The sequence below is a fragment of the Rhizobium sp. BK049 genome (assembly GCF_014193135.1).
Lineage (GTDB): Bacteria > Pseudomonadota > Alphaproteobacteria > Rhizobiales > Rhizobiaceae > Rhizobium.
This window is the reverse complement of the sequence record NZ_JACHYV010000028.1, coordinates 1-56,885: the sequence shown is the minus strand read 5'-3', so window position 1 is coordinate 56,885 and position 56,885 is coordinate 1. Positions and strand designations below refer to the sequence as shown.

Below are 56,885 nucleotides of genomic sequence, written 5' to 3'. Positions count from 1 at the left end.
CAGGCCTGTCATGACGGCACCAAAGGCGGACCGAACAAGGTCGGTCCGAACCTCTTCGGTGTCGTAGATCGCCCGATCGCCTCGCATGAGGGCTTTGCCTATTCCGCTGCGATGAAGGATTTCTCCAAGGGCGGCAGCGAGAAGTGGACTTTCGAGAACCTCAACAAGTTCCTGCTGGCGCCGAAGAAGGACGTTCCAGGCACCGCGATGGGCTTCGCCGGTCTGGCGAAGGATCAGGATCGCGCCAACGTCATCCTCTACCTGCACACGCTCGCTGATTCGCCGGTGCCGCTTCCGGATCCGAAAACGGCCACGCAGTGAACGGCACGATGATCGCATTCATGGAAAAGCCCGGCTCGCAAGCCGGGCTTTTCTTATTATGCCGAGACCCGCTCAGGCGCCCAGGAAATAAGCCCAGAGCGAGACCGTGATGGCGCCGAGCGCCGTTGTCACCGTGATCGTCGAGGCGGCGAGGCTGTGACCGACGCCGAACCGGTTGGCGATCAGCCAGGCGTTGACGCCTGTCGGCACCGACGAGGTCAGCACGATTGCTGCCGTCCATTCAGGGCTGAGGCCGAGGAGATGGCTCGCCGCCCAGACGCAACCGGGCAGCAGCAGCAGCTTTAAGCTCGAGGTGACGCTGGCAATGCCGAAATTGCCGGAGACGCCGTATCTCTCCAGCGCCATGCCGAGCGAGATCAGCGCCGCCGGACCGGCAATGCCGGCGATCTGATTGACGACCGTCGCCAGCGTCGCTGTCATGGTAAGGCCGGAAAGGTGCATGGCCATGCCGGCCGCAAGCCCGATCACCAACGGATTGCGTATGAGATTGATGGCGATCTGGCGAAGCACGAACACCATGCTGCGGTCGCTTTTGCCGGCGATCTTGCGCTCCGCGTGCTCCATCAGCACTGTGCCGGCGACCATCATGACAGGCAGATGCACGGCAAGCAGGATCGACAACGCCACGAGCCCTTCGTCGCCGATGGTCCGCTGAACGAGCGGCAGCCCGATGAAGACGTTGTTGGCGAAGGCTGAGGACACCCCGGCAAGTACGCCGATCCGTTCGTCGCGGCCGAAAAGCCGTGTGGCGGCGATATGCCCGGCCGTCCAGGTGATGGCGACGCCGGAGAAATAGACGATCCAGAGCCGGAAAGGGGAGGCGCCGTGGAAATCCGCTTCGGCGATGGTGCGGAAGAGCAGAAGCGGCACGGCGATCTTGAAGACGAATTCGCTGAGCGCGTCGCCGACATTCGATGCCATCAGACCGCTGCGAACGATCACCCAGCCGATGAGGATCAGGATGAAGATAGGAAGGACGTCGAGAATGATGGCTGACATGAGGCGGGATGCTCTGCGGGGAGGGGAGTATCCGACCTCTACAGCATCGGCGCGAAAATCGGAATCGATTTTCGGTAAGCCCGATGCGCAGATTTAAAGAGTGAGAGCCTCCTTTGTGCGCCCGAACGGACGCACGGCGCTCGATCAGCAAAAGGCAAGCGCCGCCCGATCCGGCCGCGGAGCTCTCCGCAAAGCAAAAAAAAGCGGGCAAAGCCCGCTTTTCCGCTCCGGCCTTGCCGGAGGGATCACGAAGCTGCCAGTTCATCCGTGGTCAGCATCGCGCCGGTAAGATCGAAGGGATCATCCCTCGGGCGCCCGGCTGCAACTGAAAGCTGCTCATGCCGGTCTTCCTGCGAATATTTGTAGATTTCGAAGATGACAGGGGCATGACGAACAAGCGGCACTTTTGCTAAGAAATAGATGCGCCATCCGCCATTTGTCCTTCCAAACCCCAGAAATTTCGCTAAGACCAAACCCCGGCTATCACAAATCCGGGACCTCCCATTTCATGACAAGATTCGATGTTCTGACGGTCGGCAACGCAATCGTGGATATCATCGCCCGCTGCAACGACCAGTTCCTCATTGACAACCAGATCACCAAGGCGGCGATGAACCTCATCGACGCCGAACGCGCCGAACTCTTGTATTCGCGCATGGGACCGGCTCTCGAAGCCTCCGGCGGCAGCGCCGGCAACACGGCGGCGGGCGTTGCCAACCTCGGCGGCAGGGCGGCCTATTTCGGCAATGTCGCTGCAGATCAGCTCGGGGACATCTTCACCCACGACATCCGCGCCCAGGGCGTTCACTACCAGACGAAGCCGAAGGGCACCTTCCCGCCGACCGCGCGTTCGATGATCTTCGTCACCGAGGATGGCGAGCGTTCGATGAATACCTATCTCGGCGCCTGCGTCGAACTCGGTCCTGAGGATGTCGAGGCCGATGTCGTTGCCGATGCCAAGGTCACCTATTTCGAAGGTTATCTGTGGGATCCGCCGCGCGCCAAGGAGGCGATTCTCGACTGCGCCCGCATCGCCCATGAAAACGGCCGGGAAATGTCGATGACGCTATCCGACAGTTTCTGCGTCGATCGGTACCGCGGCGAGTTCCTCGATCTGATGCGCTCCGGCAAGGTCGATATCGTCTTTGCCAATCGCCAGGAGGCGCTGTCGCTTTACGAGACCGACGATTTCGAAGAGGCGCTGAACAGGATCGCCGCGGACTGCAAGATCGCCGCCGTGACGATGAGCGAGAACGGCGCCGTCATCCTGAAGGGCCGGGAGCGTTATTACGTCGATGCGATCAGGATCCGGGAGGTTGTGGATACGACGGGTGCCGGCGACCTGTTTGCCTCCGGCTTCCTCTATGGCTACACGCAGGGACGGTCCCTCGAGGATTGCGGCAAGCTCGGCTGCCTGGCTGCCGGCATTGTCATCCAGCAGATCGGCCCGCGCCCGATGACCTCCCTTTCCGAGGCCGCCAAACAGGCGGGGCTTATTTGAAGGCTTCGCCGGGATAGGCGCCCCAGATTTCCGACTGCGCCACCCAGCCCGCGGCGCCGTCGGTTTCTGCGTGGCACCAATCGCCGTTGCATTCGCCGATCGTCAGCATCACGCCGGGTTCCAGCTTGGCGACGATCGAGGCGGAGGGCTGCGCCTCACGGCGCAGATTGACATAGACGCCCTTGCCCTTCGTCTTCATCCAGGGCGCGGCGATCGCTGCGCGCTGGCCCGATAGCAGCGACTGGTTGACCCAGCCTTCAGTACCATCGGCATCGCGGATGCGGCGCCAATTGTCGTATTCCTGGATGATCTCCACCGGAAGGCCGGATTTCAGATACATCCACGATACGGCGAAGTCCGTTCCCGGGCCGATGCGCAGGTTGACGCGCTTCGATTTCAATGTGACGAAGCGCGGCAATGGCAGGCCGCTCGGCCCCTTGGCCGCCTGCGCATGAGCAAATTCTAAGGTTCCCATGGATGCGGCCAGAGCGATCGCAAGGGCGAGGCAGGACTTCAGGACTTTGCTGCGCATGGAGGCTTCCGTTTGCTCGAATTCGCGCCAGGCACGGCCTGCGCGCGGTCCGGGCTTTTACATTCCACGGCTGCACCACGAGTTTTGTTTGTCTTCGCGTGCGGGTCTGGTAGAAATTGCCCGGAACGGGAAAATTATCACCCCTCTTGGTTAAAGACCTCTGAACAAGGCACCGCAGGCAGCCATGACAGCGAAGAAAAAACCGAAGGTCTACATCACCCGCAAGCTGCCGGATGCCGTCGAAACCCGAATGCGGGAGCTCTTCGATGCCGAGCTGAACATCGATGACACGCCGCGCTCCATTCCCGAACTTGTCGCCGCTGTCCGGACCGCCGACGTGCTGGTGCCGACCGTCACCGATCGCATCGATGCGGCGCTGATCGATGAGGCGGGACCGCAGATGAAGCTGATTGCCAGCTTCTCCAACGGCACCGACCACATCGACGTCGAGGCGGCGGCGCGCAAGGGCATCACCGTCACCAACACGCCGAACGTCCTGACCGAGGACACTGCCGATATGACGATGGCACTGATTCTCGCGGTTCCGAGGCGGCTCGGCGAAGGGGCGCGGGTCCTGACCGACAAGCCGGGCGAGTGGGCCGGCTGGTCTCCCACCTGGATGCTCGGCCGGCGCATTCACGGCAAGCGGATCGGCATCGTCGGCATGGGGCGAATAGGCACGGCGGTGGCCCGCCGCGCCAAGTCTTTTGGTCTTTCGATTCACTACCACAACCGCAAGCGCGTCAATCCGGCCGTCGAGGACGAGTTGGAGGCAACCTATTGGGAAAGTCTTGACCAGATGCTGGCCCGCGTCGACATCGTCTCGATCAACTGCCCCTCGACACCGGCGACCTTTCACCTGATTTCGGCGCGCCGCCTGGCGCTGCTGCAGCCGACTGCCTATCTCGTCAATACGGCGCGCGGCGACGTCGTCGATGAAACCCAGCTGATCAAATGCCTGAGGGAGGGCAAGATCGCCGGCGCCGGCCTCGACGTCTTCGAGAACGAGCCTGCCGTCAATCCGAAGCTCGTCAAGCTCGCCAATGAGGGCAAGGTCGTGCTGCTGCCGCATATGAGCTCGGCGACGATCGAAGGCCGGATCGACATGGGCGACAAGGTCATCATCAATATTCGCACCTTCATCGACGGCCACAGACCGCCGAATCGGGTGCTGCCTGGCCGCTGATGCGCGTCAGCGTATAAGGCTCTTCCGCATCTCGACGAAGGTCGTCCTGGTGAAACCGGGATGCGCCTTCTCGGCAGTTCTGGAAAATCCCCATGCGGCAAAGACGGCGTGATTGTCGGTAAGCTCGATGCGTGTCTCCAGCCGCAGGGCGGCAAGGCCGAATTCTGCAGCCGTCTCCTCGGCAACTGCCAGCAAACGCCTGCCGAGGCCCTTGCCCTGCACTGCCGGCAAAACGGCGAGCTTGCCGACATAGAGACAATCGGCCTCCGGCCGCAGAAACAGGCAGCCGGTCAGTTTGCCATCGTCGATGACGACATGGCCGATCTCGGCCTCAGCCTTTGCTGCCAGCGTTTCCGCCGTGAGACCGAGCGCCGAGGATGGCGGATCGATCCTGCCATTCATCGAAGCGAAGGCCGTGAGGATGAGGGCGAGCAGTTCGTCCCAGCGCGTGAAGTTCTGGTCGAGGCGGATAATCCTCATCCGGCCTGCCTGGCGCGGCGGCGCTTATAGCGTACGGTTTCGAACCGGGCCGAGAGTGCGTCGTAAAGCAGCAGCCGCCCGATCAGCGGTTCGCCGGCGCCGGTGATGAGCTTGATCGCCTCCATCGCCATCATCGTGCCGATGACGCCGGTGAGCGCGCCGATAATGCCGGCTTCAGCGCAGCTGGGAATCAGCCCCGCCGGAGGCGCCTCGGGAAACAGGTCGCGATAGGCTGGGTTGGGCGCTCCGTCCTCGGCCGTCTCATAAGGTTTTAGCACGGTCAGTGAACCGTCGAAACGACCGACGGCGCCGGTGACGAGCGGGATACGTGCTTCCTCCGCCGCATCGGCCGCGGCATAACGCGTATCGAAATTGTCGGAGCCGTCGATCAGGAAATCGAAGCCGGGTAATTGACGCCGGGCAGTCTCGCGAGAAAAGCGTTCCTCGAAGAGGACGAGCCGGACATGCAGGTTGAGCCTGGCAATTGCCAAGGCGGCGCTTTCGGTTTTCAGCTCGCCGATCGTGCCGGAATCATGGATCACTTGGCGCTGCAGATTGGACAGCGACACCCGGTCGTCGTCGACGATGCCGAGCGTGCCGATACCGGCGGCGGCGAGATATTGCAGGATCGGCGCACCGAGCCCCCCGGCGCCGATCACCAGCACACGGGCGGCTTTGAGTTTCTGCTGGCCTGCGCCGCCGATTTCGGGGAGCAGGATATGGCGTTGATACCGGGCGATTTCATCGGGGCTGAGAGGTTCCATGGCGGCGATCGTAGCATGGCCGCCGACATCGGCAAAAGCGACATCGGGAAAAGCTGTCTCACTCATCCGAACACCCTTCCGTCCGCAACCGTAAAGAACTGCGCCCTGTCGCCGAGGGCCGAGAACATTCCCCGATCCGTTCCGGTCATGAAGGCCTGACCTCCCAGTCCGTCGATAAGGTCGAACAGCGCGGCGCGCCTGTTCTCGTCGAGATGCGCAGCGATCTCGTCGAGCAGCAGGATCGGCGCATGACCGGTGAGATTGCCGACGAGTCGCGCATGGGCAAGCACCAAGCCGACAAGCAGTGCTTTCTGCTCGCCGGTGGAACACCGCTCCGCCTCCATCGCCTTTTCGCGGTGGTGTACGATGAGGTCGGTCCGGTGCGGCCCCTCCAGCGTGCGCCCTGCGCCGGCATCGCGGTAACGGCTCTCGGCGAGCATCGCCGCGTAGTCGTCCTCGAGGTCGACCGATGGCCGCGAGAACTGGCCGTCCATGAAGCCTGAGAGCTGCAGCGAGGCTGACGGGAAAGGCGAACTCTCCAGTGTTTCCTCGGTCAGCCGGGTCAAGAGGCCGAGCATCTCCTGGCGGGCGAGCGCCATGGCGATGCCCAGGCTAGCCATCTGTTCTTCGATACCGGCAAGCCAGGAACGGTCGAAGCGACCTTCGTCCAGCAGCTTGTTGCGGCTGCGCATGGCGTGCTCGAAATCGCTCGCGCGGCGGCCGTGGGCGGGATCGAGCGACAGCACCAGGCGGTCGAGAAAGCGTCGGCGGTCGGCGGAGGCGCCGGTGAAGAGCCCGTCCATCGCCGGTGTCAGCCAGAGAAGACGCAGATGATCGGTCAGCTCGTCGGCGGTTTTAGCCGGGGTGCCGTTGATCCGAAGCCGGCGGGCTGTGGTGTCCTCGCCCGTTTCTATGCCGGTTCCGATCTCGACTTCGCCCTCCATGCCGTCAAGCGCCGCGAAGATCGAAAAGCCGCCGGCCGCGCCGACGCGGGTAATGTCGCGATAGGCGGCTCGGCGCAGACCGCGGCCGGGCGAAAGCAGCGAGACCGCCTCCATGAGATTGGTCTTGCCGGCGCCATTGTCTCCGGTCAACACGGCATGCCGACCATCGAGACTAAGGCTCGCGGCGGCATAATTGCGGAAGTCTGTCAGCTTCAGACGGGAAAGAGAAACCTTATGCGGCATTGCGTATCCGGGTTCGTGAAGCGTGACAGCTAAGCCGAAGCGGCGCGGTTGGCAAGCGCGCCGCTTCGCGCCGCGGATCGCGCGCACTTTACCAGAAGCATCGCAAACACGATCGATTCTGGAACTTTTCGGTACCGTTTTCCTAAATTCTGGAAAAATACAACCGCATCAGAGGCCTCCGACATTGGGAGTCCTCACCGACGACGGTCACCGTCGGGGTTCTCGGATAGCCTGTATAGCAGGGCTTCTGCGACTTTCCTCGATGGCTGCTGACGTAACGTAATGCCCAGAAAAAGTCGGTTGAATTTTGCAACTGCCGGGTTGCGTTATCCCGGGAAAACGATATGGTGAACAAAAGGTTCATGTATAAGAGAGTGGTGAAGTGCCAGATCCGGTCGATATCATTGTTGGTCGCAACATCAGACAGCTTCGCGCCATTCGTCGTGTTTCCCAGCTCGAGCTTGGTGAAGCACTCGGACTGACTTTTCAGCAGATCCAGAAATATGAAAAGGGGACGAACCGCGTTTCAGCCAGCAAGCTGCATCAGATCGCGGTTTTTCTCGGCGTCGAGATCTCCGCCCTCTTCGAGGGGACGGATATATCGGAATTCGGCGGCCGTATCGAACTCAGCCCTGATGCCTATGCCCTTGCGCTGAGCTACGACAAGCTGAACTCGGCTGCGGGCAAGGAAGCGGTCAAGACCATCCTTACACTCATGAGCGGCGACGTGGTCGAGAGCGCCGCCTGACTCAGCCGAAGCGGTCAGCTGATCTCGGAAAAGCAACACTTCTTCAGACAGGGACGATCACCGAATTAGGTCGGGCTTGTCCGTAGCAGTAGACGCATTTCGCGACGCGCTGGTGAATCAGTGAATCTCGCACCCATGCAACGCCGTCAGCAGGTCGTCCTGCGTCTGGTGGCCGGCGTGGTAGAGGTCGATCGCGATACTGGCGATGGAAAGGCCCTGCTGGCTGCGAAGCTTGATATTGCGCTCGGCACACCATGTGTAGATTGCGCCGGCGAGAACGTCGACATCTTCGGACTGAGAGGAAAAGGCTGGCGCCATGATGGATACTCTTGCTTCGTGGTCCCCGTTAGAGCGTCTGCATCCAAATGGGACGCGCCGGAAACGCTCTGTCGCTCTGAAACTGCGCATCACCCTCCTGACATCGATGCCGAGATCCTGGGTCATGCGCTGACGGCAGAGATTGGAGTCATTTTAAAAACTTGCAAGCGGCATCATCTGGCTGCGTTAACGCAAGTTCCTGTTCCGATCCGGCGCCGTGTCGATCTGGAACAGATCGCCCGGCAGATCTGGAACAGATCGCCCGGCATGAACTCCCATGTCTCAAATCAGGATTTGCGCGAGCAAAAAAAGCCGGAGACGTTTCCATCCCCGGCTCTCGCGATTGCGTATCGATCGACCGCTCAGCCTTCGAAGAATTCCTTCATCCGAGCAAAGAAGCCGGTCGACTCGGGATTGTTCTCCTTGGAGGAAATCTGCTCGAATTCCTGCAGCAGTTCGCGCTGACGCTTGGTGAGCTTTTGTGGTGTCTCGATCTGGATCTGGATATAAAGGTCGCCTGTCTGCGCCGAACGCAGCACCGGCATACCCTTGCCCTTGAGACGGAACTGTTTGCCGGCCTGCGTGCCCTCAGGCACGCTCACCCGCGATTTGGTGCCGTCGAGCGTCGCGACGTCGAAGGTTCCGCCAAGAGCAGCCGTCGTCATCGAGATCGGCACGGCGCAATAGAGGTCCGCTCCGTCGCGCTGGTAGAATTCATGCGGCTTCACCGACAGGAAGATATAAAGATCCCCGGCCGGTCCGCCGCGAGCCCCGGCTTCGCCCTCGCCCTGCAGGCGGATGCGCGTGCCGTCCTCGATGCCGGCGGGAATATTGACCGAGAGCGACCGTTCTTCCGTCACCCGGCCCTGGCCGTGGCACTTCGGGCACGGATCGGGAATGATCTGGCCGCGGCCGTGGCAGGTCGGGCAGGTTCGCTCGATCGAGAAGAAGCCTTGGGCCGCGCGCACGCGGCCCGAGCCCTGGCAGGTGCCACAGTTCTTCGGCTGGGTGCCTGGCTTGGCGCCCGAACCCGAACAGACGTCGCAGGTGATGGAAGTGGGAACGCGGATCTGCGCGGTCTTGCCCGAGAAAGCCTCTTCCAGCGTTATTTCCATATTGTAGCGAAGATCGGCGCCGCGCTCGCGGCCCCCGGCAGAGCGCTGACGCGCCCGGCCGCCGCCCATCATCTCGCCGAAAATATCCTCGAAGATGTCGGAGAAGCCGCCACCGGCAAAGCCACCGCCACCGCCGCCCATGCCGCCATGTTCGAAGGCCGCATGGCCATAACGATCATAGGCTGCCCGCTTTTGCGGGTCCTTGAGCATCTCGTAGGCTTCGTTGATTTCCTTGAACTTCCGTTCGGCTTCCTTGTCATCCGGGTTCTTGTCCGGATGATATTTCATTGCCAGCTTTCGGAAGGCGCTCTTCAGCTCTTTCTCGTCCGCCGATTTGGCTACACCCAGAGTTTCGTAAAAGTCCGCTTTTGCCATTAAGGATTAAACCCCGGAAATGGATTTCCGGCTGCCATGGTGAGCAGCCGGATCAGGTGTTGAAGCACTATCACGCCGCCGCGGATTACGCGGACTTCTTGCGGTCGTCGTCCTTGATTTCCTCATAGTCGGCGTCGACGACATTGTCGCCGCCTTCCGCGGAGGTATCGGCAGCAGCGCCGCCTTCGGCCTGCTGTGCTTCATAGATCGCCTGGCCGAGCTTCATGGATACTTCCATGAGCGTCTGGGTCTTGGCCTTGATGTCTTCGGCGTCGGCTTCGGTCGCCTCGGTCGAGGACTTCAGCGCGGCGATCGCATCCGAGATCGCGGTGCGGTCGGCTTCGGAGACCTTGTCGCCGTAATCCTTCAGCGACTTTTCCGTAGAGTGGATCAGGCTTTCGGCCTGGTTCTTGGCTTCGACGGTCTCGCGACGCTTCTTATCTTCGGCAGCATGCGACTCGGCGTCCTTGACCATCTTTTCGATGTCGGCGTCGGAGAGGCCGCCGGAAGCCTGGATGCGGATCTGCTGTTCCTTGCCGGTGCCCTTGTCCTTGGCCGAAACCTGCACAATGCCGTTGGCGTCGATGTCGAAGGTGACTTCGATCTGCGGCACGCCGCGCGGCGACGGCGGCAGGCCGACGAGGTCGAACTGGCCGAGCAGCTTGTTGTCGGCAGCCATTTCGCGCTCGCCCTGCGAAACGCGGATGGTGACGGCCTGCTGATTGTCTTCGGCGGTCGAGAAGGTCTGGCTCTTCTTGGTCGGGATCGTCGTGTTGCGTTCGATCAGACGGGTGAAGACGCCGCCGAGCGTTTCGATGCCGAGCGACAACGGGGTGACGTCGAGCAGCAGAACGTCCTTGACGTCGCCCTGCAGAACGCCGGCCTGGATGGCGGCGCCGAGCGCAACCACTTCATCCGGGTTGACGCCCTTGTGCGGCTCCTTGCCGAACAGCTGCTTGACGACTTCCTGCACCTTCGGCATGCGGCTCATGCCGCCGACGAGAACCACTTCGTCGATTTCGGCAGCGGTGACACCGGCGTCCTTGAGGGCTGCCTTGCAGGGCGCGATCGTACGCTGGACCAGATCGTCGACCAGGCTCTCGAGCTTGGCGCGGGTCAGCTTCAGCGTCAGGTGCTTCGGGCCGGAGGCGTCAGCCGTGATGAACGGCAGGTTGATTTCGGTCTGCTGCGACGCCGACAGTTCGATCTTGGCCTTTTCCGCGGCTTCCTTGAGGCGCTGCAGGGCAAGCTTGTCGTTCTTCAGATCGATGCCGTTGTCCTTCTTGAATTCGGCAACGAGATATTCGACGAGGCGCATGTCGAAGTCTTCACCGCCGAGGAAGGTGTCGCCGTTGGTGGACTTCACCTCGAAGACGCCGTCACCGATCTCGAGGATCGAAATATCGAAGGTGCCGCCGCCAAGGTCGTAGACGGCGATCGTCTTGCCGTCCTTCTTGTCGAGACCGTAGGCGAGAGCGGCAGCGGTCGGCTCGTTGATGATGCGCAGGACTTCAAGACCGGCGATCTTGCCGGCATCCTTGGTTGCCTGGCGCTGCGCGTCGTTGAAGTACGCCGGAACGGTAATGACGGCTTTCTCGACCTTTTCGCCGAGATAGGATTCGGCGGTTTCCTTCATCTTCTGAAGGATCATCGCGGAAATCTGTGCGGGCGAGTAGCCCTTGCCATTGGCTTCGACCCAGGCGTCGCCATTGTCGCCCTTGACGATGCTGAAGGGAACGAGATGCTTGTCCTTCTCGACGGTCGGGTCTTCGTAGCGGCGGCCGATCAGACGCTTCACCGCAAAAAGCGTGTTCGTCGGGTTGGTGACCGCCTGGCGCTTGGCCGGCTGGCCGACGAGGCGCTCGCCATCATCGGAAAAGGCCACCATGGAAGGGGTCGTGCGCGCACCTTCCGCGTTCTCGATGACCTTTGCGTCCTTGCCGTCCATGACTGCGACGCAGGAATTCGTCGTTCCAAGGTCGATACCAATTACTTTTGCCATGTCATTCTCTCCTTGAAGCAAGCTGTCGGAACCCCCAGAAGGCATTTCCCTGACAGCCCCTTACGGGATGGGTCTACTTGCGATTACGCAATCGTGATTGCGGTGATGCGGCGTATATAAGGAGCGGTTTTCTCGACTGCAAGGCGGGAAATGGCCCCGAATCCGGCAAAACGAATGTGTTGCCTTCAATTTTCGCAGCAGCCGGGAAAGAGGCCGCCCGATCCGCGGAAAGCGTACGATTTCTAGGATAGATGGCTTGCGCCGGGCATGCCGCACGGAATCTCATTGACCCATGATCAGGTCGAGCAGGGTCGTGCGCCGAGGCTGCACCGAAGAGGTCGTCTGCGACCCACCGACATCGCCGGGCGGCACGATGCCGTCGTAGCCTGAACTGCCGCCGTCGGCTACGTCTGCAGGAGGAACAGGGCCGTTGCCGGGGCTTGCCCGCTGTTGCCGGACAGGCGCCTGTGGATACCGTTCTGCATTCTCGCCGCCGCCGAAGACGCCGGAAATGATGCCGCCGATCGTCGTCTGTGGCGGCACTTCGGCCGTGACCGGCTGCCCGCCGTCGGGCGCTGCCTGCGCCATCGGCTGGCCGCTGTTCGGATCGTCGATGAGCTGGCCGTTGCCGAAGAGCGGCGCCGGCGAAAGACCCTTGTGGGCGGCGACCATGAATTCCTTCCAGGCTTTGGCTGGAAGACCGCCGCCGGTCACCTTCTTCATCGGCTTGCCGTCGTCATTGCCGAACCAGACGCCTGTCGTGAGGTTGCTGGTAAAGCCGACGAACAGCGCGTCGCGCGAATTCTGCGTCGTGCCGGTCTTGCCCGCCGCCTGCCAGCCGGGAATCTTGGCACTCTTGCCGGTGCCGTTTTCGATGACGCCCATCATCATCGCATCCATCTGCGCGGCGATCTGCTCGGAAAGCACGCGCGGCGGACTGTCATAGGTATTTTCGTAGAGAACCTTGCCCTCGGCGGTCGTCACTCGGCGGATGACGTGCGGCGTCGCCTTGTAGCCGCCGTTCATGAAGGCTGCATAGGAGGCGGTCAGTTCCATCAGCGACACTTCGGACGTCCCGAGTGCAATCGAGGCGTTCGGCTGCAACTCGCTTTCGATCCCGAGCCGGTGGGCGAGCTTGATCACCTGATCCGGCCCGTCATACATGACCAGCTGCGCGGCCACCGTGTTCAGCGACTTGGCGAGCGCGGTCGCCAGCGTCACTTCGCCATTGTATTTCTTCTCGTAATTCTCCGGAGTCCAGTCGCCGATGCGAATCGGCGCGTCGTTAAACACCGAAAATGGCGTCAGCCCTTTTTCCAGCGCTGCCGTATAGACGAAGGGCTTGAACGAAGATCCCGGCTGGCGCTTGGCCTTGACGGCGCGGTTGAACTGGCTCGTCGCATAGTCTCTGCCGCCGACGAGCGCCCGGATCGCCCCGGTGCCGTCGATCGAGACCAGGGCCGCCTGCGAGGCATCGAGTTTGCCGCCCTCCTTCTCCAGCACGTCGACCAGCGACTGCTCAGCCTTCTTCTCCAGCGATTTGTCGATCGTCGTATCGACGATGATGTCTTCCTTGACGTCGCCGATCAGTCCCGGCAATTCGTCCATGACCATATCGGCGACATAATGCCCGGCGCCCGACCAGTAGCTCTTGGCCGAAGCCGGGGTCTGCGACATCGCTGTCTTGACCTCGGAATCGGTGATGAACCCCTGCTCGCGCATCGCCGCCAGCACGAGCTGGGCGCGTGCATTCGCCGCTTCCGCGTCGCGGGCCGGCGAAAGCCGCGACGGCGCCTTGAGCAGGCCCGCCAGCACCGCTGCCTCGCCGAGGTTCACATCCCGCGCCGATTTGTTGAAGTAGCGGCGAGAGGCCGCCTCGACGCCATAGGCGTTCGATCCGAAGAACACCCGGTTGAGATACATCGCAAGAATCTGGTCCTTGGTGTATTTCTGCTCCAGCCAGAGCGCGAGCAGCACCTCCTGCACCTTGCGTTCCAGCGTTCTCTCGGGAGAGAGGAAGAGATTCTTGGCAAGCTGTTGCGTCAGGGTCGAACCGCCCTGCACCATGTGGCCGGCCGTGAAATTGGTGACGATCGCCCGCCCAAGGCCGAGCGGATCGACGCCGAAATGCGAATAAAAACGCCGATCTTCGATGGCGATGACGGCTTCGGGAATATAGGGCGACATGTTTTCGAGCGACAGCGCCTCGCCGCCGGTGGCGCCGCGATTGGCAATGACGCTGCCGTCGACGGCGGTGATCTTGACGTTCGGCGGACGCTCGGGGATCGCCCATGTGCTGGCGCTCGGCATGCGCGAGCCGTAATAGAGAACGAGCCCGGCAACACCGATGCCGGCCCAGATGAAAAGCACGACGCACCAGTAGACCACGCCGCGCAGGAAACCGAAAAGGCCGCCGCCTTCACGCTCCCGCGGCTCGCGCCGCCGCTGGCGGGCGGCACGCTGCGGCAGGGGCTTGGAGCCGCCGCGACGCGCGGATCTGCTTCCGATGACGCGGTCATCGGCGTCGAGCGAAAATTCATCATCTTCGCGGGCCGGGCGGCCGCTGAAGGACGGTTCGATTCTGTCGCCTGATTTGCCTCTGCCTGCCATCGCGGACCGGTCGCATCCCCTGTTCGATCGCGAAGCCCACTTCGCAAAACGGCGCCCTGTTACAGCGCCGGGCGTCTCTCTAGACGCGAGAAGGACGCTGTAGCACTTTGAAGTGCTGCATAATTTTGTCCTTAAACTGATTTCGATTTAAGGAACCATACAGCGGGCGACGCGATCATCCGAGTGAACTGTAATTGCGGCGATTTAACGGGGTGTTAAAGGACAACGAGCGAGTGGTCGCGCTGTCGCGGCGCGCGGGTCATGACCACAGACCCGGGAGGCGGTGTAACAATAAAATGGAATTGCTGATTTAAGAATTATGCACCGACTGGAACCAATAGGCTCGACGGCTGTTTATGGAGAAGCGGGACAGCCCCTCACGTCCCGCGAATGATCGGCCGTCTCCCCTCAACGCGCGCCGATCGACATCAGGCCCGGTGCATCCCCCCAAGGAGCGCCGGGCTTTTTCTCGGCTCCGTTCACGATGAGTGCTGTTGAGAAAAGGGCGGCATCGCTGCCGCCCTGCTCTTTCAGTCGCACTTGGGATCGCCCGGACGGCAGACGAAGGGCGAGGCCCTGGGGTCCGGATGATTGTAGGTGTCGGCTTTGCCGCCTCTGAACTGCGGCAGGTCACGGAAATCCGAGCTCCTGGTATCCCTGTCCCGACGCTCCCGCCTGCGAGCTTCATCTCTGCGGTCGTCCCGTCGATCCTCGTCGCGCCAGTCCCGGTCCCGGTCGCGATCCCGACGATACTCGCGGACCCGGTAGTCCCGATCCAGGTAATCCCGATTGCGATAGTCGCGGTTGCGGTAATAGTAGTCCGGGCCGCGGCTCCAGCGGTCACGCTCGCGATAAAAATCGCGATGGCGGTAGTAACGGTCCCAATAATTGCCGACGCTGAAGGTGACCAGCGGAATGCCCAGCGGACGGTAATATTCCGGGCCAACATAGACGCGGCGTTGCTCGTAGACTGCCTGCACGTACTGGCCCGAAACCCAGCCGCGGCCGCCGTAGAATTCGACGTCACACCAGTTGACGTTGGAAAGGCATCCACGGATTTCGACGGACGAACCGGCGGGTATGACGGCGACTGCGGGATACCGGGTGCTTGGCCCTGCGCGCATGTTGACGTTTGCCGTCGAGTAACCCTCGGCGGCCTGCGCTATTGCCGGAGCCAGCACAAGCAGTGTGGCCGCGGCTATTTTGACGATGAGTTTTTTCACGCTTCTCACTCCTCGTTGGCGTGTTTTCTGGCAGCGCTCGACTGCCTTTCCTTGGCATATGCCATTTGGAACGAAAGATAGAGCGATCGCCGGCATTTGTTATGGCGTCACCAGTCGCTTTGTCTTTCAATACTTTATAGGCCGAGCGCGATGAACGTAGCTTGAACGGGGGGAGATTTGTGCTCTCATGCGCTGCTACAGGGCACATGAACCGACAGGAGCGCGGAGCGTCTCCGGCACGTCAGGCTGTTCGGCAATTGAGGTCTGGTCCCGACCGAAAGGTTAACCTTTTGTTAACCTTTCGGCGGCAGTCTGACATCAATACCCGCTTGCTCCTTGACCACGGATGAACTGGCACCGAGCCGAGCGGATGACGAAAGGCCGGGCGACCGGCCTTTTTGTATTTTTGATTTTAGCGCGCCGACACTGCGCGCAATTGCCCTTCAGCCGGCGAGCGCCTGAAGGATCCGCACCCAGGAGCGGATGCCCTTGTGGTAGGAGACAAGCTCGTATTTCTCGTTCGGCGAATGGATACGGTCATCGGCGAGGCCGAAGCCGACGAGCAGCGATTCCATGCCGAGCATCTTCTGGAAATCTCCGACGATCGGGATCGAGCCGCCCATGCCGATGACGATGGCAGGTTTCGGCCACTCGTCGGAAAGCGCCGTCTTCGCCTTGGTCAGAACAGGCGAATCATAGGAGAGATGAATCGCCGGCGAGCCGCCATGCGGATGGAATTCGACCGAGCAGTCGGCCGGAATTTTCGACCTGACGTAGCTGCGGAAAGCCTCGCGGATTGCAGCCGGATCCTGCGTGCCGACGAGCCGAAACGAAACCTTGGCCGAGGCCTTGGCGGCGATGACCGTCTTGAAGCCTTCGCCGGTATATCCGCCCCAGATGCCGTTGATTTCGGCCGTCGGCCGGGCCCAGGTGAGTTCCAGCACCGACCGGCCCTTTTCGCCGGAGGGAATGGAAAGGCCGACTTCACCGAGAAAGCTCTCGGCCGTCTTGCCGAGCGTCTCCCATGACGCCTTGATGTTGTCGGGCGTTTCCTCGACGCCGTCGTAAAAGCCATCAAGCGCGATGCGGCCGGTCTCGTCATGCAGGCCGGCAAGCGCCTCGACGAGAATATGGATCGGATTGGCCGCAGCGCCGCCGAAGAGGCCGGAATGCAGGTCGCGGTCGGCGGCCGTCACGACCACTTCTTCGCCGACGAGGCCGCGCAGTGCCGCGGCGATTGCCGGCGTATCGCGGTCCCACATGCCGGTATCGCAGACAAGCGCATAATCGGCCTTGAGTTCGGCGGCGTTGGCTTCGAGGAAAGGCTTCAGGGACGGTGAGCCCGATTCCTCCTCGCCCTCGAACAGAATGGTGATGCGGCAGGGAAGTGCGCCGTTGATCTCCTTATAGGCGCGGCAGGCTTCGACGAAGGTCATCAGCTGGCCCTTGTCGTCGGAGGTGCCGCGCCCGGTCAGGATCTTGCGGCCATCGCCGACATCCTTGATCGATGGCTCGAAGGGATCGTTTTCCCAGAGCTCGATCGGGTCGACCGGCTGTACGTCGTAATGGCCGTAGAAAAGCACATGCGGCGCGTCGGCGGAAGCGCCGCCATGGTGGGCGACGACCATCGGATGGCCGGGTGTGTCACGCACCGAGGCGGTAAAGCCGAGGCCTTCGAGATAGGCGACCAGCCATTCGGCTGCCTTCCGGCATTCGGCCTTGTAGACGGGATCGGTGGAAATCGACTGGATGCGCAGAAGCTCGAACAGCTTTTCGAGGCTTGAGGAAAGGTTCTGATCAGCGCGCGCAAGTACCTGTTGTAGATCCGTCATTTTCGACTCCTTTTTGAAATTTGGCCGGACGATAGACCAAACGAGGAAAGCAGGCGAGGCGGAAAAGCAAATGGGCGGCGCGAAAGCGGCCGCGTCCGGATCGGGTGCAAGAAGATTACTGCGGCGATATAGAAGAACCTTCTAATTCAATTTACAGTTATTTAGTAGAACCCAAATAACTTGGCCGTATTCAGCTGTTCGGGGGAGCGGATGTTTTCGGTCATTACATGTATTCGCGACGATCATGATTGGCGGCTGGTGCTCGCGGCCGCGGCGGTTTGTCTGATCGGCGCGATGGCAGCGATGCTGCCGCTTTCACGCGCTCAAGGATGCGATGCCGGGCGCCGCAAGCTCTGGATAGGCGCCTCGGCTTTCGCCTTCGGCACCGGCGTATGGGCAACGCACTTCATCGCGATGCTGGCCTATGACGGCGGCATGCCGATCAGCTACCAACTGGGGCTGACGGCACTTTCCTTTCTCCTGTCGGTTGCCGGTTCGTGGGCGGCGATCGTCGTCGCTTCGGAGAGCCGCGGCAGGTTTTCGCGCATCCGCGGCGGCGTCCTGATGGCGCTCGGCATCGCCTCGATGCACCTGACCGGTATGCAGGCGATCGAGACACAGGCGGTGATCGTCTACGATCCCTACATGACGCTGAGTGCGGTTCTCGCGGGGGCGCTGCTGTCGAGCGCTGCCTTCTACGCCTTCTTTCAGTGGAGCGGCCTGAGGCGGCTCCTCACCTCGTCCGTCATCTTTGTCCTTGCAATCTGCGCTCTCCACTTCATTTCGATGGCAAGCATCACGCTTGTGCCGGATCCCGGCAAAGAGGTCCCGGCGATGGTGCTCGATACCAGCCTGCTGGCAGCGATCGTGGTGGTAGCGGCGACGGCTCTCATTCTGACCGCTATCGCGGTGGTCTTTATCGACAGCCATCTGACGGATCTGAGAGGGCTCGCAAATGCCTCGCAGGAAGGGCTGCTGATCCTGCGCGAAGGCAGGGTCATCGATGCCAATGAACGGTTCCAGGCTCTTTCCGGCTGGAAGCTTGCCGATCTTGTCGGCAAGGCGCCGTCCGCTGCTTTGACCGCCATACAGGGGCAGAACAGGCCCGGCGAGACCTTGCTCAGCACCAGCAGCGGCAAGGAGATCGCCGTCGAAGTCAATACGAGCAGGATCGTCTATCGCGGGCACAATTGTGACGTGCTGGCGGTGCGCGATCTGACGGAGCGCAGGCAGGCCGAGGAGATGATCGAACATCTCGCCCACCACGATGTTCTCACCGATCTTCCGAACCGGTCGTTGTTCGATACGCGCATCCGTCAGGCGCTGCAGATGGCCGAACGGAAGAGCAGCAAGGTGGCCCTCTTCTATATCGATCTCGATCGGTTCAAGAGCGTCAATGATATTTTCGGCCATGCCGAGGGCGACCGAATTCTCCGCAAGGTTGCCTCGATCCTCCGGCGCGTCGCCGATGAAAGCGATACGATCGCCCGTCTCGGTGGCGATGAATTTGCCATCATCCAGCCCGCCGGACAGCAACCGGCGGCCGCGCAGAAGCTCGCAGCGGCGATCCTCGACGAATTCGCGGCCGAGATGGATACGGCACGCGACCCAACAGCCGTCGGCGTCAGCCTCGGCATCGCCCTTTACCCGGCCGACGGACGTGATGTGGACGAGATCTGCAACAATGCCGATATCGCACTCTATCGGGTCAAGCACGGCGGTCGCGGCAAGGCCTGTTTCTTCGACGCGGAAATGGACGAAGCCACGCGCGCCCGCCGCCAGATCGAAAGCGAACTGCGCCACGCCATCACCCGCAATCAGATCCATGTCTGCTATCAGCCGATTTACGGCGCACTGAGCGGCGAGGTCAGCGGTTATGAGGCCCTGATGCGCTGGAACCGGCCGGGGCACGGCATCAGCGAGCCGGATGTCTTTATTCCGATCGCCGAGGAAAGCGGATCGATTGTCCAGCTCGGCGAATGGGTGCTGCGCGAGGCCTGCGCAGAAGCTGCGCGCTGGCCGCATCCGCTGACGATCGCCGTCAATGTCTCGCCGGTGCAGTTCATGCTGCCGAACCTTTGCGAGCGGATCGAGGCAATCCTCGAGGAAACGGGGCTCGCGCCCGACCGGTTGGAAATCGAAATCACCGAGGCCGCTCTCATCCGTGACCGCGATCGGGTGATGGCCACGCTGCTGCGCCTGCGCAGTCTCGGTGTTCACATCGTCATGGACGACTTCGGCACCGGTTTTTCCTCGCTTTCCAACCTGCGAACCTTCCCGTTCGACAAGATCAAGGTCGACCGCAGCTTCACCGGCATGCTGGAACATGACGCGGCGTCACGTTCGATCGTGCGCGCCATCATCGGTCTCGGCCACAGCCTCGGCATGCCTGTCGTGACGGAGGGCGTCGAAACCGAGACGCAGCGCCAGATCGTCCTCGAAGAAGGCTGCGCACAGGTGCAGGGCTTTTTGCTCGGCAAGCCGGATATCGAGCCGAGCATCAAGCTCGCCGCCAAAAGCCTTCTGTCCTCGACGGCCGACGCTGACGCGTCGCCGCCTCCGTGGCGGCGATCTACGCGACTTGCCGGTGAATAATCTCGATCAGAGCGTCTTGGCGTTTTCCAGCAGCCGGCGGATATATTCGAGCGTCAGCTCGCGTTCGAATCCGCGAAAGCCTTTGAACAGCGCGAGGTCCGCCTCACGCGCGGTCTCGATCGCCTCAGCTTCCATTGCACGCGCCTTCGGCGTCAGGAAAATCAGCTGCGCCCGCTTGTCGGAGGGATGCGGCCGGCGCTCGATCAGCCCGTCGCGGACCATGCGCGAAAGCGTATTGGCCATGGTCGCCTGCTCGATAGCGACTCGGTCGAGAAGCTGTTTCTGGGTCAACCCGTCCTCGGCCCAGAGTTCCAGCAGGATGGGAAACTGGCCGGGAGAGAAGCCAAGCCCTATCGCGCGCTGGTGCAGCGAGCGGGCAAAACCCTTCGCCAGCTGGCTGGCAAGGTAAGCTCCCGAATCCATGCGGTTAAATCCCATGATCGCAAGTTAGGCTCAAAACCGTGCCGGAGACAATGCAGCAAATCGCAGAGGATGCTGCAAAAAAATGCAAGCTGCGATCAGAACTGCGCGAACCTGAAAAACAAAAGTCGCCATGACCTGGAGGTTGGCCATGGCGACTTTAAAATGGGGACAAAGGCCCGGAGAGGGGGATAAGGCCTTTGTCCAAGCCTGATGCGGCGGGGGACAAGCCGGTAATCAGACCCGCGACGCGATCAAGCGCCGGTGACATGCATTTGTGGCTACGAATGTGGTTTTTCAAGGGTAACGGTACGTTACAAATCGGTAACAGTTTGGTGAGCGGAAATTCTTTCCGCACTTGGCGCACCGAACTTTATATGGACCTCGTTCCGTGCCCGCGCTATCCATGCACGCATGAAAAAAGGCGATCACCTCTTCCTAGTCGATGGTTCCGGATTCATCTTTCGGGCGTTTCACGCATTGCCGCCGCTGACGCGCAAGTCCGACGGCCTGCCGGTCGGGGCCGTCTCCGGTTTCTGCAACATGCTGTGGAAACTCTTGAGGGATGCGCGCAATACCGATGTCGGCGTCACCCCGACCCATCTTGCCGTTATCTTCGATTATTCCGCCAAGACCTTTCGCAAGGATCTCTATGACGCCTACAAGGCGAACCGCTCAGCCCCGCCGGAAGAGCTCATCCCGCAATTCGGCCTGATAAGAGAGGCGACCCGCGCCTTCAACCTGCCCTGCATCGAGACCGAAGGCTTTGAGGCCGACGACATCATCGCCACTTATGCCCGCCAGGCCGAGGCAACAGGCGCCGACGTCACGATCGTTTCTTCCGACAAGGATCTGATGCAGCTCGTTACACCAAACGTGCACATGTATGACAGCATGAAGGACAAGCAGATCGGCATTCCCGACGTGGTCGAGAAGTGGGGCGTGCCGCCGGAAAAGATGATCGACCTGCAGGCGATGACCGGTGACTCCGTCGACAATGTTCCCGGCATTCCCGGCATCGGCCCGAAAACGGCTGCCCAGCTGCTTGAGGAATATGGCGATCTCGACACGCTGCTCGACCGCGCCACCGAGATCAAGCAGGTCAAGCGCCGCGAGACGATTCTTGCCAATATCGACATGGCGCGGCTTTCGCGCGAACTCGTGCGGCTGCGCACCGACGTGCCGCTCGATCTCGATCTCGATGCGCTGTTGCTGGAGCCGCAGAACGGCCCGAAGCTGATCGGCTTTCTGAAGACGATGGAATTCACGACGCTGACCCGACGCGTCGCCGAAGTCTGCGATTGTGATGCGAGCGCCATCGAACCGGCGGTCGTCCGCATCGAATGGGGTGATAAAGCCCATGGTCCCGACCTCGATGCGGCCGAGCCGGAACCTGTTGCCGGCGCCATCCCCGACGTTTCGGGCGAATCGGTGCCCGTGCCGCCGCGGGGAAAGGCGAAGGCCGGCGTCGAAGGCGCCTTTTCGCCCGGCGATCTTGCCAAGTCGCGGGCCGAGGCCTTTGCGGCGCTGCCCTTCGATCATTCGGCCTATGTAACGATCCGCGATCTGGCCACGCTCGACCGCTGGATCGCCGATGCGCGCGACACCGGCCTCATCGCTTTCGATACCGAGACCACGTCGCTGGATGCGATGCAGGCCGAGCTTGTCGGCTTTGCGCTGGCGATTGCCGATAATACGGCCGACCCCACCGGCACGAAGATCCGCGCCGCCTACGTGCCGCTTGCCCACAAGAGCGGCGTCGGCGATCTGCTCGGCGGCGGTCTTGTCGAAAACCAGATCCCGATGCGCGATGCGCTGCCCCGGCTGAAGGCCTTGCTGGAAGACGAATCGGTGCTCAAGGTCGCCCAGAACCTGAAATACGACTACCTCCTGATGAAGCGCTTCGGCATCGAGACCAGAAGTTTCGATGACACGATGCTGATCTCTTATGTGCTTGACGCCGGCACCGGCGCTCACGGCATGGACCCGCTCTCGGAAAAATTCCTCGGCCATACGCCGATCCCCTACAAGGACGTGGCCGGCAGCGGCAAGGCGAATGTCACTTTCGATCTGGTCGATATCGACCGCGCCACCCATTACGCCGCCGAGGACGCCGACGTGACGCTGCGCCTCTGGCTGGTGCTGAAGCCGCGGCTGGCGGCGGCAGGGCTGACCAGCGTCTATGAGCGGTTGGAGCGGCCGCTGCTGCCGGTGCTGGCGCGCATGGAAGCGCGCGGCGTCACCGTCGACCGGCAGATCCTGTCGCGTCTCTCCGGCGAACTGGCTCAGGGTGCCGCACGCCTGGAAGACGAGATCTACACACTGGCCGGCGAGCGTTTTAATATCGGTTCGCCCAAGCAGCTCGGCGATATTCTATTCGGAAAGATGGGGCTTCCCGGCGGCAGCAAGACGAAAACCGGGCAATGGTCCACCTCCGCTTCGGTGCTCGAGGATCTGGCCGCTGCCGGCATCGAGCTGCCGCGCAAGATCGTCGACTGGCGCCAGCTCACCAAGCTCAAATCCACCTATACCGACGCGCTGCCGGGCTATGTCCACCCGGAGACGAAGCGGGTTCATACCTCCTATTCGCTGGCATCGACGACCACGGGGCGCCTGTCCTCCTCCGAACCGAACCTGCAGAACATACCGGTGCGCACGGCAGAAGGCCGCAAGATCCGCACCGCCTTCATCTCGACGCCGGGCCACAAGCTGATTTCCGCCGATTACAGCCAGATCGAACTGCGCGTGCTTGCCCACGTGGCCGAGATCCCGCAGCTGACCAAGGCCTTCGAGGACGGCGTCGACATTCACGCCATGACCGCTTCGGAAATGTTCGGCGTGCCGGTCGAAGGCATGCCGGGTGAAGTGCGCCGCCGTGCCAAGGCGATCAATTTCGGCATCATCTACGGCATCTCCGCCTTCGGCCTCGCCAACCAGCTTTCGATCGAACGCTCGGAAGCCGGCGACTACATCAAAAAATATTTCGAGCGCTTCCCCGGCATCCGCGACTATATGGAAAGCCGCAAGGCAATGGCCCGCGACAAGGGTTATGTCGAAACGATCTTCGGCCGCCGCATCAACTATCCCGAAATCCGCTCTTCCAACCCTTCGGTGCGCGCCTTCAACGAACGGGCGGCAATCAACGCGCCGATCCAGGGCTCTGCGGCCGACGTCATTCGCCGGGCGATGATCAAGATGGAGCCGGCGCTCGCCGAAGCCGGTCTTGCCGAGCGTGTGCGCATGTTGCTGCAGGTGCATGACGAGTTGATTTTCGAGGTCGAGGACGAGGATGTCGAAAAGGCGATGCCGGTCGTTGTCTCGGTCATGGAAAACGCCACGATGCCAGCGCTCGAAATGCGCGTGCCGCTCAAGGTCGATGCCCGCGCCGCCACCAATTGGGACGAGGCGCATTAACCGCCTCCCCCAACGAAAAAGATTTTTCCGCTTCTCCTAACTTATTGAAATCACGACCATGTACCTCCCTGGGCCGTATCGGAACGATACGGCTGGAAGGAACTTATTAACCTTCCTTTTCTATCCCGGTAGGGTCGTAATTTGTTAGGCATGAGTGAGTAGCGGACGCATGCGTTTTCCCAGAACCAATTTGACGGATGCCGCAGATTTTTCCAGCGGCATTGAAACGGAGCTTCCGGAGGAAAATCCAGGCGAGAGGCCGCCGGCACCGATCTGGCAGAGCAACTTCTCGCTCGCGCCGAATGTTCGCTTCACCCGCACGCCCGAAACGCTGATCAGCCGCCGCCGCCCGTCGAACGAGCCCGTTCGCAGTGAACCGGAAGCGGAACAGCAGGCGATACGGATAGAACCGGTCGCGGTCGACGTGCCCTTCGATATCTACCTGCCGGAGCCCGCTGAACCTGCCGTAGCGCAGGCTGAGATCGAGACGCTGCAGCCGCCGGCCGCCGCGGTGGAGGCTCCTACCCTGCGCGTTGCTTCCGAACTGTCTTCGATTTCCGATTTTGCCTTCTGGGAAGTCATGGCGTTCGAGGAGGGCGAACCGGTGCGCGCGCCCTCGATCATTCTTCCGAAGATCGAGACCGCGCCCGAATCGATCACCTCTCTGTTTCGCGTCATGGAATGGCGTCCGGGCGCGCTGAAGCCCGCTCAGGCGGCATCCCGACCGGTCCAGCCGCAGGCTGCAGCGCCCGCGCCGGCGGCTCTGCGCCCGCCGGCGGCGATTTCCCTGGAAAGGCCCGTGCGGACCCGCGAGGCGGCGATTGCACCTGCGCCTCAGGTCGCGCCCCAGACTGCGCCGATGCCTCAGGTCACGGCGGTGCCTCAGGCCGCCCCAATGCCTCAGGCAGCCCCAGCGCCTCAGGCCGCCTCTGTGCCTCGGCTTACGCCCCCGGTCGCCGCAGTCCTGCCGTCTCCGCGCCTTGCGGCAAGGCCTGAAAAGATCGATGCATCAGGTTATGAATTCCCGCCGCGCGCTCTTTTGCAGGAGCCGCCCGAACGTCTCGGCGAGATCATGTCGCAGGAGACGCTGGAGCAGAATGCCGGTCTTCTGGAAAGCGTGCTTGAGGATTTCGGCATCAAGGGCGAGATCATTCATGTCCGCCCCGGCCCCGTCGTCACCCTTTATGAATTCGAGCCGGCGCCCGGCGTGAAGTCGTCGCGCGTCATCGGCCTGGCCGATGATATCGCCCGCTCGATGTCGGCGCTTTCGGCCCGCGTCGCCGTGGTCCCGGGCCGCAACGTCATCGGCATCGAGCTGCCGAATGTCACCCGTGAAACCGTCTATTTCCGGGAGATGATCGAGAGCCAGGATTTCGACAAGAGCGGCTATAAGCTGGCGCTCGGCCTCGGCAAGACCATCGGCGGTGAGCCTGTGATCGCCGAGCTCGCAAAGATGCCGCATCTGCTCGTCGCCGGCACCACCGGTTCGGGCAAATCGGTCGCCATCAATACGATGATCCTGTCGCTGCTCTACCGCATGACGCCGGAGCAATGCCGGCTGATCATGGTCGACCCGAAGATGCTCGAACTCTCCGTCTATGACGGTATTCCGCATCTGCTGACGCCCGTCGTCACCGATCCGAAAAAGGCTGTCATGGCGCTGAAATGGGCGGTGCGCGAGATGGAGGAGCGTTATCGCAAGATGTCGCGCCTCGGCGTGCGCAACATCGACGGCTATAACGGCCGCGTCTCCCAGGCGCGCGAAAAGGGTGAGACCATCCACATCATGGTTCAGACCGGCTTCGACAGGGGAACCGGTGCGCCGATCGAAGAAAGCCAAGAGCTGGATCTTGCGCCGATGCCTTACATCGTCGTCATCGTCGACGAGATGGCCGATCTGATGATGGTCGCCGGCAAAGAGATTGAAGGTGCGATCCAGCGTCTGGCGCAGATGGCGCGTGCCGCCGGTATTCACCTGATCATGGCGACCCAGCGTCCGTCGGTCGATGTCATCACCGGCACGATCAAGGCGAATTTCCCGACCCGCATTTCCTTCCAGGTCACCTCGAAGATCGACAGCCGCACCATCCTCGGCGAGCAGGGCGCAGAGCAACTGCTCGGACAGGGTGACATGCTGCATATGCAGGGTGGGGGCCGCATCGCCCGTGTCCATGGCCCCTTCGTCTCCGATGCCGAGGTCGAAAAGGTCGTCGCGCATCTGAAGACGCAGGGCCGTCCTGAATATCTGGATACGGTCACGGCCGACGAGGAGGAAGACGTCGAGAATGAAGAAGACGGCGCCGTCTTCGACAAGAGTGCTATGGGCGCTGAGGACGGTGACGAGCTCTACCAGCAGGCCGTCAAGGTCGTCATGCGGGACAAGAAGTGCTCAACCTCCTACATCCAGCGCCGCCTCGGCATCGGCTACAACAGAGCCGCCTCCCTGGTGGAGCGGATGGAAAAGGAAGGTCTCGTCGGCCCGGCAAACCACGTCGGCAAACGCGAGATCGTATCCGGACGCGGCGAGGGCGATTGATCGACGATGGCCGGAGTGCGCGGCGCATTCCGGTTTCATGTTTTCAACGTAGCCAATCTTATCGTTTCCTCGACGAACTCGGTCTTGCCGCCGGTATAGAAATCCCAATCGCCGTCCGCCTCCGCGGCCAGGCGGCGTTTGAGGTCGGCATAGGCCTTGGCCTTTGCGGGATGGTCTCGGAGGATAGTTGCGAAACAGGATGCGCTGCCGATGCACGGGATTATCGGGCGGGCAAACATAGAGCCTGTACCCGCAAGCCTCGCGGTTACGGGTAAAGACCCAGCGGCCGTCTCCGTGAGGGTCACCGTGAAAGGTGAAGTCGGCAGCGCGTACCAATTCTATCGCTGCCGGTAAGGCGTCGTCAGATACCACGACGACATCGAGGTCGATTTTCGGCTTGGCTGCAAGTCCAGGCACAGATGTGCTGCCGATGTGGTCGATGGACTGCACGAGATCACCGAGCAGGACGGAGACCTCGGCGCTGATTGCGGCAAAGAGCAGTGGCCAGGAAGTGTCGTAATCGACGACTTTGATGGCGCGCATCCTGCCTCCCTACTGTGGTCGCTGCACTTCGGCCAGCAATTCGTCCAGAATCGCGATCATCTTCTGTTCGGCCTCTTCCAGCGAACCGCTATTGTCGAGTTCCGTCACGTCATAGTCGCCGCGCACGGTCAGCGGGCCGCGGGCAAGCCTGGCCATGATGTCCTCGTGTGTCTCGCGGCCGCGCGCTTCCAGCCGGCTGGCGAGCACTTCGGGACGGGCCGTGACATTGATGACCTTCAGCCGCGGGAAAGCGGCCTGGAAGCGGTGAAGCGCCGAGCGCGAGCCGTTGGCCACGACGATATGGCCTCTCGACAGCGCCACCGAGACTTCGGCCGGAATGCCGTATTTCAGGCCATGCGCCTCCCACCACACGGCGAAGGAGCCTGACTGCTCCATGGCGGCAAAGCCTTGAAGGGAGACGGAAAGATGATCCTCGCCGCCGGCATCGCGGTGGCGGGTGATGACGCGGCGGGCGAAATGCACATTGTCGCGGCCGGAAAAACGCCGCGCAGCGAGGTTCATCAGCGTGTCCTTGCCGGCGCCGCTCGGCCCGACAACGACGACCATGATGCCGCGTTCGGCTCCAGCAGCCGCATGGGGTTCGTGTGGCGTCATGCGACACGGCGTCCCTGGCGCCAGACGGAGCGTGTTACCGGCACGCCGTGCGAGCGGTGGACACGGACGAGATCGGCGCGCAGCCCGGGCGCGATCCGGCCTCGATCATTGAGGCTGACAGTGCGGGCAGGCGTCGACGTCACCATCGCGATCGCTTTCGGAAGGGTGATGCTTTCCACCTCGTCGGCAAGGATGAAGGGTGCGTGCAGCAGGCTGAGCGGCACGTAGTCGGAGGACAGAACGTCGAGCACGCCCATTTCGGCGAGATCGCGGGCGGCGATGTTGCCGGAATGGGATTTGCCGCGCACGATGTTCGGCGCGCCCATCAGCACGCTCATGCCATGCTCGTGCGATGCCCGGGCGGCATCGAAGCTGGTCGGAAACTCGGCAAGGCGGACGCCATTGTCGATCGCCTCGTCGACATGGGAGAGTGTGGCGTCGTCATGGCTTGCGACCGTGATGCCGCGCTCGGCGCAGACCTTGGCGATGGCGTTTCGATGTGGCGTCGAATTGCGCGCCGATTCCGCCTGGCGCTTGGCGACGAAACGGGCAAAGGCCTCATCGCTCAGACCACGCTTCTTTTGGTAGTAGAAGATATATTGATCCATCGTCTGGAACTGCCGCTGGCCGGGCGCGTGATCCATCAGCGAGACGAGCCGCACATGCGGATCATTTTCGAAATCGGCGAAATGTTCAAGCACATTGTCGGCCGATACCTCGCAGCGCAGGTGGATGAGGTGTTCGGCGCGCAGCCTGCCTTCCTTCTCCGCCGATTGGATGGCGTCGGCCATCTCGCGCATCTCGCCATGCTCGAACCCGCCGTCCTCGTCCGCGCCCATGCGCAGGCAGTCGAAGACCGTCGTGATGCCCGATGTGACGATCTGGGCGTCATGCGCCTGGACGGCAGCCGTCTTGTGCCAGCGAATGCCCGGACGCGGCTGATAATGGCCTTCGAGGTGGTCGGTATGCAGTTCGACAAGGCCGGGAATGACGTAATCCCCCTCGAAATCTTCGCCGGTTACCGAATTGCCTTCAGAGATATCGGCGATCTTGCCGTCGCGGATGAGGATCGATCCTGAAAGGATGTCGTCCTCGAGAACGATGCGGGCGTTGGAAAAGACGGTTTCTTTGCTCATATTGTCAGGTCTTTCAGTTTTTGGCGCCGGCAAGGGGCAGCCAGGAACGAACTTTGAACGGGGCGCCGCGCGTCTCCTCGATGAAGACGGCGAGACCGGAGATCGAAAGCGGCCGGCCGGTGAAACCGGCAAAACGTTCCACCAGGATTGCTCTCATGACCTCGGCGCGCTCTGCAGGCACCTGCCCGCTCAGTGTCATGTGGAAACCGAAATCCTCCATGACGTAAGGATACCCCCAGCGCTGCAGATTGGCGCGCTGGCTGTCGCTGAGCCTTTCCGGATTGCGGCGCGCGATATCGGCCTCGGACAGCGTTGCGCGGAACGGCTCGAAGGACTTTACCACCTTCGCTGCGAAATCCTGAAGAGGCTGATGAAGAGAAGCCGGAACAAGGGCAAAAAATCGACCGAGCTGACCGAGGACGAGCTGGGGTATTTCGAAGGCCGGGGTCCGGGCGGTAAACTCCTCGGCAAAGGCCATGAGATCCCTTTCGGTGACTGAACCGGCAAGCGAAAACGGCGCCTTGATCGTCGCGTGAAAGCCGTAGCGTCGCGGGTCGGCGGTCAGCTCGAACTGCTCTGCCGCACTCAGCCTCTGATGTTCGGGTGCAGGATAGGTTTCGCCGGTGAACGCATCGCGGCCGAGCCAGAGCGAAGCCGCGCCGGTCAGGGGATCATCCTTCGGCGGCGAAAAATAGAGAGCGTAGCGCAAGGCTTTTGTCCTGGGGATCGTCGAAACGGGAGCGCAATGTGCAGTGATTTGGCGGCGAACCGCAAGCAGGCTCCCGGCTAAAAGATTTCCGTGACAGAATGATGATGACGGCCGCGCCGCCACCGGCCTTCATCGAGTGCTCAGTGCGAATTCGTGCCCATCAGCCGATGGCGCAGCGCGTTCGAAGCCGCGTCGAACAGGAAGACGACGATCAGGATCAGAATGACCATATAGGCGACGTTTTCCCAGTTGGCATTGGTGCGCATTGCCTCCCAGAGTTTGAGGCCGATACCGCCCGCGCCGACGGCGCCGATGATCGTGGCGCCGCGCACGTTCGATTCCCACTGATAGAGCGTCTGGCTGACGATGACGGGGATGATCTGCGGCATGATGCCGTAACGGTGGACGAGCACGGTCTGGGCGCCGGTCGATTTGATGCCTTCCCGCGGCTTGTTGTCGATGTTCTCGAGCCCCTCGGAATAAAGCTTGCCGAGCGTGCCGGTCTCGGTGAGGAAGATCGCGCCGCTGCCGGCAAGCGGCCCTGGGCCGAAGGCGCGTGTCAGGAAAAGCGCCCAGATCAGCATGTCGACAGAGCGCAGGAAATCGAAGAAGCGCTTGAGAATCTGGTTCAAGAGGCGGTTCGGAGTGATGTTGCGTGCCGCCAGGAAGGCGAGCGGGAAGGCGGCGAGGGAGCCGAGCAGCGTTCCGAGAAAGGCCATGACGATCGTCTGGAAAAGCTTGGTCCAGACGTCGCCGTGCTGCCATTCGCTGTTGTTCCAGATTTCATCGAAAGCGAGCGACAGGTTGGACTGGTCGGGCTTGATGCGCGGGCCGGAGACAATGAGGCCAAGGACGTCGCCGACCGGCTTGTCGAAGAATGACGATTGCGTGTCGAAGAGGAAATTCGCCCAGCCGAGGAAACGCTTGCGAACTTTCACGCGATCAACGGAAATGCTGACGTCGCCGGCAAAGCCGAGATCAGCGAGCACGTTGTCGTCATAGACCGTCATCCAGCTCGGCACCGGGCCGACCACCTCGGGCGCGCCGCTCGAAACGTTGACCGGGACGCTGACGCCGTGCGCGGTCACGATCGTTTGGCTCTTCGAAACGGTGACGCTGCGGCTGGTGCCGCTGACGGAAACGGTGATGCTGCCATCGGGATTGTTGACCACCCAGTCCGGATGCGGATTGTCGCCGAGCGGCGAGAAGCGGGGATAACGCACCTCGATCGAGCCGTCATCCTGGATGCGGAAGTCCGGCTGCACATCATAACTCACCCATTGGCTGAGATAGATGCCGACGCGCTCCCAGTGAGCTTCGGCAAGAAGCTTGGGCAGGTCAAAGAACCAGACGGCGTAGAGGCCGTAGACGAGGGTCGCAATGAGGATCATCAGCCCGCCGAAACGCTGGCGGAACGACCGGTGGAAATATTCCGGATAGCGCGCTTCAATCTCTTGCATGCGGTTTGCGTCGATCACCGTCATGGCGGCCTCAATGTTGCAGAAGGAAGGCGTGTTCGCCGACGAGACGGCGGCGCAGCCAGGCGGAGAACTGGTCGACGGCGATGATCGTCACGAACAACAGGAGTACGAGGGCAACGGTCTTTGCGCCGAAGCCGCGCGAGATCGAAAGCTTCAGCTCTTCGCCGATGCCGCCGCCGCCGACGGCGCCGATGATGGTCGAGGCGCGCACGTTGATCTCCAGGCGCAGCAGCGCATAGGAGGTGAAATTCGGCAGCACTTGCGGCAGGACGGCGAAGCGCACGCGCTCCCACCAGTTGGCGCCAACGGCCTTCATCCCCTCATGCGGCTTCATGTCGATGTTTTCGGCAACCTCGTAGAAGAGTTTGCCGAGCGCGCCGATCGTGTGCAGGGTGATGGCGATGATGGCGGCGACCGGCCCGATCGACAGGATCGCCGAAAACAGGCCGGCGATGACGATTTCCGGGAAGGCGCGCAGGAATTCCATCAGCCGCTTGGTGAAGACGCGCAGCGGCCACGAACTCGTCAGGTTGCGCGCCGCAAAGAAGCTCAAGGGCACGGCAAAGACGAAGGCGATGATAGTCGAGATCAGCGCCACGTTGATCGTGATGATCATCAGCTCGAAATATTCCGGGATGTAGAAGTCTCCCCAGATATAGACGCGGCCTTTGATGAAGTTGAATTCCTCGCCGCCCTTGTCGTTGACGCTCGCTATGTCGAAGATCGCGCGCCAGACGTCGTTCCAATCCTTGGGGATGAGCCAGCTCAGGAAGTCGAATAGGTGCGGCAGGCGTTCGAAGAAATGGCCGGCATTGCTCTCATCGGCAAAGCGGACGGAGCTCACGAAAGCCGCGATAAGGATAACCAGGCCGAGCACGGTGTAGAAGCGGCGCTTGGCGACCATCCGGTCCCAGGCGGTGCCGATCTCCTGCGTGCTCTGCATGTGCGGCTGTGTGTCGGCAATGGTCATGGACGCTCCGCGCGATAACAAACAAAGGGCGGCCGTTGTCAGCCGCCCCCGTATTCAAAAGGCGATCAGCCGCCGATGGCCGCCTTGCGAACTTCGACGACGGCCTTGTAGAAGTCGTGCTTGACGGGAGCGTAGCCCTTGTAGTCGCCGCCTTCGACAGCCGAGAAACACTTGTGATCCTTTTCCGGCAGGGCCGTGAAGAAGGCTGCGAGCTTCGTCTGCCACTCCTGGCCGAGAGCGTTGCGCACGACCAGCGGGCCGTTCGGGATCAGCGGCGAACGCCAGACTTCAACGAGCTTGTTCGGATCGACGGCGCCCTTGTCGACTTCCTTGCGGAACGTGCCGGAAGTGTAGCCATCCTTGAAGTCGCCGATGCCCGACGAATCGTCGACGGCGACATCGACCTTGCCGTCATAGGCGGCAAGCAGGTTGTTTTCATGACCGCCGTTGAACTGGGTCGAGGCAAAGAACTTGTCGTTCGGCATGCCGGTGTCCTTCGGGATCTGCGTCAGCGGCACGAGGTAACCGGAGGTGGAGTCCGGATCGGCGTAGCCGAGCTTCTTGCCCTTGGCGTCCTTGATGGTCTTGATGCCGGAGGACTTCAGTGCGAGGCCGATCGAGTAATAACCCGTCGAACCGTCTTTCTGCTGCGTCGTCAGGATCGGCGTAACAGCCTTCGGATCCTTCAGGTAGACGGAGGCGTAACCGGAAGCGCCGAGTTCGGCGAAGTCGAGCGTGCCGCCGAGCAGGCCCTGGATGACGCCGTCATAGTCGGCGGCCGGGAAGAGAGAGACCTTCTCGAAGCCGAATTCCTGCTTCAGGTGGTCGGCGAGGCAGGCATAGTTGCGCAGGCGGTCAGTTTCATTTTCGCCGCCAAGGATGCCGATGCGGAATTCCTTGAGGTCTGCGGCATTGGCGGCGCCGGCGAGCGCAAACAGCGCCGTTGCCGCAAAGAGTGCTTTCTTCAACATGCGTTCTCTCCTATCGACCGGTGCATCCGGCCTTCCCGTTACGAAGAAGTGTGCCCTTAACGCGGGCGTTCGATCGCGGCCGCCTCTGTCAGAGACCAGCCAACGCCAGCGGCTGGACGCCGGCGGATTGATTGTTGGCGCCCTCGGGAGCGATATTGATGGAGGTCGAGGTCATCGTTTCGTCGATGCCGGCGCCGTCCTTGTCCGTGCCGTATATTTCCTTCACTGCTTCGGCCGTCAGCTCCGAGGGCTTGCCGTCGAAGACGACGCGGCCGCCGGCCATGCCGACGATGCGCTCACAATAGTTGCGGGCGGTGTCGAGCGTATGCAGATTGGTGATGACGGTGATGCCCTCACGCTCGTTGATGTCGCGCAGCGCATCCATGACGATCTTGGCGTTCAGCGGATCGAGCGAGGCGATCGGTTCGTCGGCAAGCACCATCTTCGGGTTCTGCATCAGCGCGCGGGCGATCGCCACGCGCTGCTGCTGGCCGCCGGAAAGCGTGCCGGCCGGCTGCAGCGCCGTCTGCTCGATGCCGAGGCGTTCGAGTGCCGCGATCGCATGCACGCGCTCCTCGCGGGCGAAGATGTTGAGGAGGCTCAGGAGCGTCGGGCGGTGATTGAGGCGGCCGAGCATGACATTGGTCAGGACATCGAGGCGCGGCACCAGGTTGAACTGCTGGAAGATCATCGCACAGTCGCGCTGCCAGTTGCGCAATGCCTGGCCGCGAAGCCCGGAGACCTCAACGCCGGCGAAATGAATGGAGCCGGAGCTCGGCTCCTGCAGGCGGTTGATCATGCGCAGCAGCGTCGACTTGCCGGCGCCGGAGCGGCCGATGATGCCGACCATCTGACCCTGGGGAATGGTGAGGGTCACGGCATCGACGGCGAGCTTTTTTCCGAAACGACGGGTGACATCCTTCAGCTCGAACATCATGCTGGTCCCTTGCACTTCAGGCCTTGGTCAGCACCGCATTAGTCCCGCTTGATGAACCTCAAATGTCAGATTTGTGTAAGAAGTGTCACAAATCTCCGCGCTGCGAAGGCGGTGTCTAGCCCTCGTAGCGGGCCAGAAAATCTTCCGCGCTCAGGTTGCGGAAATCTTGCAAAGCCAGGCGCAACCGGTCGTGTTGCCAATCCCACCAGGAAAGTCTGTCCATGCGTTCGCCGAGCTCTTTCGGGAAACGTTCGCGGATGAGCTTGGCCGGCACACCGCCGACGATCGTGTATGGCGCAATGTCCTTCGATACGACGGCCCCGGCACCGATGACGGCGCCGTTGCCGACTTTGACGCCGGGCAAGATGGTCGCACCATGGCCGATCCAAACGTCGTGGCCGATCGTCACCCGGTTTGCGCGCCGCCAGGCGAAGAAGTCTATCTCCATGTCGGCGTCGGGCCAGTAGTCGGCGGCGCGATAGGTGAAATGATGCAGGGTCGCGCGCCAGGTCGGATGGTTGGTGGCGTTGATGCGCACGGCGGCGGCGATATTGACGAACTTGCCGATCGTCGCGCACCAGACGGCCCCGTCCTGCATGATGTAGGAATAGTCGCCGAAGGTGGCTTCGCTAATGCGGCAGCGTTCTGAGACCTCGGTGTAGCGCCCAAAGATAGAGTCGCTGACATCAGCCGTTTCGTGGATATAGGGCTCGGTACCCAACTGGCGGCTCATGCGGCGATCTTCCGAGGAGAGAACTGCTGGACGTCGAGGATGCGGTCGGCGACGGCCTCGCGCACTTCCTCGTCGTGGAAGATGCCGAGAAGGGCGACGCCCGCCTTCTTCTTCTCCGCGATCATGCCGACGACAACGGCGCGGTTTTTCGCATCGAGCGAGGCTGTGGGTTCATCGAGGAGCAGGATCGTATGCTCGGTGATGAAGCCTCGGGCGATGTTGACGCGCTGCTGCTCGCCACCGGAGAAGGTGGCGGGCGGCAGCTGCCACAGCGCTTCCGGCAAGTTGAGCCTGGCGAGCAGGGCGCCTGCCTTTTCCCGTGCAACGACGACATCTTCGCCGCGCGCCACGAGCGGCTCGGCCACGACGTCGATTGTCGCCACGCGCGGCACGGTGCGCAGGAATTGGCTGACATAGCCGAGCGTATTGCGGCGAACGGTGAGCACGGTGCGTGGATCGGCGGAGGCGAGATCGACGATCCGCCCGTGGTGGCGAATGAGGATCTGACCGGTGTCGACGGCATAATTGCCGTAGATCATCTTGAGCAGCGAGCTCTTGCCGATGCCCGAGGGGCCGCCGAGCACGACGCATTCACCCGCAGATACCGAGAAGGCGACATCCGAGACGACAGGCAGCCTGATGCCGTCGCGCAGGTGCATGGTGAAGCTCTTCGAGACTTCGGAGACGACGAGGGGCGTTGGCATGATTTGGGTTTCCTGGTTTCTAACTCAGACCTGCAGGATCGAGGAGACGAGCAACTGCGTGTAAGGCTCTCTGGGATCGTCGAGCACGCGGTCGGTAAGACCCTGTTCGATGACGGAGCCGTCCTTCATCACCATCATGCGGTGCGAGAGCAGGCGAGCGACGGCGAGATCGTGGGTGACGACGATGGCCGAGAGGCCGAGATCGTTGACGAGGCCGCGCACGAGATCGAGCAGGCGCGCCTGCACCGATACGTCGAGGCCGCCTGTGGGTTCATCCATGAAGACCAGGCGCGGACCGGTGACGAGATTGCGGGCGATCTGCAGGCGCTGGCGCATGCCGCCGGAAAAGGCGCGCGGCTGGTCGTCGATGCGGTCAGCGTCGATCTCGACGCGTTCGAGCCAGTCGATGGCGGTAGAGCGGATCTTGCCGTAGTGCCGGTCGCCGATCGCCATCAGCCGTTCACCGACATTGGCACCCGCCGATACGGTCATGCGCAATCCATCGGCCGGGTTCTGGTGCACGAAACCCCAGTCCGTGCGCATCAGGAATCGGCGCTCCGCCTCGTTCATGCGGTAGAGGTCGCGGTAGTTGCCATCGCGCATGTGGTATTCGACGCTGCCGGTCGTCGGCATCAACCGGGTGGAGATGCAGTTGAGCAGCGTCGTCTTGCCGGAGCCGGATTCGCCGACGATGGCCAGCACTTCGCCGGGCCAGAGCTCGAAGGAGACGTTCCGGCAGCCGATGCGTTTGCCGTAGAACTTCGAGAGGTCGTTGACCTTGAGAAGCGGTATATCGGTCATTCTGCAGCCTCCCGGGCCAGCATTTCGCCGGCATGCCCCTGGGCGCGGCGGTCTTCGCAATGGTCGGTGTCCGAGCAGACGAACATGCGCCCGCCCTTGTCGTCGAGAATGACCTCGTCGAGGTAGACATCCTCTGCGCCGCAGAGCGCGCAGGGCCTGTCGAAGCGCTGGATCTCGAAGGGATGGTCTTCGAAATCCAGGCTGACGACATCGGTATAGGGCGGCACGGCATAGATTCGCTTTTCGCGGCCGGCGCCGAAAAGCTGCAGCGCTTCCGACCTGTGCATCTTCGGATTATCGAATTTCGGCGTCGGCGAAGGGTCCATGACATAGCGGCCATGCACCTTGACCGGATAGGCATAGGTCGTGGCGATGCGGCCGTTGCGGGCGTTATCCTCATAGAGCTTCACATGCATGAGGCCGTATTCCTCGAGCGCATGCATCTTGCGCGTCTCGGTCTCGCGCGGCTCAAGGAAGCGCAGCGGTTCGGGGATCGGCACCTGATAGACGAGCACCTGGCCGGGCCCGAGTTTTTCCTCCGGGATGCGGTGGCGTGTCTGGATGATCGTCGCCTCGCTGGTGTGCGTCGTCACCGCGACATTTGCGACCTTTTGGAAGAAGGCGCGGATGGAGACAGCGTTGGTCGTGTCGTCGGCGCCCTGGTCGATGACCTTCAGCACGTCATCAGGGCCGATGATCGAGGCCGTTACCTGCACGCCGCCGGTACCCCAGCCATAGGGCATCGGCATTTCTCTACTGGCAAACGGCACCTGGTAGCCGGGAATGGCGATGGCCTTCAGGATGGCGCGGCGGATCATCCGCTTGGTCTGTTCATCGAGATAGGCGAAGTTGTAGCTGGCGAGATCGCTCATTCGGCGGCTTCCTTCATCTCTTCGCCGCTGTTGCGGGCGGCTTCGAATTCGTGACGCATGCGGCGGACGAGATCGAGTTCGGCCTGGAAATCCACGTAATGCGGCAGCTTCAGGTGCTCGACGAAACCCGTTGCCTGAACGTTGTCGGCGTGTGAAATGACGAATTCCTCGTCCTGTGCCGGCGCGGTGATGTCCTCGCCGAGCTCTTCGGCGCGAAGCGCGCGATCAACAAGCGACATCGCCATCGCCTTGCGCTCGCTCTGGCCGAAGACCAGGCCGTAGCCGCGGGTGAATTGCGGCGGTGCCTTCGCCGAGCCCTTAAACTGGTTGACCATCTGGCACTCGGTGATCTGGATCGTGCCGAGCGAGACCGCGAAACCGAGCTCAGGCACGTCGAATTCCACCTCGACTTCGCCGATGCGGATCTCCCCGGTGAAAGGATGGTTGCGGCCGTAGCCGCGCTGGGTTGAATAACCGAGCGCCAGCAGGAAGCCCTCGTCGCCGCGGGCAAGCGCCTGCAGGCGCAGGTCCCGGGTCATGGGGAATTCCATCGGCTCGCGGGTCAGGTCGCCGATCTCGTGGTCCTCGGGCATGTCGCCGTCGGCCTCGATCAAGCCTTCCTCGCCGAGGATTTCGGAGACGCGCATGACGCGGCCGGTCTCGGCCGGACGCTGGGCCGGCGCCTCGACCGCTTCGTCCTCGAGCAGCGAGGGATCGAGCAGCCGATGGGTATAATCGAAAGTCGGCCCAAGGAGCTGGCCGCCCGGCAGGTCCTTGTAGGTCGCCGAGATACGGCGTTCGATCGCCATGCCAGCCGTGTCGAGCGGTCTGGAATAACCGAAGCGCGGCAGCGTCGTGCGGTAAGCGCGCAGCAGGAAGATCGCCTCGATCATGTCGCCGCGCGATTGACGGACGGCCAGCGCTGCGAGAGTCCGGTCGAAAAGCGAGGCCTCGGCCATGACGCGGTCGACGGCGAGGGCGAGTTGTTCGACGATCTGGTCGATGCCGATCGCCGGCAGCGACCGGTCACCGCGGCGACGGTCGGCGAGCAGACGGTGGGCATTGGCAATGGCGGCCTCGCCACCCTTGACGGCAACATACATGAGCTCAGATCTCCGTTGCTGTGATCTTGGTGGTGCGCGGCAGGCAGACGAAGCGCTTGCCCGATGTCAGCACGATGTCGATGCCGCGCGGAAAAAGCGCGTGGTTCTCGGCCCAGAGCCTGAGGAAGGTCTCCGGTAGGCCGACAGGCGCGATCTCCACGACGCTCTGGATCCCCGGACCCATCAGCGCCAGCCTGCGTCCGCCGTCGAGTTCGGGAAGTTCGATGACAACAGTCGTCGAGCGGTCGGGATATTCCTGCGTGCCTGACGCAAACAGGCCGAAGGAGCAAAGCGCAGTGCCCGCCTCGATGAAGGCAAAGCGCGCATCCGCCTTTTCGGCGGTCAGCGGGGCGCCGGTGTGGAAGCCGAGCCAATCCGGCACAGCGGATTTCGCCAGTCCCGAGGTAAGCCAGACGGGTGTGTCGTGGTCGCAAAGAGTGAGCGCGATCGTGCCGGCGGCAATACCGAGCGGCGCCGGCGGGTCGATCTCGGGCTCAACTGTCTGGATGGTGCCGGGGCGGGCCACGCCGTCCATCAGCATCTTGAAGACGCTCTGCGCATGGAAAACCGGATCGGTAAAGCCACCGGTAAAAACTTCTGTCGTCAGACCCATCAGTTGTCCCCCCGCACCATGGTGAAGAAGTCGACGCGGGTTGCCGCCGTCTCATCCGCCTTGCGACGTTCGGTGGTGGCGATCCTTTCCGCGATCGGCAAAAGCAGCGCCTGTTCGACGAAATCCCTGGTCGCCTCCTCCTGCCAGAGCGCGTCGAAGATCGCCGCAAGACGGGCCTTCTCCCGGTCGGTGCCGAGCGCCTGCGCATGACCGATGGAGCCGGACTCGAGCCGCACCGTTGAGCGTGTCATCGTCACCTCGCCGAGATTAAAGGGAGCTCCGCCGCCGCCGATGCGGCCGCGCACCATCACCAGTCCCGTCTCCGGTCCGCGCACCGGATAAGCCACGGGCTTTTGCGGCAACGCGTCCCAGGCCGCCTGGAGTTCGCTCCGTTCCGCACGCGCCAGCAGATCGGCAACGCGTTTGCGCTCCAAGACCGTCTGTGACGCGGCGTCTGTCTTGTCCGCTGATATCATCGCTGCTTCCTCAAATGTCTATTGATATAGACAACCATACAAGCTATACCTAGCCTTAAATCGGTGTCGTGACAAGCGTGTGACATCGTGAGGCAAGGCAGAGGCGGAATGGCAGGACTGAAGCAGGTGCAGAGGCAGACGGGTGTGGCGCTGTGGCGTCAGATCGCCGATCGGATTCGCGAGGCGATCGGCAACGGAGCCTATGACGAAACCGGAATGGTGCCGCCGGAAACGGTGCTGGCGCTGCAATTCGGCGTTAACAGGCATACAGTGCGCAGTGCGCTGGCTGCGCTGGCGCAGGAGGGAATCGTGCGTGCTGTGCAAGGTCGCGGCACGCTGATCGAGCGCAAGGAGCGGCTGAATTTCCCGATCACCCGGCGCACGCGTTTCACCGCCGGCATCGGCGATCAGGCGCGCGAGATGCGCGGCCTTCTGCTCGATGAGGCGCGGGAGGAGGCGAGCGCCGACGTTGCCCGTTGGCTGGGCCTGAAACAGAGTGAGCAAGTGATCCGGCTGGAAACATTGCGCCATGCCGACAGGCGGCCGGTTTCAAAGGCGACGAGCTGGTTTCCCGCCGAACGTTTCGCCGGGATCGGTGAGTCCTACCGCAAGCACGAATCGATCACCAAGGCTTTCGCCGAGCTCGGCCTCGGGGACTACGTCCGGGCGACGACCGAGATAACAGCCGCCCATGCTGCGACAGCCGACCTTGCAGATCTGGAACTCACTCCCGGCGCGATCCTGCTGATTGCCAAGGCAATGAACACCGATCTCGACGGCGTACCAGTACAATATTCGATCAGCCGTTTCGCCGCCGACCGGGTGCAGTTCACGATCGAGAACTGAGGCCAGGAATTGAGATAAGGCGTGCCGACCCGTTCGGTGGCACGCCTACAGAATTCAGTGTGCGCCGGACATATCGCCCAGCACTTCCTTGGAGGCGACGGTGGAATCCGCGTTCAGCTTGTAAACCATCGGAACGCCGGTCGCGAGGTTGAGGGCGAGCACGCCTTCTTTGGTGAGCTTGTCGAGCACCATGACCAGCGAACGCAGCGAATTGCCGTGGGCAGCGACCAGCACCTTTTCGCCGCGCAGCACGCGCGGCAGGATCTCGGTGAGGTAGTAGGGCCAGACGCGGGCGCCGGTATCGCGCAGGCTTTCACCGCCGGGCGGCGGCACGTCGTAGGAACGGCGCCAGATATGCACCTGTTCCTCGCCCCATTTGGCGCGCGCATCGTCCTTGTTGAGGCCGGAGAGATCGCCGTAGTCGCGCTCGTTCAGCGCCTGGTCGCGGATGGTCTCGAGATCAGGCTGGCCGACCTTGTCGAGGATGAGCTTCAGCGTGTGCTGCGCGCGCACCAGCGCCGAGGTATAGGCGACGTCGAATTTGATCCCGTATTCGGCAAGCGCAGCGCCGCCGGCTTTGGCTTCCTGGATGCCGAGCTCGGTCAGATCCGGGTCCTTCCAGCCGGTGAAGAGATTCTTCAGGTTCCAGTCGCTCTGGCCGTGGCGAACGAGGACGAGGGTACCGCTCATGAATATGCCTCCGTAGTATCTTTATTGCGATGAAAGCCCGAGCACGTCGAGCATGGAATAGAGACCCGGCTTCTTGTCGCGGGCCCAGAGTGCCGCCTTGATGGCGCCGCGCGCGAAGATCGAGCGGTCGGCAGCACTATGGGACAGCGTGACGATTTCGCCTTCGCCGGCGAAAAGCACGGAATGTTCGCCGATGACGGAGCCGCCGCGCAGCGTCGCGAAACCGATCGTGCCCGCCTCGCGGGCGCCGGTATGGCCGTCGCGCACCCTGACCGATTTCGAAGCGAGGTCGATGTTGCGGCCCTTGGCAGCGGCTTCGCCGAGAAGAAGGGCGGTGCCGGAAGGGGCATCCACCTTGTGTTTGTGGTGCATTTCCAGGATTTCGATGTCCCAATCTGCGGGATCGAGCGCCCGCGCGGCCTGCTCTGCCAGCACGCTGAGCAGATTGACGCCGAGGCTCATATTGCCAGACTTGACGATGCGGGCATGGCGGGCCGCGGCGGCGATCTTCGCGTTGTCCTCGCTCGAGCAGCCCGTCGTACCGACAACATGAACGATGCGGGCCTGAGCGGCGAGACCGGAAAACTCCACCGTGGCGGCAGGCGCGGTGAAGTCGACTACGCCTTCGGCATGCAGGAAGGCCTGGAGCGGGTCGTCGCCTATGATGACGCCGGTCGGCCCTAGTCCGGCAATCTCACCGGCATCCTTGCCGACGAATGGGGAGCCGGCGCGCTCAATCGCGGCATGCAGCGTCACGCCTTCGATCGAATGAATGAGCCGGATCAGCGTCTGCCCCATGCGTCCAGCTGCGCCGACCACCACCAGTTTCATCGCAGCATCGCTCATGTCAGTCTCGCCATGTTAGTATGAATCCGAGGCCGAGGGCCTCTGCAGGTTGTTGAGGCGAGCGTAAAGACCGTCGCTGACCTTCGCAAGCGTCTCATGATTGCCCTCCTCGACGACCCGGCCCTGCTGCATGACGACGATCTTGTCGGCGCGCACCACGGTCGAAAGTCGATGGGCAATGACAACGACGGTGCGTCCGGTCATCGCCTCATCGAGCGCCTTCTGCACGGCGGCCTCGGATTCGGTGTCGAGGGCGGAGGTCGCTTCGTCGAGCAGCAGGATCGGCGCGTTGCGCACCAAAGCGCGGGCGATCGAAAGCCGCTGGCGTTGGCCGCCCGAAAGCGTCACGCCGTTTTCGCCGACAGGGGTATCGTAGCCCTGTGGCTGCGCTGAGATGAAGTCATGCGCATAGGCCAGCCGGGCCGCCCCTTCCACCTCGGCATCGGTCGCTTCCGGCCGGCCGTAGCGGATATTGTCGCGGATCGTGCCCTCGAACAGGTAGGGCTGCTGTGAGACATAGGCGAGCTGGTGGCGCAGCGACTTCTTGGTGACATGGGCAATATCCTGCCCGTCGATCAGGATTTCGCCTTCGCGCGGATCGTAGAAACGCGGAATGAGGCTGATGACGGTGGATTTACCAGCGCCCGACGGGCCGACGAGCGCCGTGGTCGCCCCGCCCTCGGCGACGAAGCTGACGCTGTTCAGCACGCTTTCATTGCCGTAGGCGAAGGACACATTGCGGAATTCGATTCTCGCCTGCGTCACCGTCAACGGCCGGGCATCCGGCAGGTCGCGCTGGCGCGGCTCCATGTCGAGCAATTCGTAGATCATCCGCGCATTGACGACGGCGCGTTCCATCTGCACCTGCAGGCGGGCAAGGCGGCGGGCGGGATCATAGGCAAGCAGCAGCGCCGTCACGAAGGAGAAGAAGGCGCCCGGTGCCACATTGTAATAGATCGAGCGATAGGCGGCATAGGCGAGCACGCTGGCGACGGCAAAGCCTGCGAAGCTCTCCGTCAGCGGCGAGGTTCGCTCGGAAAGCCGGGCAATCCGGTTCGCCCGGTTTTCGGCGGCCGTGATGAGCTTGTTGACCTTGTTCTCCAGTTCCTCTTCCATCGTAAAGGCTTTGACGATGGCAATACCTTGGATCGTCTCCTGCATGGCCCCCAGCACGTGGCTGTTCAGATGCACGGCCTCACGGGTCGCCGAGCGAAGACGTTTGGAAACATAACGCAGTGCATAGAGCAGCGGCGGCGCCATGACGAACACGGCGAGGCTGAGCAGCGGGTCCTGCAGGACCATCACGCCGATCAACGAAACGAAAGTCAGGAGGTCGCGCACCGTCGAGGTGATCGTCAGGTTGAGCACGTCACGGATGCCGCTGACGTTCTGGCTCACCTGCGCTGCGATGTGAGCCGAGCGTGCCTCGCTGAAAAAGCCCACGGAAAGCGTCATCAGATGCGCATAGAGGCGGCGCTGATAGCGGGCGACGATATTGTTGCCGACCTTGGAAAGCGCCACGGCCTGGCCATAGCTGGCAAAGCCGCGCAGCACGAAGGCGACGAAGATCGAAAGACAGATGATCCAGACGACATCGGCGCGGCGGTTGGCGAAGGCTTCGTCGATGATCGCCCGCATGATCCAGGCGGTGAATGCCGTCGAAAGCGCCACGACCACGAGGCAGGCGATCGCGAAGACATAACCCCAGAGATGGTCGCGGCCGTTTTCAGCGATGATGCGCTTCAGGATGCCGGTTACGGTATCGCTGCTGACGCTCTGCTTTCTGCTTTCCACGGCTTCCAAATATCAAGCTTCCTGTCCGAGACGGAGCGCGTCCTGAACGTGGCGCGCACTTTGGCCGGCTCTATAAAGAGTTGGGACTGGTTTGGCTAGACCGCGGCGCGGCCCGGTGGGACGTGCGGTGGCTCAGCGCCGCCACCGGCGGCCTTCCGTCGATACGCCGAAATTGGCCGGCATGCGCGCATAGGAGGAAAGCCCTGCGAGCGCCGCCAGCGGATGCGTCACCACATAAGTCGGGATGGTGCGAAGCAGCGCGCTATGCGGCGCCTTGTCCTCGAAAGCCTGGCGGAATTCCGGTTTCTTCAGCGCCGGGAGGATCTTTTGCGAGATGCCGCCGGAGAGGTAGACGCCGCCGCGCGCCATGAACACCATCGCCATGTCGCCTGCCACGCGGCCGAGATAGGTGGCAAACAGCGAAACGGTCTCAACGGCCGCCTTGTCGCTAACCGCCAGCGCGTGCGAGGTGATCTCGGCCGGATCCTTCATCGTCGGCTGGATGCCGTCGGCCACGCAGATGGCGTTGTAGAGATTGACGAGGCCGCGTCCGCAGAGGATCTGTTCGGCCGAAACACGACCTTCGATCGTCTCGACATGCGGAAAGATCTCATAATCGCGCTTGCTGCGCGGCCCGAGATCGATATGGCCGCCTTCGCCGGGAACCGGGATCCAAGTATGCTGGGCATGCACAAGCCCGCCGACGCCGAGGCCGGTACCGGGACCGAGCACAACGCGCGAGGCGACCATATCGCCGGTGGCGCTGCCGATGCGTTCGCGGTTTTCATCCGATAGGGCGGCAATCGCCAGCGCCTGCGCCTCGAAATCGTTGACGACGAGCACATCCTCGATGCCGAGGCCCTCGATCATCGTCTTCGGCCGCACCACCCAGTCGCAATTGGTCAGGGGGATCTCATCGTCGTTGATCGGGCCGGCGACAGCGAGGATCGCCGAGCGCGGCTGCACCGCCGTCTTGTCGAGCACGCCCTTCTGGATCGCTTCGTCGATCGTGGCGAAATCCGCCGTGCGCACGTTCGGAAACTGTTTCGGCTCGGCATAGGCATCGCTGAGGATGGAGAAGCGGGCATTGGTGCCGCCGATATCGCCGATCAGGATCGGGAAGGGAAGCGGAGCGGTGCTGTGGTTGGGTTTGGGCATGGCCGGTTCCGTGCTGATCAGGCTTCGAGTGTGGGAAGGAGCTTTATAGCGGTCGCGTGGTTGAGCGCCATTGGAATGTCGTAGACGATGGCGAGCCGCATCAGCGCCTTCACGTCGACATCATGCGGCATCGGCGTCAGCGGGTCGACGAAGAAAATCAGCGCATCGACTTCGCCGGTCGAGATCAGCGCGCCGATCTGCTGGTCGCCGCCGAGCGGCCCGCTTTTCAGCCTGGTGACGTCAAGATCGGGAGCGGCATCGAGCACGCGACCGCCGGTGGTACCTGTCGCGACGATCTTCCAGTGTGAAAGAAGGTCCTGATTGGCGCGGGCGAAAGCCGCCATGTCGTCCTTCTTCTGGTCATGCGCGATCAGCGCAAGGCATTTGCTGCCGGCCATGAAGTGAATCTCCGCCCCAACAATTCAATCGATTTGATCGCTTTATACCAAGTGTTTGCGATTTGAAAGACAGCGCCTCTGCCCCTTCATTGGACCGCCGGCTTGTCGTTCGGCAACGGGCCGACATCCGGCAACCCCTCGTCGTCATCAGCCGGCGCTACCGGAACGGCGGCGAGCGCGCTTGCAGCGGAAGGCCCACCATAGGTGGCGGCTTGCATCGAAGCGACGGAAGCGGCACCGAGCACGGCGGCGCAAGCCTTCGGCAGGTCGGACACCATCATCTCACGCGGCGGCTTCGGCGGCTTGGCGCCGGGTTTGGGCGGTTTCGGTGGCGCCCAAGGCGCCGGTGTGAACCAATAGGCGAGCGACTTGTCGCAGCCATCTCCGGCGGGCACCGGGGCTTGCGGCGTACATCCGGCAGCACCGGGCGGGCATTTGATGCGGATGTGGAAATGCGAGTCATGGCCGTATATCGGCCGGAGCTTACCAAGGTTGGTTCGGTCGCCGGTCCAGGTGTCACACATCTTCTTCTTGATCGCCGGATTGACGAAGATGCGCTCCACTTCGGGATAGCTCGCCGCCAGCATCAGGAGCCGCGCCCGCGATTCCGTCCATACCTTCGGGTTGACGGTGAGGAACTTGTCCTTCTGCAGCATGCTTGTGAAGGGCAGGTCCTCGCGCTCCTCAGCCGTCATGCGGCGCGCCGGCATCGGGGTGAACCAGATATCGGCATCGAGGCCGATCTGGTGCGAGGAATGGCCGTTGAGCATCGGCCCGCCGCGCGGCTGGGCGACATCGCCGACGAGGATGCCCGGCCAGCCGGCATATTTGACCGCATCCTGCGAAAACCGTTCCAGGAGCGCAATCATCGCCGGGTTGCCCCAGCGGCGATTGCGTGAAAGTCGCATCGCCTGCCAAGTCGGCCCGTCGGTCGGCAGCGCCACCGCGCCGGTCATGCAGCCCTTTGCATAAAAGCCGATCGGCTGCGCCGGCCCCTGGGTTGGCAGACTGACGCCTGCAAATAGCGCCTTGGCGCTGCCCGGGCTTGGCGTTTTCTGCTCGGCGCCGACGTCGCCGGCGGCAAGACTTGCGCCGATCGAGCCGGCAAGCGCCAGTCTGCCGATTGTTCTGAAAGCCTGGGCGGAGCCGAAAGCCATGCTGTTCCCTTAAGTCGATGACGAAGTGATTTGCGCTCGAATCTACCGTGAAAAGCAATTTTGGTGAATCGATGATTTGGCGGAGGTGCGCAGGAGGGGTCGGTGAAGGATCGCCGCAGCGCCATCGCCGCTGCCTTTGACAGGAGCTGGCTCAAAATACCGCGAGCCCGGCAAAAACCAAACTCTCTCCTGTTTTTCGCCCCTATTTCTCGTATTGTCGAATCCATCAATATTCAGGGGAAGTGGGAATGGCGGCTTTTTTGTCGAAGATCGGTTTGTTTCTGGCACTTGCGGGTGCTTTAACGCCTTTGACGGCAATGGGTGAAGAGCAGCCGTTTCAGATCGGAAGCTCGGTCATCAGCGAAATGAAATACAAGCCGGGCTTTGCTCATTTCGACTACGTCAATCCAAATGCCCCAACGGGCGGAGATCTGCGCCTTTCCGCGAGCGGCGCCTTCGACACCTTTAATCCGCTCCTTGCCAAAGGTCAGACGGCGGTAGGCCTGACGCTTGTATTCGACACGTTGATGAAGCCCGCCGATGACGAGCTGCTTGTGTCCTATGGCCTGCTCGCCGAAGGACTGTCCTTTCCCGCAGACGTTTCGAGTGCGACCTTTCGCCTGCGCAAAGAGGCGAAATGGGCGGACGGGCAGCCGGTAACGCCCGAAGATGTCATTTTCAGTCTGGATAAGACCAAGGAGCACAATCCCGCCACCGCAAACTACTATCGGCACGTGGTGAAGGCCGAAAAGACCGGCGATCGCGACGTCACCTTCACCTTCGACGAGAAGAACAACCGCGAGCTCCCGAATATTCTCGGGCAGTTGATGGTTGTGCCGAAACATTGGTGGGAGGGGCAGGGACCGGACGGCAAGCCCCGCGATATTTCAAAGACGACGCTCGAGCCGGTGATGGGCTCCGGACCTTACAAGATTGCATCCTTCTCGCCCGGCGCGACGATCCGTTATGAACTGCGCGACGACTACTGGGGCAAGGACCTCAACGTAAATGTCGGCCAAAACAATTTCCGCAACGTCATCTACACCTATTTCGGTGATCGGGATGTCGAGTTCGAAGCCTTTCGCGCCGGCAACAGCGACTATTGGCAGGAGACGACCGCTGCCCGCTGGGCGACGGGATATGATTTCCCGGCAGTGAAGGAGGGACGCGTCAAGAAGGAAGAGGTTGCGAATCCGCTGCGCTCCACCGGCATCCTACAGGCTCTCGTGCCCAATATGCGCCGTGATCTTTTCAAGGACGAGCGGGTCCGCGAAGCGCTGAACTACGGTTTCGATTTCGAGGAGCTGAACCGCACGGTTGCCTTCAACAGCTACAAGCGCATCGACAGTTATTTCTGGAACACCGAGCTCGCCTCCTCCGGCCTGCCCCAGGGTCGTGAACTTGAAATACTGCAGAGCATGAAGGACAAGGTTCCGCCGGAGGTTTTCACGACACCCTATACCAATCCCGTTGGCGGTGATCCGCAGAAAAGCCGCGACAACCTCCGAAAGGCGATTGCTCTTCTGAAAGAAGCCGGCTGGGAGTTGAAGGGCAATCGCATGGTCAATACCAAGACCGGCCAGCCAATGAGTTTCGAGATATTATTGTCGAGCCCCATGTTGGAGCGCTGGGCAGTGCCTTATGCCAGCAATCTCAAGAAAATCGGCATAGATGCGCGAGTTCGGACAGTCGACGCTTCGCAAGCTGTCAACCGCGAACGCAGCTTTGACTTCGATATGATCTGGAATGTCTGGGCGGAGACAATGAATCCGGGCAACGAGCAAGCCGAGTATTGGGGATCCGGCTCTGTCAACCAGCAGGGTTCTCGCAACTACGCGGGGATCGCCAATCCAGCCGTCGATGAGCTCATCCGCATGATTATCTTCGCGCCGAACCGCGATGAACAGGTCGCTGCGATCAAGGCAATGGACCGAGTCTTGCTCGCAAACCATTACGTCATCCCCCTGTTCTACCGCGATACCGTTAATATCGCCTATTGGAACACAGTAACGCACCCTGCCGAGTTCCCGGCCTACAGCCTTGGCTTCCCCGATGCCTGGTGGTCGACCTCGGCAAAATGAGCGGGCTTGCAATGCTGGGGCTCTGGGCTCCAAATGGCACAAGCGAATCACGGAGAAGCCGGCAGGGCCGGCAAGGGAAGGCTGGCGGATTGAGCAGCATTGGACTGGACGGCAGGCAGACAATAAGAAGATTTCCGGAGGCTGAAGGCTGATGGGCGCCTATGTCATTCGCCGCCTGCTTTTGATGATACCGACGATCGTCGGCATCATGGCAATTTCCTTCATTGTCGTTCAATTTGCACCCGGCGGCCCGGTCGAGCAGGTGATTGCCCAGCTGACCGGCCAGGCCGACGGCGCCGATCAGCGCCTGTCCGGCGGCGGCGATCTGCTCGGTGGCGGCGGCAGCGACGAAGGCTCGAAATATCGCGGCGCTCAGGGGCTCGATCCGGAGCTGATCGCCAAGCTCGAAAAACAGTTCGGCTTCGACAAGCCGCCGTTGACGCGATTTGGCGAGATGATGTGGAATTACATCCGCTTCGATTTCGGCGAGAGCTTCTTCCGCAATACCTCCGTGCTCGACCTCATCAAGGAGAAACTGCCGGTGTCGATCTCGCTCGGCATCTGGATCCTGATCTTCTCTTATGCGATTTCCATCCCGCTCGGCATTCGCAAAGCGGTCAGGGACGGGTCGACCTTCGACGTCTGGACCTCGGGCGTCATCGTCGTCGGTTATGCCGTTCCGAGCTTCCTCTTCGGCATCCTGCTCATCGTGCTTTTCGCCGGCGGCTCCTTTTACGACTGGTTCCCGCTGCGCGGCCTCGTTTCCGACAATTTCGGTGAGCTCGCCTGGTGGCAGAAGCCGCTCGACTATTTCTGGCACCTCACCCTGCCGCTGATCTCGCTTTCGCTCGCCGCCTTCGCCACCACGACGCTTCTGACCAAGAATTCCTTCATCGAGGAGATCAAGAAGCAATATGTCGTCACCGCCCGCGCCAAGGGCCTGAACGAGCGGCAGGTGCTTTACGGCCACGTTTTCCGCAATGCCATGCTGATCATCATCGCGGGTTTTCCCGGCGCCTTCATCTCCGCCTTCTTCACCGGCTCGCTGCTGATCGAGAACATCTTTTCGCTCGATGGCCTCGGCCGCCTCGGCTATCTCTCGGTGGTCAACCGGGATTATCCGATCGTCTTCGCGACACTCTACATCTTCTCGCTGCTCGGTCTTTTCGTCAGCCTGATCTCAGACCTGATCTATACCTGGATCGATCCGCGCATCGATTTCGAGCGGAGGGATGTCTGATGGACGCCGCCGCAAACCCTGCCACCGCAACCCCGGTCAAACCGCCGCGCAAGGGGCTGCTGTCGCCGACCAATATCCGTCGGTGGAAGAATTTCCGGGCGAACGGCCGCGGCTACTGGTCGCTGTGGCTTTTCCTGCTGCTGTTCGTGCTCAGCCTTTTCGCGGAATTCCTCGCCAACGACCGGCCGATCATCGCCTCCTATAAGGGCGAGATCCTGTTTCCGGTGTTGATCGACTATCCCGAGGAGAAATTCGGCGGCTTCCTCGCCGAAACCGACTACCGCTCCTCGGTGATAGCAGATGAGATCAATGCCAATGGCTGGATGATCTGGCCGCCGATCCATTATTCCTACCGCTCGGTCAACTCGAACATTCCGCATTCGGCTCCGACTCCCCCCTTCTGGCTGATGACCAAGGAGGAGCGTTGCTCCGGCTATCCGCAAGGGGTGAACGATCCCGGCTGCACGCTCGGCAATCTCAACTGGCTCGGCACTGATGATCAGGCGCGTGACGTGTTGGCGCGCGTCATCTACGGCTTCCGCATATCGGTGCTGTTCGGCCTGGCGCTGACCATCTGTTCGGCGATCATCGGCGTGACGGCAGGGGCTGTGCAGGGCTATTTTGGTGGCCTGACCGATCTCTTGCTGCAGCGCTTCATCGAGATCTGGTCGTCGATGCCGGTGCTTTATATCCTGCTCATTATCGCAGCCATCCTGCCGCCCGGCTTCTTCGTGCTGCTCGGAATCATGCTGCTCTTCTCCTGGGTCAGCTTTGTCGGCGTCGTGCGCGCAGAGTTCCTGCGCGCCCGCAATTTCGAATATGTCCGCGCCGCGCGTGCGCTCGGCGTCAACAACCGCACCATCATGTGGCGCCACCTGCTGCCGAACGCCATGGTCGCGACGCTCACCTTTCTGCCCTTCATTCTCTCAGGCTCTATCACGACGCTGACCTCGCTCGATTTCCTCGGCTTCGGCATGCCGCCCGGTTCCCCTTCCCTCGGCGAGATGATCGCCCAAGGCAAGACCAATCTGCAGGCGCCCTGGCTGGGGCTGACGGCCTTCTTCACCATGTCGATCATGCTGTCCTTGCTGATCTTCATCGGCGAAGCGGTGCGCGACGCCTTCGATCCGAGGAAGACGTTTCAATGAGTGACATGACAGAACCGCTCCTCTCCGTCCGCGATCTCTCGGTTGCCTTCCACCAGGGCGGCGAAACCTCGCTTGCCGTCGATCGCATCTCCTTCGATATTGCCAAGGGCGAGGTCGTGGCGCTCGTCGGCGAATCCGGCTCCGGCAAGTCGGTCTCGGCCAATTCGATCCTGCGGCTTTTGCCCTATCCCTCGGCAAGTCATCCCTCCGGCGAAATCCTGTTCAAGGGCCAGGACCTGTTGAGGGCATCCGAGCGGACGCTGCGCGAGGTGCGCGGCAACGACATCACCATGATCTTCCAGGAGCCGATGACCTCGCTCAATCCGCTTCATACGATCGAGAAGCAGATTGCCGAGATCCTCGCCCTGCACCAGGGGCTCACCGGCCAGGCGGCGCGGATGCGCGTGCTGGAACTGTTGAACCAGGTCGGCATTCGCGAGCCTGAGAAGCGGTTGAAGGCCTATCCGCACGAACTCTCCGGCGGTCAGCGCCAGCGCGTCATGATCGCCATGGCGCTCGCCAACCGGCCGGAACTGCTGATCGCCGACGAACCGACAACAGCGCTCGACGTCACGGTGCAGGCGCAGATCCTCGAGCTTCTCCGGCAATTGAAGGCGGCACACCGCATGTCGCTGCTGTTCATCACCCATGATCTCGGCATCGTCCGCAAATTCGCCGATCGCGTCTGTGTGATGACCAAGGGCAGGATCGTCGAGACCGGAACCGTCGAAGAGGTCTTCGCCAATCCGAAGCATGACTATACCCGCCATCTTCTCGCCTCGGAGCCGCGCGGCGAGCCGCCGCTTGCCGATCCGTCGAAGCCGGTGGTGATGGAAGGCTCGGATATCCGCGTCTGGTTCCCGATCAAGGCGGGGCTGATGCGCCGCGTCGTCGATCATGTGAAGGCGGTCGACGGCATCGATCTTTCGCTGCGCGCCGGCCAGACGCTCGGCGTCGTCGGCGAATCCGGTTCGGGCAAGACCACGCTCGGGCTTGCCCTCACCCGTCTGATCTCGTCGCAGGGACGGATTGCCTTTGTCGGCAAAGATATAGCCGGTTATTCTTTCAGCGAAATGCGGCCATTACGCAACCAGCTGCAGATCGTCTTCCAGGACCCCTACGGTTCGCTCAGCCCGCGCATGTCGGTCGGCGATATCATTGCCGAAGGGCTGAAGGTGCATGAGCGCGCCTTGAGCGCCGAGGAGCGCGACCAGCGTGTCTGCTGGGCGCTGGAGGAGGTAGGCCTCGATCCCCTGACCCGCTGGCGCTATCCGCATGAATTTTCAGGCGGCCAGCGCCAGCGAATCGCCATAGCTCGCGCCATGGTGCTGAAACCCCGTTTCGTCATGCTCGACGAGCCGACATCCGCGCTCGACATGAGCGTGCAGGCGCAGGTGGTCGACCTGCTGCGCGATCTGCAGAAGAAGCACGACCTCGCCTATCTCTTCATCAGCCACGACCTGAAGGTGGTGAAGGCGCTCGCCAACGACGTCATCGTCATGCGTTTCGGCAAGGTGGTGGAGCAGGGACCGTCCGCGGAAATCTTCCGCGCGCCGAAGGACGATTACACCAAGGCACTCATGGCGGCCGCCTTCAACATTGAGGCGGTGCCGACGCCCGCCGTGCAGCAGTAAAGAAGATCATGTCAGTTCGTCCTCCCGTCCTCGTCGATATCAAGTTCAACCCCGAAGGTGTCGCCCGCGTCCTGAAGACGGCCTTTGCCGACCGCGGCAGCATCAATCTGGCCGATCCCGCCAATCGCGAGCGTGATTTCAGCGAAACGGAATACGCGCTTCTCTGGAAGCCGGATGCCGATCTCTTTCGACGCGCGCCGAACCTCAAGGTGATCTTCTCGGGTGGTGCCGGCGTCGATCACATCATCGGTATGGCCGGCTTGCCTGACGTTCCGATTGTCCGTTTCGTCGACCGCAGCCTGACCACCCGCATGAGCGAATGGGTCGTGATGCAGTGCCTGATGCATCTGCGCGGCCAATATGCCCATGACGTCAAGCAGCGGCGCCGCGAATGGGCCAAATTGATTGCGCCGGAAGCGGCGGAGGTGACCATCGGCGTCATGGGGCTCGGCATTCTGGGCCTGGATGCGGTCGCCAAGCTGAAAGTGATGGGTTTCAACGTCATCGGCTGGTCGCGCACCCGCAAAACAATCGAGGGCGTCGAGACCTTCGACGCGGGCGAACTGGACCGGTTTCTTGCCAAAACCGACATTCTGGTCGGCCTGCTGCCGCTGACGCCTGAGACGACCGGCTTCTATAATAGCGGGCTATTTAAGAAGCTCCGCCGCGACGGTGCGCTCGGACAGCCGGTCTTCATCAATGCCGGCCGAGGCAAGAGCCAGATCGAGACCGACATCGTCTCGGCCATCAGGGAAGGGACCCTCGGCGGCGCTTCTCTCGACGTTTTCGAAGTGGAGCCGCTCGCCGCCGACAGCCCTTTGTGGGAATTGGAGAATGTGTTCATCACCCCGCATGACGCGGCGGTCTCCGAAGAGAATGCGCTGTTCCGCCATGTCGAGATGCAGATCGCCCGTTTTGAGCGCGGCGAGCCGCTGCAGTTTGTGATCGATCGCGCCGCCGGTTATTAGCGGCATCTCGCGCCAAAGCTGCGGCGGTTTGGCTATTCCAAGATCGCGGCACGTTTGAGCCTGGAACCTTCCAGACGGCCACCCGTTTTCCTTGCGAAGTTCTTTGCGGCCAGATCGGCCGCCAAGGCAGCGGAAGGAGACGATGATGGCGCATCAGACCGAAACACGCTGGGAAAAATCCGACGGAAAGCTTCACAAGGAACAGCAAATCCCGCCGGTCAAGGCAAAGCAGGGGCGTATGGGTTACCGTATCCTGACCGTGCTGCTCGTGGCGCTGATCCTTGCCTTCGTGGTCTGGATTCCAGTCGAGATCTGGGGCCGCCGCGAGGCGAACGAGGTGGCGCCGCAGCAGCCCGGCCAACAGCTCCAGCAGCAGCAATCCGACGCAGCACCCGCGCCGACGATGCAGAATGGCAAGGGTCCAACCGAGACGCCGGCAACGGCGCCTGCCCCTAATAGCGCGCCTGCGGCACCGACCCAGCCTGCGGCACCGGCCCAATAGGCCTTTGGCAGACGATCTCCCGCATCCCGCCGCCACGCTGCGGCGGGATGTTTATGTTTTGTCTGGACTTTCTCCGCCGATTTTTCGATAAGAAGGCGCACGAGCCGGTTTCGTGCGCCGGCCCGGAACTTGGCAGCACCTGACCGGAGTGGACAGGGCAGGAATCTCATGGCCAAGACCGATATCGCGAGACGCGTCTACAATCACGCCTGGAAACTCGACCCGATCATCCGCAGCCTGATCGATACCGACTTCTATAAGCTGCTGATGCTCCAGATGATCTGGAAGCTCTATCCTGATGTGAACGCCTCCTTCACCCTCATCAACCGCACCAAGCGCGTGCATCTCGCCGAAGAGATCGATGAAGGCGAACTGCGCGAACAGCTCGACCACGCCCGCACGCTGCGGCTCTCCAAGAAGGAGATGATATGGCTGGCGGGTAATAGTTTCTACGGCCGCGCGCAGATCTTCGAGCCGGAATTCCTTGCCTGGCTGTCCAACTTCCAACTTCCCGAATACGAGCTGTCGAAGAAGGAGGGGCAATATGTGCTGGACTTCCATGGGTCCTGGAAGGAAACCACCATGTGGGAGATCCCGGCGCTTGCCATCGTCAACGAGCTGCGTTCGCGCTCGGCGATGAGGGCGCTCGGTCCCTTTACCCTAGATGTGCTCTATGCGCGTGCCAAGGCAAAGATGTGGTCGAAGGTAGAACGGCTGAAGGAATTGCCGGGCCTGCGCATCTCCGATTTCGGCACTCGCCGCCGTCACAGTTTTCTCTGGCAGCGCTGGTGCGTCGAGGCGCTGAAGGAAGGTATCGGTCCGGCCTTCACCGGCACCAGCAATGTCTTGCTGGCGATGGATTCCGATCTCGAGGCGGTCGGCACCAATGCCCACGAGCTGCCGATGGTGGCAGCCGCCCTGGCGCAAACCGATGAGCAGCTGCGCAACGCCCCTTACAAAATCCTGCGCGACTGGAACAAGCTCTATGGCGGCAACCTGCTGATCGTCCTGCCGGACGCCTTCGGCACCGCGGCCTTCCTGCGCGACGCCCCCGAATGGGTCGCCGACTGGACCGGCTTCCGTCCGGACAGCGCGCCGCCGATCGAAGGCGGTGAAAAGATCATCGACTGGTGGAAGAAGATGGGCCGCGATCCGCGCCAGAAGCTGTTGATCTTTTCCGACGGCCTCGATGTCGACGCCATCATCGATACCTACCGGCATTTCGAAGGCCGCGTGCGCATGAGCTTCGGCTGGGGCACCAACCTGACGAATGATTTTGCCGGCTGTGCGCCGACGGAAATCTCAGGCCTCAATCCGATCTCGATCGTCTGCAAGGTCAGCGACGCCAACGGCCGCCCGGCGGTAAAACTCTCCGACAACCCGCAGAAGGCGACGGGCGAACCGGCCGAAGTCGAACGCTACCTGAAATTCTTCGGCGCCGAAGATAGGGTCGATCAGACCGTCCTGGTATAGGCTCGAGGTGAAGCGCGGCCATCACGGGGTACCTCGATGTGCCCCGCCATCGCATCCTCGATCGACCAGCCGAAGCGCCAGGCGTCGAACATCGAATACCATTCCTGAAAATCGGTGATCGGCAGCACATCCGGCTTCGACATCGGATTGTCGGCCAGGCTGCGGCCACGAGCACGGTCGCGCACGCCGCGCTCCTGCATCTCAAGCAGATTCTCGAACATCATGACCCCGGCCTCCCGTTCCATGGGTTTATGCAATCATGCTAATGAAGCATTGTCGAGTCCGGATGTGAGCATTCCGGTTTTTCACAGGATTAGCCCCAATTGGCTATTTCGAGGCGATTACAACCCGACCTCGGATCGATCCGGCGAAACGGATGGGGTGACGGGGAGGCTCGGCTTCCTGGCTGGGGTCCGCCACCAAGCCTCCCGGCTGACCGAATCTCTGAAAGCGGCAGCACTGATAGAGTGCCGCTTTCTGCTCGGGCTGATCCAACTGTGATGAAGGCGAGAGTTAACCGGGGATTAATATCCACCGGCACTGTCTCGATCCGACGCCATCCCGGCCGGGCCGACGGTCTCAGGCAGCCAGTCTGCGAAACCGCGTCCTGATCCGGTCGAGGTAATAATGTCCGGGAGACGGCGCCGCCGTCATCGCATGGGCTTCCGAAGAGGGCACGCCCTCGAACAGACGCTCCTCGCCATTCTTGAAACAGATCCTGAGCCGCCCGTCTTCCTGGCTGAAATAGACGGATTTGATGATCTTCGACTTCACCGAAAGTTCTTCCACCTGTTTTACCTCTGTTTTGGGTTTGCCAGAAGCCTAAACCCAAACGTGCAAAGACGCGGTGAAGCAGCGTGGTAAAAATTCAGGAATCTTTGCGGTGTGCTGTCAACCTCCGACATATTCCGGGTTCCCCAGCACGTTGATGACCGTCCCGCATTTGACAGCCGTATATTTTGATGACGATATCTTCGACTCAGCAACGACGGCGGATGGCAGGGGTGATAATGCTACGTGAAACGATTTCCTTCACGAGATACAATTTATTCCTCGTTTGTTTATTTGTCACAATGAGCTGCGCAATAATATTATTTTCAGAGTACAACGAAAGTAGTGGTGTTGGTTCTACTCAGTTCTTTATTGCGTTATATACAGGATTTTGTGTCCAAAATGCGATATTGAGCGGAACCGGGCGAGTGCAACTCAACCGGGGCATGGCCGGGTTTGGCAGCTACATCTTTAAAAATATTCTTATCCTGCTTGTCGTAATAGGTATCGGAATCGGCGTTCCTCTTGCATTCGGCGCTGTTTCTTTCTCGAGGGGTGCATTGGTACTGCTATGCGGCGGGCTGTTCGCAATTTTCTATCCGTTGCTCCTCGCTCTTGTCGGAACTTGGCCGACTGCTGGAATAGCGGGCTCAACTAGCGGGCTTGCAGAGGCCTTTGCCGGGGGGCGGCGTAATTTCCTTCCAACCTTTTTGCGCCTGTTTGCGGGGATGATTCTTCCTCCCATTGTTTCGTTTCTATTGATAGCCATAGCGGCGTCGATGTCATACGAATCGGATGCTGTCTTTCAGGGTGGTAAAATGAGCCTCATTACATTGGCGCTCCTTATTGTTTCGCAAAGCATGCAGACATTTGGAATCTGCTATGCCTCCACGGTTCTGGCTCACAAATTTCAGATGTCCGAAGGAGGACCTCAAGGGGGGACAGTCCCAGCGACAAATGTCTCGGAGATATTCGAATAGAGTCTGGCTATCGTCACGCTGATCCCGTCGTCGGCAGCATCGGCGACCGTACAGCTAAATGGGTTCGGCTGCTCAAGTGCCTGCCAACTTCCGGTCTGGTGTCGATCAGACCGTGGTTGGAATGGGTCTCTTCCGACGCCCAGCTACGGGTCGTTCATCGCGGTGGATGTCGGCGGGCACGCAGTTTCGGCTGCTACCGCACGCAATTGGATTCTCGCGAGACTTGACGGCCTGCTAAAGAGAAAGCAGCAACGGTTATTAACTGCCCGACCTGAGAGATAGGTGACGTTTCGTACCGGAGACATGGGTTACACTTTTCGATTTTGATCGGGAGGTGTGGATGCCGTGGAGAGAGA

General features: G+C 61.6%; 51 protein-coding genes and 1 pseudogene (1 of these 52 running past the window's edge). 16 read left to right on the top strand and 36 right to left on the bottom strand.

The window, feature by feature from the left end; translation table 11 throughout:
• Window positions 1-321, top strand: the 3' portion of a protein-coding gene (locus tag FHT70_RS24805; protein WP_085776528.1) for a cytochrome c family protein. It extends 243 nt beyond the left edge of the window; 321 of the gene's 564 nt are visible here — the last part of the coding sequence; its start codon lies off the left edge, out of view; it ends in the stop codon at window positions 319-321.
• Between the two features lie 72 nt (window positions 322-393).
• On the opposite strand, the gene FHT70_RS24800 is transcribed toward FHT70_RS24805, so the two are convergent.
• Window positions 394-1,341 (bottom strand): AEC family transporter, encoded by a 948-nt coding sequence (locus tag FHT70_RS24800; protein ID WP_183705474.1) that lies wholly within the window; start codon window positions 1,339-1,341, stop codon window positions 394-396.
• A 245-nt stretch (window positions 1,342-1,586) separates the two neighbouring features.
• Window positions 1,587-1,814 carry a hypothetical protein gene (locus tag FHT70_RS24795; protein WP_183705472.1) on the bottom strand — a complete coding sequence of 76 codons (228 nt, stop codon included), beginning with the start codon at window positions 1,812-1,814 and terminating at the stop codon, window positions 1,587-1,589.
• Window positions 1,815-1,849: 35 nt separating this feature from the next.
• Here FHT70_RS24795 and FHT70_RS24790 point away from each other — a divergent pair, with 35 nt between their 5' ends.
• Window positions 1,850-2,842 carry an adenosine kinase gene (locus tag FHT70_RS24790; RefSeq protein ID WP_097600443.1) on the top strand — a complete coding sequence of 331 codons (993 nt, stop codon included), beginning with the start codon at window positions 1,850-1,852 and terminating at the stop codon, window positions 2,840-2,842.
• On the opposite strand, the gene FHT70_RS24785 is transcribed toward FHT70_RS24790, so the two are convergent.
• Window positions 2,835-3,374: an SH3 domain-containing protein gene (locus tag FHT70_RS24785; RefSeq protein WP_011423530.1), complete on the bottom strand. Its 540-nt coding sequence runs from the start codon at window positions 3,372-3,374 to the stop codon at window positions 2,835-2,837. The genes FHT70_RS24790 and FHT70_RS24785 overlap by 8 nt on opposite strands.
• A 184-nt stretch (window positions 3,375-3,558) precedes the next feature.
• Here FHT70_RS24785 and FHT70_RS24780 point away from each other — a divergent pair, with 184 nt between their 5' ends.
• The gene (locus FHT70_RS24780; protein WP_097600442.1) at window positions 3,559-4,560 is read left to right on the top strand and encodes a D-glycerate dehydrogenase; all 1,002 of its coding nucleotides are present in this window, start codon (window positions 3,559-3,561) and stop codon (window positions 4,558-4,560) included.
• A gap of 6 nt (window positions 4,561-4,566) precedes the next feature.
• On the opposite strand, the gene FHT70_RS24775 is transcribed toward FHT70_RS24780, so the two are convergent.
• The 3 genes from FHT70_RS24775 to recF form a co-directional block, all read right to left on the bottom strand.
• Window positions 4,567-5,040 (bottom strand): GNAT family N-acetyltransferase, encoded by a 474-nt coding sequence (locus tag FHT70_RS24775; RefSeq protein WP_183705471.1) that lies wholly within the window; start codon window positions 5,038-5,040, stop codon window positions 4,567-4,569.
• Window positions 5,037-5,804 (bottom strand): molybdopterin-synthase adenylyltransferase MoeB, encoded by a 768-nt coding sequence (locus FHT70_RS24770; protein ID WP_183705508.1) that lies wholly within the window; start codon window positions 5,802-5,804, stop codon window positions 5,037-5,039. Before FHT70_RS24770 ends, FHT70_RS24775 begins: the two co-directional genes overlap by 4 nt.
• A 62-nt stretch (window positions 5,805-5,866) precedes the next feature.
• Window positions 5,867-6,991 (bottom strand): DNA replication/repair protein RecF, encoded by a 1,125-nt coding sequence (recF, locus tag FHT70_RS24765; protein WP_183705470.1) that lies wholly within the window; start codon window positions 6,989-6,991, stop codon window positions 5,867-5,869.
• A gap of 382 nt (window positions 6,992-7,373) precedes the next feature.
• On the opposite strand from recF, the gene FHT70_RS24760 reads away from it, so the two are divergent.
• Complete coding sequence (locus FHT70_RS24760) at window positions 7,374-7,739, top strand: helix-turn-helix transcriptional regulator (RefSeq protein ID WP_085776533.1); 366 nt, start codon at window positions 7,374-7,376, stop codon at window positions 7,737-7,739.
• Between the two features lie 117 nt (window positions 7,740-7,856).
• Here FHT70_RS24760 and FHT70_RS24755 read toward each other — a convergent pair whose 3' ends face one another.
• The 6 genes from FHT70_RS24755 to FHT70_RS24730 form a co-directional block, all read right to left on the bottom strand.
• Entirely contained in the window at window positions 7,857-8,057 is a 201-nt protein-coding gene (locus tag FHT70_RS24755; RefSeq protein WP_085776534.1) for a hypothetical protein, read from the bottom strand.
• 362 nt (window positions 8,058-8,419) lie between these two features.
• Window positions 8,420-9,547: a molecular chaperone DnaJ gene (dnaJ, locus tag FHT70_RS24750; RefSeq protein ID WP_085776535.1), complete on the bottom strand. Its 1,128-nt coding sequence runs from the start codon at window positions 9,545-9,547 to the stop codon at window positions 8,420-8,422.
• An 85-nt stretch (window positions 9,548-9,632) separates the two neighbouring features.
• Window positions 9,633-11,549, bottom strand: coding sequence for a molecular chaperone DnaK (gene dnaK / locus FHT70_RS24745; protein ID WP_183705469.1), 1,917 nt, complete (start codon window positions 11,547-11,549; stop codon window positions 9,633-9,635).
• Window positions 11,550-11,831: 282 nt separating this feature from the next.
• The gene (locus FHT70_RS24740) at window positions 11,832-14,159 is read right to left on the bottom strand and encodes a transglycosylase domain-containing protein (protein ID WP_183705468.1); all 2,328 of its coding nucleotides are present in this window, start codon (window positions 14,157-14,159) and stop codon (window positions 11,832-11,834) included.
• Between the two features lie 530 nt (window positions 14,160-14,689).
• On the bottom strand, window positions 14,690-15,382 hold the full coding sequence (locus FHT70_RS24735) for an SH3 domain-containing protein (protein WP_085776538.1): 693 nt from the start codon (window positions 15,380-15,382) through the stop codon (window positions 14,690-14,692).
• A gap of 443 nt (window positions 15,383-15,825) precedes the next feature.
• Complete coding sequence (locus FHT70_RS24730; protein WP_183705467.1) at window positions 15,826-17,214, bottom strand: dipeptidase; 1,389 nt, start codon at window positions 17,212-17,214, stop codon at window positions 15,826-15,828.
• 210 nt (window positions 17,215-17,424) lie between these two features.
• Between FHT70_RS24730 and FHT70_RS24725 the strand changes: the two genes are divergently transcribed.
• On the top strand, window positions 17,425-19,809 hold the full coding sequence (locus FHT70_RS24725) for an EAL domain-containing protein (protein WP_183705466.1): 2,385 nt from the start codon (window positions 17,425-17,427) through the stop codon (window positions 19,807-19,809).
• A gap of 6 nt (window positions 19,810-19,815) precedes the next feature.
• Here the strand turns inward: FHT70_RS24725 and FHT70_RS24720 are convergent, their stop codons facing one another.
• Complete coding sequence (locus FHT70_RS24720) at window positions 19,816-20,232, bottom strand: MarR family transcriptional regulator (protein WP_097600434.1); 417 nt, start codon at window positions 20,230-20,232, stop codon at window positions 19,816-19,818.
• A 411-nt stretch (window positions 20,233-20,643) separates the two neighbouring features.
• Here FHT70_RS24720 and polA point away from each other — a divergent pair, with 411 nt between their 5' ends.
• On the top strand, window positions 20,644-23,643 hold the full coding sequence (gene polA, locus FHT70_RS24715; RefSeq protein WP_183705464.1) for a DNA polymerase I: 3,000 nt from the start codon (window positions 20,644-20,646) through the stop codon (window positions 23,641-23,643).
• Between the two features lie 169 nt (window positions 23,644-23,812).
• Window positions 23,813-26,179: a DNA translocase FtsK gene (locus FHT70_RS24710; protein WP_183705462.1), complete on the top strand. Its 2,367-nt coding sequence runs from the start codon at window positions 23,813-23,815 to the stop codon at window positions 26,177-26,179.
• Between the two features lie 35 nt (window positions 26,180-26,214).
• Here FHT70_RS24710 and FHT70_RS24705 read toward each other — a convergent pair.
• The 15 genes and pseudogenes from FHT70_RS24705 to phnG form a co-directional block, all read right to left on the bottom strand.
• A pseudogene (locus FHT70_RS24705) lies at window positions 26,215-26,722 on the bottom strand (GrpB family protein).
• Window positions 26,723-26,731: 9 nt separating this feature from the next.
• Window positions 26,732-27,337 (bottom strand): phosphonate metabolism protein/1,5-bisphosphokinase (PRPP-forming) PhnN, encoded by a 606-nt coding sequence (phnN, locus tag FHT70_RS24700; protein ID WP_097600430.1) that lies wholly within the window; start codon window positions 27,335-27,337, stop codon window positions 26,732-26,734.
• Entirely contained in the window at window positions 27,334-28,473 is a 1,140-nt protein-coding gene (locus FHT70_RS24695) for an alpha-D-ribose 1-methylphosphonate 5-triphosphate diphosphatase (protein ID WP_183705460.1), read from the bottom strand. Before FHT70_RS24695 ends, phnN begins: the two co-directional genes overlap by 4 nt.
• Window positions 28,474-28,486: 13 nt before the next feature.
• On the bottom strand, window positions 28,487-29,182 hold the full coding sequence (locus FHT70_RS24690; protein ID WP_183705458.1) for a DUF1045 domain-containing protein: 696 nt from the start codon (window positions 29,180-29,182) through the stop codon (window positions 28,487-28,489).
• 140 nt (window positions 29,183-29,322) lie between these two features.
• Window positions 29,323-30,666, bottom strand: coding sequence for a phosphonate ABC transporter, permease protein PhnE (gene phnE, locus FHT70_RS24685; protein WP_183705456.1), 1,344 nt, complete (start codon window positions 30,664-30,666; stop codon window positions 29,323-29,325).
• Window positions 30,667-30,673: 7 nt separating this feature from the next.
• Window positions 30,674-31,633 carry a phosphonate ABC transporter, permease protein PhnE gene (phnE, locus tag FHT70_RS24680; protein ID WP_183705454.1) on the bottom strand — a complete coding sequence of 320 codons (960 nt, stop codon included), beginning with the start codon at window positions 31,631-31,633 and terminating at the stop codon, window positions 30,674-30,676.
• A gap of 65 nt (window positions 31,634-31,698) precedes the next feature.
• On the bottom strand, window positions 31,699-32,604 hold the full coding sequence (gene phnD, locus FHT70_RS24675; RefSeq protein WP_085776549.1) for a phosphonate ABC transporter substrate-binding protein: 906 nt from the start codon (window positions 32,602-32,604) through the stop codon (window positions 31,699-31,701).
• A gap of 88 nt (window positions 32,605-32,692) precedes the next feature.
• Window positions 32,693-33,538: a phosphonate ABC transporter ATP-binding protein gene (phnC, locus tag FHT70_RS24670; protein ID WP_183705506.1), complete on the bottom strand. Its 846-nt coding sequence runs from the start codon at window positions 33,536-33,538 to the stop codon at window positions 32,693-32,695.
• Between the two features lie 118 nt (window positions 33,539-33,656).
• On the bottom strand, window positions 33,657-34,274 hold the full coding sequence (locus tag FHT70_RS24665) for a DapH/DapD/GlmU-related protein (protein WP_183705452.1): 618 nt from the start codon (window positions 34,272-34,274) through the stop codon (window positions 33,657-33,659).
• Window positions 34,271-34,978: a phosphonate C-P lyase system protein PhnL gene (gene phnL, locus FHT70_RS24660; RefSeq protein WP_085776552.1), complete on the bottom strand. Its 708-nt coding sequence runs from the start codon at window positions 34,976-34,978 to the stop codon at window positions 34,271-34,273. The genes FHT70_RS24665 and phnL overlap by 4 nt, the downstream gene beginning before the upstream one ends.
• 24 nt (window positions 34,979-35,002) lie before the next feature.
• On the bottom strand, window positions 35,003-35,779 hold the full coding sequence (gene phnK / locus FHT70_RS24655) for a phosphonate C-P lyase system protein PhnK (protein ID WP_183705450.1): 777 nt from the start codon (window positions 35,777-35,779) through the stop codon (window positions 35,003-35,005).
• Window positions 35,776-36,651, bottom strand: coding sequence for an alpha-D-ribose 1-methylphosphonate 5-phosphate C-P-lyase PhnJ (locus FHT70_RS24650; protein WP_183705448.1), 876 nt, complete (start codon window positions 36,649-36,651; stop codon window positions 35,776-35,778). The genes phnK and FHT70_RS24650 overlap by 4 nt, the downstream gene beginning before the upstream one ends.
• A complete protein-coding gene (locus tag FHT70_RS24645) occupies window positions 36,648-37,754 on the bottom strand; it encodes a carbon-phosphorus lyase complex subunit PhnI (RefSeq protein ID WP_183705446.1) in 1,107 nt (368 codons plus the stop codon). Before FHT70_RS24645 ends, FHT70_RS24650 begins: the two co-directional genes overlap by 4 nt.
• A gap of 4 nt (window positions 37,755-37,758) precedes the next feature.
• Complete coding sequence (phnH, locus tag FHT70_RS24640) at window positions 37,759-38,367, bottom strand: phosphonate C-P lyase system protein PhnH (RefSeq protein WP_183705444.1); 609 nt, start codon at window positions 38,365-38,367, stop codon at window positions 37,759-37,761.
• Window positions 38,367-38,843: a phosphonate C-P lyase system protein PhnG gene (gene phnG / locus FHT70_RS24635; RefSeq protein WP_183705442.1), complete on the bottom strand. Its 477-nt coding sequence runs from the start codon at window positions 38,841-38,843 to the stop codon at window positions 38,367-38,369. Before phnG ends, phnH begins: the two co-directional genes overlap by 1 nt.
• 108 nt (window positions 38,844-38,951) lie before the next feature.
• Between phnG and phnF the strand changes: the two genes are divergently transcribed.
• Window positions 38,952-39,689 (top strand): phosphonate metabolism transcriptional regulator PhnF, encoded by a 738-nt coding sequence (gene phnF / locus FHT70_RS24630; RefSeq protein ID WP_183705440.1) that lies wholly within the window; start codon window positions 38,952-38,954, stop codon window positions 39,687-39,689.
• A 54-nt stretch (window positions 39,690-39,743) separates the two neighbouring features.
• Here phnF and FHT70_RS24625 read toward each other — a convergent pair whose 3' ends face one another.
• From FHT70_RS24625 to mepA, 6 genes are all read right to left on the bottom strand, one after another.
• Window positions 39,744-40,379, bottom strand: coding sequence for a 2,3-bisphosphoglycerate-dependent phosphoglycerate mutase (locus FHT70_RS24625; RefSeq protein WP_183705438.1), 636 nt, complete (start codon window positions 40,377-40,379; stop codon window positions 39,744-39,746).
• A gap of 21 nt (window positions 40,380-40,400) precedes the next feature.
• Window positions 40,401-41,225, bottom strand: a complete 825-nt coding sequence (gene dapB, locus FHT70_RS24620) for a 4-hydroxy-tetrahydrodipicolinate reductase (protein ID WP_183705436.1) — start codon at window positions 41,223-41,225, stop codon at window positions 40,401-40,403.
• A 15-nt stretch (window positions 41,226-41,240) separates the two neighbouring features.
• Entirely contained in the window at window positions 41,241-43,028 is a 1,788-nt protein-coding gene (locus tag FHT70_RS24615; protein ID WP_183705435.1) for an ABC transporter ATP-binding protein, read from the bottom strand.
• Window positions 43,029-43,151: 123 nt separating this feature from the next.
• Entirely contained in the window at window positions 43,152-44,177 is a 1,026-nt protein-coding gene (locus FHT70_RS24610; protein WP_183705433.1) for a glucokinase, read from the bottom strand.
• Between the two features lie 17 nt (window positions 44,178-44,194).
• Complete coding sequence (locus FHT70_RS24605) at window positions 44,195-44,575, bottom strand: methylglyoxal synthase (protein ID WP_097600412.1); 381 nt, start codon at window positions 44,573-44,575, stop codon at window positions 44,195-44,197.
• Window positions 44,576-44,661: 86 nt separating this feature from the next.
• Window positions 44,662-45,732: a penicillin-insensitive murein endopeptidase gene (gene mepA, locus FHT70_RS24600; protein ID WP_183705431.1), complete on the bottom strand. Its 1,071-nt coding sequence runs from the start codon at window positions 45,730-45,732 to the stop codon at window positions 44,662-44,664.
• A 248-nt stretch (window positions 45,733-45,980) separates the two neighbouring features.
• On the opposite strand from mepA, the gene FHT70_RS24595 reads away from it, so the two are divergent.
• From FHT70_RS24595 to pncB, 7 genes are all read left to right on the top strand, one after another.
• Window positions 45,981-47,813 (top strand): extracellular solute-binding protein, encoded by a 1,833-nt coding sequence (locus FHT70_RS24595; RefSeq protein WP_183705429.1) that lies wholly within the window; start codon window positions 45,981-45,983, stop codon window positions 47,811-47,813.
• Between the two features lie 151 nt (window positions 47,814-47,964).
• Window positions 47,965-49,053: a microcin C ABC transporter permease YejB gene (locus FHT70_RS24590; protein ID WP_183705427.1), complete on the top strand. Its 1,089-nt coding sequence runs from the start codon at window positions 47,965-47,967 to the stop codon at window positions 49,051-49,053.
• Window positions 49,053-50,201, top strand: a complete 1,149-nt coding sequence (locus tag FHT70_RS24585) for an ABC transporter permease (protein ID WP_183705425.1) — start codon at window positions 49,053-49,055, stop codon at window positions 50,199-50,201. Before FHT70_RS24590 ends, FHT70_RS24585 begins: the two co-directional genes overlap by 1 nt.
• Window positions 50,198-51,835: an ABC transporter ATP-binding protein gene (locus FHT70_RS24580; RefSeq protein ID WP_183705423.1), complete on the top strand. Its 1,638-nt coding sequence runs from the start codon at window positions 50,198-50,200 to the stop codon at window positions 51,833-51,835. Before FHT70_RS24585 ends, FHT70_RS24580 begins: the two co-directional genes overlap by 4 nt.
• A gap of 8 nt (window positions 51,836-51,843) precedes the next feature.
• Window positions 51,844-52,803 carry a glyoxylate/hydroxypyruvate reductase A gene (locus FHT70_RS24575; RefSeq protein ID WP_183705421.1) on the top strand — a complete coding sequence of 320 codons (960 nt, stop codon included), beginning with the start codon at window positions 51,844-51,846 and terminating at the stop codon, window positions 52,801-52,803.
• Window positions 52,804-52,945: 142 nt separating this feature from the next.
• Window positions 52,946-53,305, top strand: coding sequence for a hypothetical protein (locus tag FHT70_RS24570; protein WP_183705419.1), 360 nt, complete (start codon window positions 52,946-52,948; stop codon window positions 53,303-53,305).
• A 168-nt stretch (window positions 53,306-53,473) separates the two neighbouring features.
• A complete protein-coding gene (gene pncB, locus FHT70_RS24565; protein ID WP_085776571.1) occupies window positions 53,474-54,778 on the top strand; it encodes a nicotinate phosphoribosyltransferase in 1,305 nt (434 codons plus the stop codon).
• Here pncB and FHT70_RS24560 read toward each other — a convergent pair.
• Entirely contained in the window at window positions 54,760-54,999 is a 240-nt protein-coding gene (locus tag FHT70_RS24560) for a CrpP-related protein (protein WP_085779920.1), read from the bottom strand. The genes pncB and FHT70_RS24560 overlap by 19 nt on opposite strands.
• Window positions 55,000-55,357: 358 nt before the next feature.
• The gene (locus FHT70_RS24555) at window positions 55,358-55,567 is read right to left on the bottom strand and encodes a KTSC domain-containing protein (RefSeq protein WP_064681543.1); all 210 of its coding nucleotides are present in this window, start codon (window positions 55,565-55,567) and stop codon (window positions 55,358-55,360) included.
• A 221-nt stretch (window positions 55,568-55,788) separates the two neighbouring features.
• Here FHT70_RS24555 and FHT70_RS24550 point away from each other — a divergent pair, with 221 nt between their 5' ends.
• A complete protein-coding gene (locus tag FHT70_RS24550; protein WP_183705417.1) occupies window positions 55,789-56,529 on the top strand; it encodes a hypothetical protein in 741 nt (246 codons plus the stop codon).
• The last annotated feature ends 356 nt before the right edge of the window (window positions 56,530-56,885 follow it).

What these genes read in the sequence shown, in the direction of transcription:
- mepA (WP_183705431.1), bottom strand. Translation starts at nt 45,732, where the DNA reads ATGGCTTTCGGCTCCGCCCAGGCTTTCAGAACAATCGGCAGACTGGCG.
- FHT70_RS24595 (WP_183705429.1), top strand. Translation starts at nt 45,981, where the DNA reads ATGGCGGCTTTTTTGTCGAAGATCGGTTTGTTTCTGGCACTTGCGGGT.
- recF (WP_183705470.1), bottom strand. Translation starts at nt 6,991, where the DNA reads ATGCCGCATAAGGTTTCTCTTTCCCGTCTGAAGCTGACAGACTTCCGC.
- FHT70_RS24740 (WP_183705468.1), bottom strand. Translation starts at nt 14,159, where the DNA reads ATGGCAGGCAGAGGCAAATCAGGCGACAGAATCGAACCGTCCTTCAGC.
- FHT70_RS24605 (WP_097600412.1), bottom strand. Translation starts at nt 44,575, where the DNA reads ATGGCCGGCAGCAAATGCCTTGCGCTGATCGCGCATGACCAGAAGAAG.
- phnF (WP_183705440.1), top strand. Translation starts at nt 38,952, where the DNA reads ATGGCAGGACTGAAGCAGGTGCAGAGGCAGACGGGTGTGGCGCTGTGG.
- FHT70_RS24790 (WP_097600443.1), top strand. Translation starts at nt 1,850, where the DNA reads ATGACAAGATTCGATGTTCTGACGGTCGGCAACGCAATCGTGGATATC.
- phnG (WP_183705442.1), bottom strand. Translation starts at nt 38,843, where the DNA reads ATGATATCAGCGGACAAGACAGACGCCGCGTCACAGACGGTCTTGGAG.
- phnE (WP_183705456.1), bottom strand. Translation starts at nt 30,666, where the DNA reads ATGACGGTGATCGACGCAAACCGCATGCAAGAGATTGAAGCGCGCTAT.
- FHT70_RS24780 (WP_097600442.1), top strand. Translation starts at nt 3,559, where the DNA reads ATGACAGCGAAGAAAAAACCGAAGGTCTACATCACCCGCAAGCTGCCG.
- FHT70_RS24720 (WP_097600434.1), bottom strand. Translation starts at nt 20,232, where the DNA reads ATGGATTCGGGAGCTTACCTTGCCAGCCAGCTGGCGAAGGGTTTTGCC.
- FHT70_RS24570 (WP_183705419.1), top strand. Translation starts at nt 52,946, where the DNA reads ATGATGGCGCATCAGACCGAAACACGCTGGGAAAAATCCGACGGAAAG.
- FHT70_RS24710 (WP_183705462.1), top strand. Translation starts at nt 23,813, where the DNA reads ATGCGTTTTCCCAGAACCAATTTGACGGATGCCGCAGATTTTTCCAGC.
- dapB (WP_183705436.1), bottom strand. Translation starts at nt 41,225, where the DNA reads ATGAGCGATGCTGCGATGAAACTGGTGGTGGTCGGCGCAGCTGGACGC.
- FHT70_RS24580 (WP_183705423.1), top strand. Translation starts at nt 50,198, where the DNA reads ATGAGTGACATGACAGAACCGCTCCTCTCCGTCCGCGATCTCTCGGTT.
- FHT70_RS24770 (WP_183705508.1), bottom strand. Translation starts at nt 5,804, where the DNA reads ATGGAACCTCTCAGCCCCGATGAAATCGCCCGGTATCAACGCCATATC.
- phnK (WP_183705450.1), bottom strand. Translation starts at nt 35,779, where the DNA reads ATGACCGATATACCGCTTCTCAAGGTCAACGACCTCTCGAAGTTCTAC.
- FHT70_RS24755 (WP_085776534.1), bottom strand. Translation starts at nt 8,057, where the DNA reads ATGGCGCCAGCCTTTTCCTCTCAGTCCGAAGATGTCGACGTTCTCGCC.
- phnL (WP_085776552.1), bottom strand. Translation starts at nt 34,978, where the DNA reads ATGCCAACGCCCCTCGTCGTCTCCGAAGTCTCGAAGAGCTTCACCATG.
- FHT70_RS24775 (WP_183705471.1), bottom strand. Translation starts at nt 5,040, where the DNA reads ATGAGGATTATCCGCCTCGACCAGAACTTCACGCGCTGGGACGAACTG.
- phnE (WP_183705454.1), bottom strand. Translation starts at nt 31,633, where the DNA reads ATGACCATTGCCGACACACAGCCGCACATGCAGAGCACGCAGGAGATC.
- FHT70_RS24610 (WP_183705433.1), bottom strand. Translation starts at nt 44,177, where the DNA reads ATGCCCAAACCCAACCACAGCACCGCTCCGCTTCCCTTCCCGATCCTG.
- polA (WP_183705464.1), top strand. Translation starts at nt 20,644, where the DNA reads ATGAAAAAAGGCGATCACCTCTTCCTAGTCGATGGTTCCGGATTCATC.
- pncB (WP_085776571.1), top strand. Translation starts at nt 53,474, where the DNA reads ATGGCCAAGACCGATATCGCGAGACGCGTCTACAATCACGCCTGGAAA.
- FHT70_RS24625 (WP_183705438.1), bottom strand. Translation starts at nt 40,379, where the DNA reads ATGAGCGGTACCCTCGTCCTCGTTCGCCACGGCCAGAGCGACTGGAAC.
- phnH (WP_183705444.1), bottom strand. Translation starts at nt 38,367, where the DNA reads ATGGGTCTGACGACAGAAGTTTTTACCGGTGGCTTTACCGATCCGGTT.
- FHT70_RS24585 (WP_183705425.1), top strand. Translation starts at nt 49,053, where the DNA reads ATGGACGCCGCCGCAAACCCTGCCACCGCAACCCCGGTCAAACCGCCG.
- FHT70_RS24725 (WP_183705466.1), top strand. Translation starts at nt 17,425, where the DNA reads ATGTTTTCGGTCATTACATGTATTCGCGACGATCATGATTGGCGGCTG.
- FHT70_RS24560 (WP_085779920.1), bottom strand. Translation starts at nt 54,999, where the DNA reads ATGTTCGAGAATCTGCTTGAGATGCAGGAGCGCGGCGTGCGCGACCGT.
- FHT70_RS24665 (WP_183705452.1), bottom strand. Translation starts at nt 34,274, where the DNA reads ATGAGCCGCCAGTTGGGTACCGAGCCCTATATCCACGAAACGGCTGAT.
- FHT70_RS24575 (WP_183705421.1), top strand. Translation starts at nt 51,844, where the DNA reads ATGTCAGTTCGTCCTCCCGTCCTCGTCGATATCAAGTTCAACCCCGAA.
- FHT70_RS24645 (WP_183705446.1), bottom strand. Translation starts at nt 37,754, where the DNA reads ATGTATGTTGCCGTCAAGGGTGGCGAGGCCGCCATTGCCAATGCCCAC.
- FHT70_RS24650 (WP_183705448.1), bottom strand. Translation starts at nt 36,651, where the DNA reads ATGAGCGATCTCGCCAGCTACAACTTCGCCTATCTCGATGAACAGACC.
- phnD (WP_085776549.1), bottom strand. Translation starts at nt 32,604, where the DNA reads ATGTTGAAGAAAGCACTCTTTGCGGCAACGGCGCTGTTTGCGCTCGCC.
- FHT70_RS24590 (WP_183705427.1), top strand. Translation starts at nt 47,965, where the DNA reads ATGGGCGCCTATGTCATTCGCCGCCTGCTTTTGATGATACCGACGATC.
- phnC (WP_183705506.1), bottom strand. Translation starts at nt 33,538, where the DNA reads ATGTTCGAGCTGAAGGATGTCACCCGTCGTTTCGGAAAAAAGCTCGCC.
- dnaK (WP_183705469.1), bottom strand. Translation starts at nt 11,549, where the DNA reads ATGGCAAAAGTAATTGGTATCGACCTTGGAACGACGAATTCCTGCGTC.
- FHT70_RS24550 (WP_183705417.1), top strand. Translation starts at nt 55,789, where the DNA reads ATGCTACGTGAAACGATTTCCTTCACGAGATACAATTTATTCCTCGTT.
- FHT70_RS24695 (WP_183705460.1), bottom strand. Translation starts at nt 28,473, where the DNA reads ATGAGCAAAGAAACCGTCTTTTCCAACGCCCGCATCGTTCTCGAGGAC.
- dnaJ (WP_085776535.1), bottom strand. Translation starts at nt 9,547, where the DNA reads ATGGCAAAAGCGGACTTTTACGAAACTCTGGGTGTAGCCAAATCGGCG.
- FHT70_RS24800 (WP_183705474.1), bottom strand. Translation starts at nt 1,341, where the DNA reads ATGTCAGCCATCATTCTCGACGTCCTTCCTATCTTCATCCTGATCCTC.
- phnN (WP_097600430.1), bottom strand. Translation starts at nt 27,337, where the DNA reads ATGACGCCACACGAACCCCATGCGGCTGCTGGAGCCGAACGCGGCATC.
- FHT70_RS24785 (WP_011423530.1), bottom strand. Translation starts at nt 3,374, where the DNA reads ATGCGCAGCAAAGTCCTGAAGTCCTGCCTCGCCCTTGCGATCGCTCTG.
- FHT70_RS24730 (WP_183705467.1), bottom strand. Translation starts at nt 17,214, where the DNA reads ATGACGGATCTACAACAGGTACTTGCGCGCGCTGATCAGAACCTTTCC.